This window comes from Fluviibacterium sp. S390 (genome assembly GCF_049800695.1).
Classification (GTDB): Bacteria; Pseudomonadota; Alphaproteobacteria; order Rhodobacterales; family Rhodobacteraceae; genus Meridianimarinicoccus.
The window spans coordinates 168,924-224,968 of the sequence record NZ_JBNAFN010000002.1; the positions used below are offsets into that span (position 1 = coordinate 168,924).

Here is a 56,045-nt window from a genome sequence, read left to right on the forward strand (position 1 = left end):
GAGGGGTCATGCAGCAGGCTCCACCCCGGCGGCTTTCAGCAGGTCAGCGGGCGGGGTCAGGGTCTGGGCCGGATAGGTGCCGAAGACCTGCAGCGTGGTCGTGTCGCGCAGGGCGTGGAACCATTTTCCGCAGCCATAGACATGGCGCCAGCGTTCGGCGTGGACGCCGCGCGGGTTCTGACGCAGGAAAAGATAGGCCTCGAATTCGTCGTCGCTGCTGTCGGGGCCGAAGCGGGTCAGATGTGCCTCGCCGCCGCCGTGAAGTTCGGTTTCATCGGCTTGCAGGCCGCAATAGGGGCAGGTGAGCGTCAGCATGGGAAAGCCTTGGTCTGGCCGGGATCAGTCGGGTGAAAGTAGCGCGTCATGGCGGGGCTATTTGGCGGGCAGGCTGGCGGCATGGGCCAGCGCCATGGTGGTCAAGGCCGCGCGGGTGCTGTCGGGCAGATCGGCGTCGGCCTCGACGATGCCGCCCATGCGCCGGCCGGTGAAGCTGAGCGGGCGGACGCCCGCGTAAACCAGCGCATCGGGTTCAGCGGCCTTGCCCACGCGGTACATCAGCTCGCCCTTGTGGACGCCGCAGACCATGTTGCCGTTGAGCAGGAAGCACAGCCCGCCGAACATCTTCTTTTCGGCCATGCCCGGGCCGATGCCGAGATCATCGCGCATCGCATTTGCGACAGTTTCGTCGAAGGACATCAGTGCGCCACCCCCGCTGCCACGCTTTCATCGATGAAGCGGCCTTCGCGGAAGCGGTCCAGGCCGAAGTCGGCGGCCAGCGATCCCGGTGTGCCCTTGGCCATGAGTTCGGCCATGGCCCAGCCCGAGCCGGGAATGGCCTTGAAGCCGCCGGTGCCCCAGCCGCAATTGACGAAGCAATTTCCCAGCGGCGTGGTGGACAGGATTGGCGAGCGGTCGCCGGTCATGTCCACGATGCCGCCCCATTGGCGCAGCATCTTCAGGCGCGAGATCATCGGGAAAGTCTCGACCAGGGCGCGGACAGTTTCTTCGATGTGGTGAAAGCTGCCGCGCTGGGTGTAGTTGTTGTAGCCGTCGGCGCCGCCGCCGATGACCATCTCGCCCTTGTCGGACTGGCTCATGTAGCCGTGCACGGTGTTGGCCATGACCACCACATCCATGCAGGGTTTGATCGGTTCGGAGACCAGCGCTTGCAGGGCGACGGATTCGATGGGCAGGCGGAAGCCCGCCATCTCGGCCAGATGCCCGGAATGGCCGGCCACCACCAGACCCAGCTTGTCGCAATCGACCGGGCCGCGTGAGGTTTCCAGCCCCGTCACCTTGCCGCCGGCGCTGCGCACCCCGGTGACTTCGCATTTCTGGATGATGTCCATGCCCATGTCGGAACAGGCGCGCGCATAGCCCCAGGCCACCGCATCGTGCCGCGCGGTACCGCCACGCGCCTGCCAGAGCGCCCCCAGCACCGGGTAGCGCGGCCCGTCGATGTTGATGATCGGGCACAGTTCCTTGACGCGGTCGGGGCCGACGAATTCGGTTTCCACCCCTTGCAGGGCATTGGCATGTGCGGTGCGCAGGTAGCCGCGTTTCTCATGCTCTGTCTGGGCCAGCATCATCACGCCGCGCGGGCTGAACATGATGTTGTAGTTCAACTCCTGACTGAGCGTCTCGTACAAGCCGCGCGCCTTTTCATAGATCGCGGCCGAGGGATCCTGAAGGTAGTTCGACCGGATGATCGTGGTGTTGCGCCCGGTGTTGCCGCCGCCCAGCCAGCCCTTTTCCAGGATCGCCACGTTGGTGATGCCGAAGTTCTTCCCAAGGTAATAGGCCGTGGCCAGCCCATGCCCCCCGGCGCCGACGATGATCACATCGTAGCGCGGCTTCATCGGGCGGTCGGCCCAGGCCCGATCCCAGCCCGCGTGCTGGCGCAGAGTTTCGCGGGCGATGGCAAAGGCGGAATAGCGGCGTTTGGGCGGCACGGGCGAACCTCTTGCAGTTTGCTCGCAGCATGGCGCGATCGCCGCGCCAAGCCAAGACTTTAGACGGCAATCGCCTTGTGATGTGCGACCTGCGGCACAAAGCGCAGGGCGTTGCTGAAACGACCGCTTTTGACGCCTTTTTCCCGGACCAAAAAGCGCCTATGTCCCGGTCATGATGTTCTGGATCCTGACTTCGGCCCTGACACTGGCCTCTGCGGTGCTTCTGGCCCTTGCGCTCTTGCGCCGCCCGCAATCCGCCCCTGACCGGGCTGAATACGATATTGCCGTCTACCGCGACCAGCTGAAAGGCGTGGAGCGCGATCTTGCGCGCGGCGTGATCTCGGAGGAAGTGGCCGGGCGCACCCGGACCGAGGTCAAGCGCCGCATCCTGGAAGCGGACAAGGCGCGCTCTGCCCACGTTGCCCCCGGCACTGCACCGCGCGGTGTGACGCTGGCGCTGATCGCCGTCCTGGGCCTTGTGCTGGGGGGCGGCAGCTTTGCGGCCTACCTGAAGCTGGGCGCGCCCGGCTTTGGCGACCTGCCGTTGAAGACCCGGATCGAGAATGCGCAAACGCTGCGTGAAACCCGGCCCAGCCAGTCCGAGGCCGAGGCAAGGGCCGAGCCGCTGCCCGGCTTTCCCGAACGCGATCCGCAATTCGTCAAGCTGGTGGAGCAACTGCGCACGACTGTGGCGGACCGCCCCGATGATCCGCGCGGCTTCGAATTGCTGGCCAACAACGAGGCCGCCCTTGGCAATTTCTCCGCCGCCCACAAGGCACAGGCGCGGCTGATCGAGTTGCGCGGCGCCGACGCCTCGGCGGCCGATTATATCACCTGGGCCGACCTGATGGTGATCGCCACCAACGGCTATGTCTCGCCCGAGGCGGAGGCGGCGCTGAACGAAACGTTGAAGCGCGATCCGCACAATGGGCCGGCGCGCTATTACATCGGGCTGATGCACGCCCAGACCGGGCGCCCCGACATGGCCTTCCGCATCTGGAAGCCCCTGTTGGAAGAGTCCACGCCTGACGCGCCCTGGCTGCCCGCCATTCGCGGCCAGATCGAGGAGCTCGCCTTCCGCGCCGGCATCGACTATCGCCTGCCCGAAGCCGCGCCCCTGGGTGGCCCCTCTGCCGAGGACATGGATGCCGCCGCCGAGATGAGCCCCGAAGAGCGGATGGAGATGATCCGTTCCATGGTCGAGGGCCTGTCGGAACGTCTGGCCAGCGAAGGCGGCGCGCCGTCGGAATGGGCGCGGCTCATCACCGCCCTGGGCGTGCTGGGCGAAACCGGACGGGCCAACGCGATCTACGCGGAAAGCAAACAGGTCTTTGACGGCAATGCCGCGGCTTTGAACGAACTGGCCGAGGCCGCGCGCCGGGCGGAGATCTTGCAATGATCCACGACGGGTTCGAGGCCTTTGCCGCCGCCCTGCCCCCCAATCGCGCCATCATCTGCCTGGACTACGGCACCAAGACCATCGGTCTTGCGATGTCGGATCCGCGCCGCAAGGTGGCGTCTCCGGTCAAGACTATTAAGCGCAAGAAGTTTACCAAGGATGTGCTGGAGATCCTCACCTTCTGCCGCGAGCGCGAGATCTCGGGCGTCCTTCTGGGCCTGCCGCTGAACATGGATGGCAGCGAAGGACCGCGCTGCCAGTCCACCCGCGCCTTCGCGCGCAACCTGTCGGAGATGACCGAAATGGCCATCGGATACTGGGATGAACGTCTGAGCACCGTTGCCGCTGAACGGGCGTTGCTGGAATCCGACCGCTCGCGCGGCAAACGGGCAGCCGTTATCGACAATGTCGCGGCCAGTTTCATCCTTCAGGGCGCGCTGGACCGGCTGTCTTTCATGGAGACTTCCCGATGAACACCCCGGTCTGGAAACGCGACGAAATCGAAAGCCCCTGCGTGCAGATCTGCGTCATCCATCCCGAAACCCGCCTGTGCGCCGGATGCCATCGCAGTATGGACGAGATCACCGAATGGGGCCGGATGAGCGTCGAACAACGCGGGATCGTCATGGCGCAATTGCCGCAACGCGCCGCGGTGAAGCCGCGCCGCAGGGGCGGACGCGCGGCACGTCAGGCCCGCGAAAGCTGAGGTTTCAGGCAAGCAGGTCTTTTTGGCTGGCCGACACCTGAGCAGAGGGGACGGGTGATCTATTCCGCTGCCGCCGAAGACACGTCGTGCAACATTTCCAGCGCGTCCAGGATGATCCGGGCATCGGCCTCCGGACGGCTGGAGGCTTCGGACAGATGCCGCCGCCACGCGCGCGCACCGGGACGGCCCGCAAACAGACCCAGCATGTGCCGGGTCACAGAATGCACCCGCCCGCCTTCCGCCACATGACGCTCGACATAGGGGATCATGGCCCGGGCCACCGCGACCGGGTCTGCATGCCCCTGCCCGCCAAAGATGCGGGCATCGGCCTGCGCCAGGATATCGGCCGGCGCATGGTAGGCCGAGCGCCCGATCATCACCCCGTCCAGCCCATCGGCCAGGAAAGCTTCGGCCTGGTTCAGCGTGGTGATCCCACCGTTGACCGAGATGTGCAGATCCGGAAAGGCGCGTTTCATCTCAAGCACCAGCGGATAGTTCAGCGGCGGAACCTCGCGGTTTTCCTTGGGGCTGAGCCCTTTCAGCCAGGCCATGCGGGCGTGGATCGTCACCCGGCGAATCCCGGCTGCGCGGATGGTCTCAAGAAATGTCGGCAAGACTTCGGCGGGCACCTGATCGTCCACCCCGATCCGGCATTTGACGGTGATCTCGGCCTCACCGGCAGCATCGGCCATGGCCGAAACGCATTCGGCCACCAGCAGGGGATCCTTCATCAATACCGCCCCGAAGGCCCCCGATTGGACCCGGTCCGACGGGCAGCCGACATTGAGGTTGATTTCGCCGTAGCCCTGGGCCGCGCCCAGACGCGCCGCCTCGGCCAGTTCGGATGGCACCGACCCGCCCAGTTGCAGCGCCACCGGCTGCTCCGCCGGATCAAAACGCAACAGATGCAGCGCGCCGCCGTGCACCAGCGCCGGCGCCGTGACCATCTCGGTATACAGCAACGTATCCTTCGACAGCAGACGATGGAAATAGCGGCAATGCCGGTCGGTCCAATCCATCATCGGGGCAACCGATAAACGGGACGCATTAAGAACGTTGGATTTTATATTTTTATCAGCCATTTACCGCTCATCTATCCGCCTCATTACTGTCTCATTTGTTGTAATTCTCGCCCATTTTTGGCATAGTTTACAACAAATGTTGTAACTTGGGCCAAATGTTGTAACCCCATGGGTACCATCATCAAGCGAAAGCGCAAAGACGGCTCTGCCGCTTGGCTTGCCCAGATCGCCGTTCGGCGGGCTGGAAAGACTGTCTGGCGCGAAAACCGGACCTTTGAGCTGCGCTCGACCGCCGCGGCCTGGATCGAGAAGCGCGAGAAGGACCTCGCCAAGCCCGGCGCCCTCGAGAACCTGCCCATCGGAGAGACACGCCGCCGCGAAGTGACCCTCGGCGACGCCATCGACAAATATGTGGAAGACAGCGCGAAGGCAATTGGTCGGACCAAGGCGCAAGTCCTCAAGAGCGTCAAGGAGTTCGACATCGCGGACAAGCTTTGCGCCCAGATCGACAGCGCAGACATTGTGGCCTTCGCTCAGGAGAAGCTGAAGACCGGTGTCTCACCGCAAACCGTGGCCAACTACCTCTCCCATCTCAGCGCGGTCTTCACGGTGGCCCGTCCGGCCTGGAACTATCCGCTGGACGAACGCGCGATGCGCAATGCGATGATCGTCGCGAAGAAGCTAGGGCTGACGCAGAAGAGCCGCCACCGCGACCGACGGGCGACGCTGGACGAGCTCAATAAATTGATGGCGCATTTTCTTGATCGCTCGATCCGACGCCCCTCCTCCGTCCCAATGCATCGCGTCATCGCTTTTGCGATCTTCTCGACGCGGCGTCAGGAGGAGATCACCCGGATCACATGGGCGGACCTCGACAAGGACGGCAAAAGGGTCCTCGTACGCGACATGAAGAACCCCGGAGAGAAGATTGGCAACGACGTCTGGTGCGACCTGCCCGATCCGGCGCTGGCGATTGTCGAGGCGATGCCCAAACACGCGAGCCAGATCTTCCCCTACTCCACCGACGCAATCAGCGCGGCCTTCACACGGGCGACGCAGTTTCTAGGCATCGAGGATTTGCGGTTCCATGACCTGAGGCACGAAGGCGTCTCGCGCCTGTTCGAGATCGGCTACAACGTCCCGCATGCCGCGGCTGTCTCTGGCCATCGGTCCTGGACGTCACTGAAGCGATACACCCATCTGCGCCAGACCGGAGACAAATTCGAGGCTTGGTCATGGCTCGCGGAGGTCACCATACCAGACCCAAGACAACGCAAGAGACGACCGATGCGGCCTCTATCCGCACCCCGGGTTGGAAGCAAACCTTCTCGACGCTCCGGCTGAACCCCGCAATCGCATTGTTCATCTTCTCTGAACCTAACCAGTTTCATACAGAGCTGACGCACTGCCTAGCCCGAAGATGTGTCGCCAGTTGTTACTAAAAAGTTCCCAACTTGCTACGGAAAAACAGAGATTTCGACTGCGCTTGAGCAGTTAGAGGGGGTACAATGTTCGTTGGTGGCAGGGGCTCGAAACTCACGACTCCAGCTGTTGCGCAAGATGGCGGCCCCACGGTTTGCCGCGTTGGACTAATAGTCGCGGCATGAAAAGGTGCGGACAGCAGAACTTCCACTTTAGCGCTGACAGATGAACCGAAATTACATCTTCTGCACATTATCCGCACGCACACAAACGGCACAATCGCCTCCTAAGCCAAGAGTTGCGGCCCGATCCCACACGTATTCTCAAAAAGAAATTGAGCCCGCCAATCGTGGAGGAAACGGGTCTCAGGTCAACCTGATGCGCATCAGAAACGCTGCAAACCTGTCCAAAAAAAGTGGGACCACTTCACTGTATCCGCTCTACATAGGATAACTGTGACTGCGGAAGAAGAAGCGTCGCATATTCAACTTGTGGTCACTTCGATTTAGTCTCAAACCTAGGTCATGTTGACAAAAGGCGAACCCAGAGACGGATGGATGTGATGTCTAGGAAGCCGAGGAAGCTCTCGGCTGTTTTGTCGTAGCGGGTGGCGACACGGCGGGCATTCTTGAGCTTGTTGAAGCAGCGCTCGACCAGGTTGCGCAGGGAATACAAAGAGTGATCCACGCCGACACGCATCTTGCGGGATTTGCGCATTGGGATCTGGGTCAAAACATCCCGCGCCTCCATCTTTTCCCGAATATTGTCAGCATCATAGCCTCGATCTGCCAGCAGGACACTCGGCTCGGGGAGGTTGTCGGCCATGACCAGATCGAACCCCAGATAGTCGGATGTTTGGCCCGGGGTGATCTCCGTTCTCATGGGCAGGCCTGCCGCGTTGACGCGGAGATGGATCTTGGTCGTGAAACCACCGCGAGAGCGCCCGAAACCCTGTCGCGGAGTCCCCCTTTAGGCTCAGGACTCATAGCCAGTAGATGACCGTAGCGGCGAGAGCGATTGCCGAGAGGAAGACCTTCGGGCACCGGTCGTAGCGGGTGGCGACACGCCGCCAGTCCTTGAGCCTGCCGAACATGATCTCGATCCGATTGCGGCGTTTGTAGCGGCGCTTGTCGTATTTGACGGTTGTCTTCCGCTGTTTCCGGCCGGGGATGCAGGCGCGTATCCCCTTGTCTTTCAACGCTTCTCTGAACCAGTCGGCATCATATCCGCGGTCCCCCAGCAGCCAGTCGACGTCCGGCAGACTGTCACAAAGCGCCCGCGCACCGATGTAGTCGCTGACCTGTCCTGCCGTGACGAACAGGTTGAGGGGTCGTCCCAGGCTGTCACAGACGGCGTGCAACTTCGTGTTCATGCCGCCCTTGGTCCGCCCGATCAGGCGACCGCGCCCCCCTTTTTGACGCCCAGACTGGACGCAGTGCGGTGAGCCTTCAGATAGGTGGCATCGATCATCACGGTCTTCTTCTCGCCGTGCCCGGCCGCCAGTCCCGCCATCATCTTCGCGAAGACACCCCTTTCGCTCCAGCGCTTCCAGCGATTGTAGAGCGTCTTGTGGGGACCATACTCCTTCGGCGCGTCACGCCAGCGCAACCCATTGCGGTTTATGAAGATAATCCCGCTCAAAACCCGTCGGTCATCGACCCTTGGCTTGCCATGGGACTTTGGGAAGTAGGGCTCCAGACGCGCCATCTGCGCATCCGTCAGCCAGAAAGGGTCAGACATATCACCGCTCCGTTTTCGTAGCCGCGAACCACGCAAACCGACCAAAATCAATGGGTCCTGAGCCTAGCGCCCGCTGCCTGATGGTGTGCGCGGATCACGGTGCTATCGATCATCTGAAGGGCATCCGGCACGACCCTGCTTTGGTTCAGGGCATCCATGATTTCTTCCCATAGCCCAGTCAGTGTCCAACGTCGGAACTGGCGATATACGCTCGACCATTTACCAAAGTCTTCAGGCAGATCACGCCACGGAGCTCCGGTTCGGGCTATCCAAAAAATGCCATCAAGAACAAGGCGGTGATTGGTCGGTTTGCGCCCATTCGGCGCACGGACTGCCAGGATAAATTGTTCAAAGAACCTCCACTCCTCGTCCGACATCAGGTCTCGTGCCAAGCTGGTCTCCATCGCAGATACCAGTTTGAATCACGATCAGCGGTCGGTAGGAATCCCTTTTGTCAACACGGCCTAGCTTCGAGCGGTTCGAGGTGGTAGCTTAGCTTTCCAGAGGGAAACAAGGGCCGCCAAAGTGTCTTACTATTTGAACGTAGTTTTTGGATTTGCGCTCTCGCTGGGCGGAGTCTCGACTGGAATGCCGGTCCATGCCCAATCAAGTCAAGAAGGGTTCATTGAAACACGCATACTTGATTTCGACCCCCAAGCCGGTGTGAAATCGCAACACTTTTATTATGTCGACTTTGCAAATCAAACAGTCACCGCCTCTTTCGTCACAGGAACAACAAGGATCAGTCTCGGCATCATTGATTTTGAAGTTTCAAGCATTCGAGATAATTTTCGCGTCTCGTCAGTTTCATTCAACAGTGGTATCGCTTCGTTCATTTTAGAAGGCACAACTGCTTCTGGGATCGCAGTAATGCCAGACATAGACTATCGTTTTGAAATTACAGTGAGCAAAAGCAGTACAATATCGGTGCGTGGCTGTCATGATGCCTACCCTGCCTACCTCATTCAACACCAGGGAAGCACTGTGTATAGCTTTCGTCACGAAAGCTTAGATTTAATCAAGTTGTTTGGGACTTGTGATCAAGAAGTAAACGTGAATTGAAATGCCCCTTCTGATGCCTCGTCTTTTAACTCAGCTAACGCTTAATTGTCCTAGGGCTTTCACTTTCTTTGGAACATAATTTCCTATAAACGCAGACGGGGTAAGGGAAAACGATCAGGTAGATCGATTGATCTATAGACCCAAACTGGAGGCCATGGCGTCACCTACGCTGCCTTGATTGCTGCAGAGAATGAAACCCTCGCGGCCCGCAGGAGGCGGAGCGTTTTGAATGCGGGACAAAAGAGAAGTCACGTCTTCGGGGATCTCGCCAGAGAATTGTTCATCTGAAAGCCGGAGGAGCGCGAAATAGAGCTGCTGTGTAGAGGCTGCCGAGCCCGCGCATTCTCCAGGCGAGGCCGCTCCGATTGCGCAAATGGGTGCAAAGTAGGCTGAGACGAAGCCATTGTGGGAGTCGCAAACGGCCTCGCTTGAAAAGCGGACGTGCGGGACCGCCAGCGATACAGCAGAAAGGCCCACAAGTACGATCGCCGGGAGAGCCAATACCAATAGGACCATCATAACCGCCAATATCAGCGTTCGTACCATCGCTTCTCTCCCAGCACCTCTGCTAATCTCTTGACTCGCGTGGTAACGATGTCGGACGTTAACTTAAGCTGCAACCCGCATTCCCCAAGTAACTTGACGATTTCCGCGCTCTGATGCCCACTAACGTGTTATAATTCAGCACGTTAAGGAACGTCTGAACTACGGCTTCGGCTTTGCCGAGAGGCGGTTGCTTGGGCAGTGAAAGCGGCGCGCGCGCGTCAGGAGCGATGGATTTCTCCAGATCTGGCGCCCTGTGGCGGGCCGAAATGGGCGCTTCGGACGGACTCCGCCTCATGCCATCAGCTTCCGTCGCACGAGGAACAGGTTGCCGAGGGCGAACAGCGTGAAGAGTTGTGCGCGGTTCTTGGCCAGCCCTTGGTAGCGGGTCTTCAGATAACCGAACTGGCGCTTGAGCACGCGGAAAGGATGCTCGACTCGGGCACGGACTATGGCGATGATGCGGTTGATGTCCACGTCAATGGGGTCAAGTGCGCCGCCTTTGGGCGCCTTCCGCATGACGCCCCAGAACTTGCCGGGACCGGAGAATGCAGCCTCGCGCGCAACGCTGACATAGCCCTTGTCCGACCACACCGATGTCTCTCGCCCATGCAGTAGGTCGTCCCAGACCTGGCTGTCATGCACCTTCGCTATCGTGGTTTCGAGGCTGTGCACGATGCCGCTGTCGGCATCGACGCCGACATGCGCCTTCATGCCGAAGAACCAGTCATTCCCTTTCTTCGTCGACGACATCTCGGGGTCTCGGGCCCGCGCCTTGTTCTTGGTCGAGGACGGCGCGTCGATGATCGTCGCATCCACCAGCGTGCCCGAGCGCAGGGTGATGCCCTGATCGGCAAGATGGACATTCACCTCGGCGAACAGCTTCTCGGCCAACTGGTGTCTCTCCAGCAGGTGGCGAAAGTTCAGGATCGTCGTTTCGTCCGGGATGCGATCATCACCGAGCTCGATACCAGCGAACCGGCGCATGGCCTCGCTGTCGTAGAGCATTTCCTCGGCCATGGGATCGCTCAGCGCATACCATTGCTGGAGGAAATAAACCCGCAGCATCGTCTCCAGTGGCATCGGCGGACGCCCTCCGCGCGCACCACGTTTCGGGTAATGCGGTTCGATCAGGGCCAGCAACCGCGTCCAAGGCACCACCTCCTCCATCTCGGCCAGGAACTTCTCACGCCGCGTCTGCTTCTTCTTCATCGCGTGGCGGAGACCGGGAAAGGCTGGCTGTTTGGGCATCGGCGGGCATCCTTCTTCGTCCCGCTCAGTCTATCCCAACACGCTCAGGGCGGGAGGTTTTTCAGACTCTCCTTAAAATAGACAGGGGCGAGACTTCATGGATCACCCGAAGGGTGCGTGCAAAACGGATAATGTTCGGTTCGGTTTTGACCGTCGGGTGCGTCTGGAATTTCATGGCTCGAAGATCAGTTCCGATGGCGGATTGCTGCTGTTCCGGGAACTGGATGAGGTGCTGGGCCTGCACGACATTGCTGGCGGATTGCTGAGAGACACGCGAACTGGCCACAACCGGCTGCATTCTCTGGTTGGCCTGTTGCGCCAGTCGGTCTTCGGGCGACTGGCCGGATACGAGGATGTGAATGACGCGGATCGTTTATCGCTCGATCCGGTGATGCGGCAGGTGGTCGGGGGACGGGCCGTCGATGCCAAGGCTGCGTCTGCGAGCCAGATGGGACGGTTCGAGACCGAGGTCTTGGCCAAGGCCGACAATCGCACTGCACTCGCTGATCTGTCAGGGCACTGGATCGACCGGGTTCATGTGTCGGCACCACCCAAGTGGATCACGCTGGACATGGATAGCTCGGCAAGTCCCACCCACGGCGCGCAGGAGGGCACGGCCTGGAATGGGCATTTCGGCTGCATGTGCTATCACCCGCTATTCGTCTTCAACCAGTCCGGTCATCTGGAACGCTGCGCTCTGCGCCCCGGCAATGTACACAGCGCCGACGGATGGGAGGCGGTCCTGAAGCCGGTCATCGCGCGATACGCGGATCGACACCTGATGCGGTTCTTCAGGGCGGATGCCGCCTTCGCTATTCCGCACCTCTAGAGATGCTGGAAGCCGAGGGTTATTTCTATGCCATCCGCCTGCGTGCCAATCGTGTTCTGCAAGGAAGGATCGCGCATCTGCTAAAGCGTCCTGTGGGTCGTCCGCCCAATCATGTCCGCCGCATATACGCCGACTTCGAGTATCAGGCGGCATCCTGGGACAAACCCCGGCGCGTCGTTGCCAAGATCGAGTGGCATCCCGGCGAGTTGTTTCCCCGCGTCGGCTTCGTCGTGACCAACCTGCCGATGGAGCCAAGTTGGGTGGTGCGTTTCTATAACCAGCGCGGCACCGCCGAGCAACACATCAAGGAAGGCAAGCAGGCGATCAACTGGACGCGTCTCTCGTGTAAGGGCATGGAGCAGAACGAGGTGCGGCTTCAGCTTCACGCATTGGCCTACAATCTCGGCGTCTTCCTGCAAGGCACAGACCTTCCCGAGGAGATAGCCGACTGGTCATTGACCAGCCTGCAAACCCGGCTGATCAAGATTGGTGCGCGGGTTGTCCGCCATGCCCGTGCCATCACGTTCCAACTGGCCGAGGTGGCTGTCGGCGGTGATCTGTTCACCCGCATCCTCGCGGCCATCCATCGGCTGCGTGCGCCGCCGGTTCCCGGATGAGGACCTCAGCGGCAGAACCCCGGGGAAAGCGGCTCGACCGGTCTGTCCAAACGGGTATCGATCAGACTAAATTCCGGAGCAACTCCACCGTCGTGACCAGAAATCGCACCCAGTTCACGCGTCAGATGCCCGAACCGCGGGACATCTCGACCCGGAGGCTTGATCGAGGCGCCGAACTGCAACATCATGCAGGACAAGGCATTCTACTTGGGGAATGTCGGTGCAAGTAATTTTGATTGGAGAAGCATATGCCTGCCTTCAAAAACATAATCGTCGTCTCTTTGTCAGCCACAATCGCATTTTCGCCGGCATTGAGGGCACAACAGTTTTCAAACAGTGCAGAATATGAGTCGAGCAGGCAAGCCGAACTTGAGATGCGTGTTGCTTATACGGAATGCAGGCTTGAGGGCAGAAGTGAGGAGCAATGCCGCGCACCAAGTCTTGCTGACGAGGATCAGCAACGAATCAGAGAAATGGCCGACGAGATCGACCGGCGAGCGGCCGTTCTTTATGAACAGTTTCCCGAACTCGAAGAGACAATCAGTGGTGCGACGGAAGGGTTTAGTCGTGTTATCCGGGAGTGCGCAGAGGTCACGGTCAATGAGGACGGAACGACCGGGGAAACATGTCTGGAAGAAACATTCAACGATGCGACCACGGCACTGGGGAATGCGGCACGTACGGCACGACAGGTTTGCGACGCTCTGCCTAACGCTGATTCTGCTACAAAGAATCAGTGTTCAACGGCAGTAGACGAGTTTACCTCGTCCGCCAACCAAGAGATGGAGAAGTTCCTCTCAGCTATGGCTCCGGTTCTAGCGTTCTGCGCGGCTTCCGCAGGGACGGGCTGCGCTCTAATGGCGATCGCAGCAATCATAAGCCTGTTTCTCGATAGCGGCGGCGGCAGCGGTGACAACGGCAGCGATAACGGCGACCGAACTGCAAATTCTGGGAACCAGCAAGACCCGAATCCGGATGACCCAGGTCAAGCTGTAGACCCAGTTCGCGCAAATGATGCGTTCGACGACGGAGGTGAATGGACGGTTCGCGATGCAGGAAGCCAAGTAGTGTTTTCTCGGGGAAACGACAATTTCAGTATTTCTGGGTTTTATCGCGAGGAAAATGGCGAGGCAAAATTCGTCAGTGTAAATCCCAATCCCGCAACGGATGCAATTATCGCGGAAGTGCAACAGGCTGGCTCAATTGCCGACTTTATTGCGCGTAACGCCCTCGACCATGAAGTCCCTCCGCAGAAATTTGTCGTCGTCGAGGTGGATCAGAGTCAAAATGGCGCAGCATATAAGAACTTCGCGATCCAGATATGCGCAGCGCGCGAGCCCGGAGCCGGAACTGGCACGGGGGAACCACATGTCTTTCTGCGCTTCCTCCAACGGCGGAGTGCCGGAGGGGCGTGGGAGTACCCGATCCTGGCCGCAGGGCGCTGCACTCTCGCCCGCCAATAATCCCTCGACACTTTCTGGGGGATTGGGCTTTGTCCGTAACGGAAAACATCAAGGTCGATCTGTCGGCGAGCCTCGTTTTCGCAATGATCTTGATATACAAGCTTTCTATGGATGACGCGCGGCAACCCGCCCAGCCGCAGGCAGACAGCTTCCGCATCTCTGTGGTGTTCCGTGAGGATGCGTTGACTAGGAGCCAAACGGAGCAACTTTGGCCAATCATCCAAAATTGGACAGTCTACAACCCTTGGGTCGAGTGGTCTCAGCAAATAGCAAATGATGTACCGACTGTGTCCGAGGTCACCTATCTTGATGGCACCAACCAGCTTTTTTCCGGGCCATTCCCTCCAAGTGTTGACCTCCGAGGCCTTGCAGAAGTTTTTCGGACTGACTTGCTAGTTCCGATCGCTGCCGCGGCAGGTGAGCCAAATGCTCCATCAACCACGGCAGGCTGGCGCTGTGGGGTAGAGCCAGTAGTCCGTGTGCCTGAAGAGCATATGCGTTATGTTACAGATGATGCCGATCAAGCAGTTCAAGTAGCCATTGTGGGCAGCGAAGACTTCGAGATCCGCCACCGGCTGTCACGCCTCACATCCGGTTCTTTCTTGGTGCCAATGGATGATACCGACCCTGAGGTGGACCTAGCAGCAGCTATTCAGGGAGCCGTCGGTGCAATCCCCCCGCTCTCTCTGCCTCCGACTTTCTACACTCCCGAAATCTCAACCTTGGTCTGCGATAGCGGCCAACAGTTGAGCCCATTTGCTCCAACTTCCGCCAACCAAAGTAATGCGTCCAACCTTTGCTTTAATGCCCCCTTCACTGAATTTGCCGATGCGTTAGCCTATGCAGGCTCCGATCCTCTTCCTCCCCTGACCGACCCTGATGATCCGGCAGGCGACCGGTACCAGTATTTCGCCTCTGCCGTTCTGGAACGCGCACCCTTCGCCACGTTTTCATGCGAAGCGTCCTCGTCAGTCCTCAACCAGACAGACAGCATTTATTTATTCATCGACGGCACTGACTTCCGAGGCATTGACATTCTCGCTATGTCAGTTTTGTCACGCTCCTATCCCGAGCCACGGATATGGACAGCGTGGGGTGCTGACCCGTTTCCCGGTCGTATTGAGCCAGGCGCTTATTCCTTGACCGAAGGCAATGCTCGAAGGTTGACTTCTGGAACCATGATCGAGGTGAGGCTCTGACCATGGGCAAGTTTGCGACTGCTGCCACGGACGTTTTCTTCTGCCTCCTCGGTATTTTTGCCGCCCTATATGCCGTGGTGCCCAAGGAGAGTTTTGGAACATCGTTCCGCCCACTCCTTTCGGTCACATGGCCTGCTACCGAAGTCGCCGAGTGCCTCATACAGATCGAGTTGATGGTCAATTCGGAGAAGAGAGACATTGGCATGCCTGACCCTGACTACGGCGGTTTCAGCAACGATGAATGTCGCTGGCAGGTGATCCTAGATGACGCCGGTACAGGTGGGCAGGACATAGTTTTGGAAGTAATTCTACCCTTTCTCCTTGGTTGCGCAGAGGCGACCTTTGCCGAAGCAGAACCAGCGGAGCTTTGCACCAACGGGACGACGGGAAACACCTCCGCCACGTTAACTTGGGAGGTGGGCGACAATGCTTGAAGCTTTGTGCATGGCGCTCGGAACGCTTTGGAATGACCCGGCTGAGCATGTACATTTGACCACCGCCGACCGTTATCAAATCGGTGCCGGCGCGCCCAGACATTATGGTGAAGTTCGGAACGGTGACCGTTGTTCATGGCTGGCCTGCTATCCAGGGAGCCCTAGTGGACGGCTTCTTTTGGAGGTCGGGGTCGCGGCAGGAGAGAGTTGCCCCTTCGAGCCTGCCGGAGACCCGCTCGTAGCATTGAACACCGGCGTTACTGTTGAGGCAGGACAGTCGGCACTTCCGACACCACCCTATCACCACCCAGTGGTACCGCCTGAATGGGAACCCTATGTCGCTACACCTTCCGGTGAGGTTCTTTGGCTCGCGGTAGCTTCGTCGGGTGGACCTCCAGTAGCCGTGGGCTTGCAATTGGGATCTGTCGATCTTTTGGTCGCTGATGCTCGCGAGCCCAGCGCACTGGCCGCCGATCTCGCCCTTTATCGGGGGATCGGCGCTGCGGGGCCGCAAACTATCCTGCTTGTTGGCGGGGCGGACTTGAGTGACCTAGCGCGTGTTGCTGCCGAATTTAAATCCGGCGGATTCCCCTTGGTCGACATCGGGATGTTAATCGTGTCGCAGGACGGAGCCGCCCTTCGCATGCGCGCAGCACAGCGCGCCGCGTTCCTTGACTATTCAACAGGCGTGCATCCCGTAACTGCGCCCGCGTCAGTACCTGGCGATGAGCGCGCCGCGATAGCAGCGCTTGGTTGTCTCGGTCTTCAGTCTGGACATCGCTTTGCAGGGCGTTTTGTGACTTTCGCGTTTCGCGCCAATCCCAGTGCTCCTCCGCTTTTGTGGGAGACTTGTTCATGAGTAGCTTAAACCGCCAGATCCCACTCCGTCCGCGTTATTCGGTATGGCTTTGGTTGGCCATAATGCTGCCTGTATTCTTTGGTGTTGGGTCGGCGCTCTACTTCAGTGCGTGGACATCTCGAAGCACGGAAATCGCCCACGAGGTCTATTGCGCTATTCATGACGGCGGTTACGAGGTTGCGGAAGACCCCGACATTGGATTTGAGCAAGCTGGTTTGGGCTATGCACTTGTATTCCGGAACGTTTATGCAGTCTCGTCAAGCTTGCGTGAAAAGGTCGATGAAACAACCGCTCCGACCTCAACCCCTAACGCAACCGCTACATTCGCCGAAGTTCCCCCTGCGGACTCTCCAACCTTGACAACTACAACAGAAAGAACGGTACTTCCCTGTCCCGGACCCACTCGTGAAAGCACAACGAGCGAAGCCGAAACCGAAGTAAATGAGACTCAATACCTGCCGGCTTCTTGTAGGCAGCGGGAAATCTCTCGGATAAGCTTTTTTCCACCTAACGTTAGCCAGTCATCTACTTATGAATCGATTGCTCGCGCCATCGAGGGCTGTGCCGGACGTGACGACTTGGGCCAGGCGACAAGGCTATGCACAGGTACTCGCGACGAGGCACAACGCGACCTCTGCGCAGTAAGCAGAAACCTCACTGGTGCGCTTTACGACTACGACCTCACCACGTCGGGAATGGTATCAAAGTGGTTGGGGATTCTCGCGTCTGTTCAGTTTGGTCTCTTTCAGCTTTTCGCCGTAGTTATAGCCGTGGTGGGCATATACCGGGTGCGCCACCTCGTGGCAGATCTCGGAGGAAACGGTGATCGACGAAAAGAGCGCACAATCGCTTCAATCAACGAGACGATAAAGATCGCAATAGAAGGCACAGCCGGCAAACCAGACAAAGCCTCGCGATACCGCGGCCGAATGCGTGACTTCAGAGACGAAGCCGCCAAACTCGTTTCCGAACACAAGGAATGGAGCGGTACAATTGTACAGCTTGGGCTCCTGGGTACGCTGACTGGAATGGTGCTTCTATTTGCGTCACTGGAACGCGGCGAATCTGCTGACGCACTCACCGCTCAATTAGCGCTATCGGAGATGCTGGGATCGCTGGGGCTCGCTTTCGGTACAACGATTTTCGCAATTATCGTAAGCATGGTCTACACTAGGCAAATTGATCAAGACACTATGACTGTGATGACGCGGATCCGACACGAAACCGACCGCGGTGAGTTGGAGCTCCAGGAAGAAGAATTACCGACCCCTGAGACCGAAACTCCCGATTTCAACCTCTTTGATCTTGGAAGCAAATGGGTCGGGTCTCGAGTGCCGTCTACAGAGGCTCAACTACGAGAAACGCAAGACAACACAAGATACCGTCGGTGGTGGCTGCTTGGAGTGGCTGCAATAACTTTAGCAATTTTGCTCTTGACGCTGTCATCCATAGTGCTGGGCGTTGTGACATTTGGAGGAGAGTTAGGTGGCTGAAGACGGCGAGAAGAAAACTCCGGATCTCCAAATAGACAGTGAAAAGGCCACTGGCCGTGCAACCGCGGCAAGCGGGCGAAACGCAGAGGATACTAGTCGTACAGATTATGACGGGGAGATACGACAAAGTCGCCAATCAGGGACCAATCCTACGGAAGGGGAAACAGTATCGAACTCTCAGGAACTTGAGGGAAGTGACGGTGACAACAGAGCGGAGCGCGATGGCCAAGTAGAGCCGAAGGCCGAAGAGACAGTAACAGACGATGGGTTCAGCCGCCAAAACGCCGATACTGAAGAGACAGAGGCCACCGTCAGCACCCCACACCCCAAATACGTCGAACAGAACGATCACGCGAAAAACAACAACGGCTCAAAGCAACACCCATTCAGTCCAAATAGGCTCTTGCTAGCTGCTGCCGGTGCAGATCCAGAATGGTTTTTGAAGAACAAAAATGCCAGCGAAGAAGAACGAAAGCTTCGTAATCAGGGACTTATCATCTGCATTACCGCTTCGTTCGCAGCATTAAGCTCATATTACTTCTTCTCATCCTTCTTTGACGACGGCACGTACGTCGGCGCAATCGCTGGACCTGTTTTTACCGTATTACTTACCATAGTATGGGCCGCAGTAATTTTTGCCGTAGACCGAGCAATGCTCATGACAATGCTTGGTAGTGAGGGAAGGAAATTGGTTCCTGCACTGAGCCGCCTCATTCTCGCAGCTGCAATTGGCATTATTATCGCCCACCCTCTAAAAGTACAAATTTTTGCGCCAGAGATACAGTCCAGCTACGAAACAATGCGAGCCGAATTCTTTTCGGCAAGAGATGAAAGGCTGCGTATAGAGAGATCCTCACAAATGGCTGAAATAGTCAGCCAATTTCCTGACCCAGACCTTGTCGACGGAGCTTTAGAAATTGAGCAAGCAATCTTGCGACGCCGCGGTGAGTTGGAGATATTGGATGCTGCAAGATTATTTGAGTTAAGTGGCGCGAACGAAATATACATAGATGATGAAAATCTTCACAACCAAGCAGGAAGAGTAATCTCATTTACGCTGCCACTTCTCACTAGTCCAATCGAAGTAAGCGTTTCCACCTTCCCGGCCAATGCAGACCCTCGCAACCGATCTGAAGTCGAGAACGAGTGCCGGACAGCCCGTGCCGCCGACGAATCTCAGGCAATTCTTCGAGACGTGCATAGACAATACAATAGCCTCGTGCAGTTGAATAATGGCCAAGATCACAGAGTAATTTCGGCAGTAGCGCTAGGCGCAACACCATCTACTCTCACTGCATTTTTGTTGGAGAATCGTCGTTATGTTCCCGGTGGTGCCAGCGCGGGAAGTGGAGGCTTGTTAAACTGTGACTTGTTCGCCTGGGCACGGACTGCACTCATTTCTGTAATCAATGACTACGAGTCTGAACTTCGGTCTCTGGGAATTCCGGATAGAAACCTAGCCGAATTCAGAACCGGACTTCAATCAATACAGAGGCTGAATGAGATAGCGCTTACTTCGCAAAGGTGCATTGTCCCGATGCGCAACTACTCTGTAGCAGATCAAGAGCGCGATGATGCGGATGCCAGAAACCTCAATGATGGTGATTTGGCATCAATTCGGAGCAGAATATTTGATCCGTTTCGGGATCCAAACACTCCCTTATCCTCTCAAGAGTTCAGATGGGTCTCGTATATATGCGCACAAGATTATCCAGACCTTTCCTTTATGTGGCGGACGGCCATCTTGTTTGATCTCGCTTCCAACAAACAAGAGGGTTCGTTTCTTGGAACTGAAATCTATAATTGGGTTGATGAAGATGCTGCGCCGGAACCACCAAGAGCGCCGCACGGTGCGGTCAATTCGAAGGAACTTCTTTCGCTTGGCATTTTTCCGCCGTCAACCGCTGCAATTGCATCAATAGCGATCACGTTACTGTTTGTTCTTGTCGAGATTTTGCCATTATTGTCAAAGCTTTACAGTCGCCCCGGCCCCTACGAGTTGAGCGTTGCTCACAAAAACAGACAAGCAGCAATTGATTTTGCAGAACACAAAGAGTCTCCTCAGGAAGCGGCGGAAAGGCGCAGTCGCGAGGCTGACACGAATTATGATGAAAAGTACGTCCTGCAAACCCGAGAAGCGACCATGGCTTTCCGCGGACTTATTCTTCAAAAAAAAGCAGAGCTTGCAGTATCTGACTTGCCAGAGGATGTCATTCGAGAAAGGCTTCGCGGACTCGACAAAAGCCTAGAGGACTTCATACTTGATAATAACGCCAGTGATAGGACGTAAGCAAATTTCTTGAGAGAGGAAGTTGGCTGCTTCTTGCGACTACCGTGAGTTTATTCATACAGATATTTTGGTCGCCGCCGTGTTATGGTGTTGTTTTATACTAGTTCAAACTTGGCCTTGGCGTAGAGGTAGGAGGCGTCTCGGAAGTTACCTCTAATTCTCGGATGAAAGAACTCGACGAAGCGAACAAACGCCTCAATAAGTTGTCCGCTTCGCTGACTCATGAGTTAGAGACAATCGGCGCGCCTTCGCAAAGCCGCGATCCGTCGCGATGAACCGCTCGAGCATGGGAACAATCAGCTTCTTCGGTTCGATTGGTCCCTGCCCTGCTTCCTGGCCGAGGATCTCGCCATAGGCGGTCAGATCGCGATGCAGCTCTGCGGGCACCTCTACGGTCAACTTCACCGTATGCGCCGTCCCCGCCCCATTGGGATTTTGCTTGCGGGCGGAGTTCTCGGTGCGTTCGGCTGAGGTTTTCGCCGTCGTGAGCGCTCAGAATGTGCTCACTGGGGACTCCCGGATGAGCTCATTGTGAGGGCTGGGACGCCGCGGCGTAGGCCCATGGCATCAACGCATCGATGTCCTTGTCGAGATGCCCGTTGGCGAGCCTGGTGAAGAGATCACGCAGGTAAGCATAGGGTTCGACGCCGTTCATCTTGCAGGATCCGATCAGGCTGGCGAAGCGCGCCCAGGAACGGCCCCCCTCATCGTGACCGGCAAAAAGCGCGTTGCGGCGGTTCATGGCCGGGCTGCGGATCGCATTTTCGACCAGGTTGGAATCCATGTCGACACGGCCATCGTCGAGGAAGAGCCGGAAGCCGTCCTGGCGCCGGAGCATGTAGGCAAGTGCGGCGCCGAGGTCGGACTTGCGTGACACGCGCGCGGCTTGGGCGGCCAGCCAGGAGAAGAACGCATCCACCAGCGGGTGGGAGAGATCCTGGCGGACGGCACGGCGATGATCGGGGGATGACCCGCGGATCGCGTCTTCGATCTTGTAGAGCGCGGCGATGCGCACCAGCGCCTCGTCGACGATGGGCGAACCCTTCTTCGGCTTGGCCTTGATCAGTTTTCTCCGACGGTGCGCCCAGCAGAAGGCCAGCTGCAACGGCTTGCCGCCCTTGCGGTCCGGCTTGGCCAGGTGGGTATAGCCGCCGTAGGCATCGACCTGGATCGTGCCGTCGAAGCCGGCCAGGATGTCGTCGGCATATTCGCCCTTCCGGCCGGGCCGATAGTGGAACACCACGCTCGGCGGCGCGGGGCCGTTCCAGCCGCGATCATCGCGCAGCACCGCCCAGAGATAGCCGGTCTTCGTCTTGCCCCGTCCGGGATCCAGCACCGGCGCGGTGGTTTCGTCGACATAGAGCCGCGTGCTTTCCGCCATCAGGCACTTGGTCATGTGATCGACCACTGGCGCGATCAGAGCGCCCGTCCGGCCCATCCAGTCGGCGAGGACCGAGCGGTCGATCGGCACGCCGTGCCGCGCCATGACCACGGCCTGCCGGTTCAGCGGCATGTGTTCGGAATGCTTGGATACGGCAATCTGCGCCAGCAGCGCCTCGGTGGGCCAGCTGCCCTCCAGCAGATGCGCCGGAGCTTTCGCCTGGACCACGCCCGCGCGCCCCTTGGGGCAGGCGTATTTCGGGCGGATCGTGACGATCACCTGATAGCGCGCCGGGATGTAATCCAGCCGATCGACCCGATCCTCGCCGATCCGGACCATGTCACCGCAGCCGCAGGGGCAGGTAATGCTCTCCGGCTCGATCACACGCTCGACGCGTGGCAGGCTTTCCGGCAAGGCGCGCGCCTTGCGTTTCTTGCGCGGCGTCTTCTTCTCTGGCTCGGTCTCGCTGGCCGCGATCTTCTCCTCGACCGCGGCGATCTGTTCCCGGGTCTCGGCAATCGCCGTCTCCAGGTCCTCCAGCGCCAGCTCCAGCTGCGCGGGGTCCAGCTTTTCCGATTTCGGCCCGAACTTCGTGCGCCGGTAATCCTGAACCTGACCTTCCAGCTTCGCGATCAGGTCCTTCAGTTCGGCGATAAAGGCGTCCTTCTCGGCCACCACCGCCTGTTCATGCTGGCGCGCCGCACGTTCCACCGACAGCTCGAACTGCGCGGCCTCGAACGCCTTCACCACCTCGGGCGGAAGGTCCGGAAACTGGCTGAGATCGAAGGGCTGCGACATGCGCATTCCTACCCAGTCGCAGCTGGGAAGCCCAATAAAACAACGCCAGAACAACCCTACTGAGTCATCCTGCCGCAGCCGGCGGCAAGACCCGTCGCGCAACCACCCGCCGCCAGTCCAGCCCCTCGAACAAGGCTTCGTGCTGCGCCCGCGACAGCCGCATCACCCCGTCCTGCACCTTGGGCCAGACGAAGCTGCCCTGTTCCAGGATCTTGTAGATCATCACGAGACCTGTTCCGTCCCAAACCAGAATCTTCAGCCTGTCGCCGCGTTTCGAACGGAACACGATCGTCACCCCGGAATGCGGATCCAGCTTCAGCTCGGTCTGCACGATCAGCGCCAGCGCCCGATGGCCGCAGCGGAAGTCCACAGGCCGCGTCGCGATCAGGATCGGCAGGCGCTGGCCCGCGACGATCATGCCGACCCTCGAAGGGCGCGCGCCACCGCCGCAGCCCGCTCTGCCGGAACATTGCCCGGCACCCGCAGCACGAGATCGTTGCCGATCTCGATCGTGATGACACCGCCGTGCCGGTCAGCATCCGCTGGTGGACCGACGTCCTCGGGCTCCACCGAAACCGGAACGAAGGCCGGCAGAGCGTCAGACGCCACCCCGGCCATGGCCTCCGCAGGCAAGACCAGGTCCCCCTGGCGCGCCTGACGCCGCCAATCCGAAAGCTGATGCGCGGCCAGACCATGCCGCCGCGCGACATCCACCACCCGAACGCCGGGCTGAAAACTCTCGGCCACGATCCGGGCTTTCACTTCGTCCGGCCAGCGCCGATATCCACGCGTCTGCTGCACAACCTCGATGCAGCCGTCAAACCCGTCCCCGCCATCCGCCATCGCCATCTCCTTCCGAATGCTCAGAAAGAAACTCGCCGCTGGATCAGCGCCCCAGAACCGCAGAAATCAATGGGACGGGGACGGCGCATACACTTCACCGGCTTGTCGTCCGGGATGGGTCCGAGTTTCAGCCTGGTCATGTCAGCCTCCGGGTGGCGCGAAGACAAGATCGCGCGTCACGATCACCCGGACGGGGAAGCCCGGGCGGATGGTCAGTGTTGGCGGCACCTCCAGTTGGCGCTGGACGATACGCTGCCCGGCCTCGTTGATCGTGTCGAGGGCCCCGTCGCGGAGGGCACGGGCGAGGCGGTCTTCCTCGTCGAGGGAGAGTTCCGCGCCGACGGCGAGCAGCGTCGAAAGCCCTGCGGCGCGCAGAATGCTGCCCCAGTGATTATCGACGCCGTCCTCGAGACCGGCAAAGCCCGTGGCATCGGCGCCGGGCTGGCGTTCGAGCACGAGAGATCGTCCATCGGGGAAGATCAGCCGGGTCCAGACCAGGAGCACGCGCCGCTGGCCGACGGTGACGCTGTTGTCGTAGGCCCCGATCAACCGGGTGCCTTGCGGGATCAGGAGCAGGCTTCCCGTGGGGCTGTCATAGACGTTCTGGGTGACCTGCGCGGTGATCTGGCCCGGCAGGTCGGAGCGGATACCGGTGATCAGCGCGGCCGGGATGACGGATCCGGCCTGCAGCAGCCAGGGCGAGGCTGGCGGCTGCACGCGGTCGGGCGCGACGGTCCGGCGGTCGGTCGGCCCGGTCAGGAAGGCTTGGCGCGGATCGGTTTCCGGGGTGGCCGCCATTCCACCTCCAGGTGGCGCAGGCGGCACTTGGAACCCGTTGGATGCCGGTGTCCCGGGGCGCGCCTGGAAGAACAGGTCGCTGACACGGGCGGCCTCCAGTTCCGCAAGTCGTTGCTGCTCCGCCGGGTCCATGGTCGGGGGCGCGAGGCTTGGAGCCGCGATGGGCTGGCCGCGTTGCTGCGCGTCGAGAATGCCGCCACCCAGATCGCCCGGCAGGGGCGGTCCCAACCTCGGGATCGCATCATAGCTGCCCGGCAGGTCGCGGAGACCATCGGCGGGCTGGCGGCGATCGGTGGTGATCAGCTCTTCCGGTGCGGCGGTCCGGTCCGGACGTTGCAGGCCGTAGATCAGCGCGGCGCCGATGCCGAGGCCCGCGACGACGCCGAGCCCGACAATCACCTTGCGAGAAATCCGCGTTACGCGCGGCGGATCGGCACGCAGGCGCATGGCGGCAGCGGTGTCGGTCGGTGCCCCGCTCATGTGCCTTGCCCCGCGTCCTGCCGCACCACCGTCGCCTCGGTCTGGGGTTCGATCCGCAGAATGCGCACAACCTCTTGCCGGGGACCGCGTCCGAGGCGCAGTTCGGCCGCACCGAAGAGGCGGTCGACGATGAGCACATTGCCGTGGATGCGGGAGTTGACGATCTCCAACTCGCCATCTGAGCCCAGCACGAAAAGCGGCGGCATTTCGCCCTGGGCGATGCCGCGCGGAAAGACGACATAAACCCGGCGCCCGTCATCGAAGACCGAGACCGGCCGCCAGGGCGGGCTGTCACCTTGCAGTCCGTAGCGGTGATTGCGGGCATGCGCGGGCGGGATGCGCGGCGTGGTCGGCGCGACACGCAGGGTTTCGGGCGCGCGCGGATAGGCCCAGGAGATGGCGGGCATCCAGGTCTCTTCGCTGGCGTTGAGCTCGATCAGGTAGGTCCGCCGGTCGGTCGAGATCACGAGGTTCGTGCTGATGTCGGGCCGGGTCGGTTTCACAAGGACGAGGACGCGGGTGTCGCGGCCTACGCCGCTTTCGGTGTCACCGATGATCCAGCGCGCCGTGTCGCCCGCCGCGATCGGGCCGGTTCCGGCCAGGCGTTCGCCGGGTTCGAGCGCGATGGTCGTGATCTGGCCCGGAGCGGCGTAGACTTGGTAGAGCGCACCCTCGGACCAGGGATAGATCTGGATCGCGTTGAAATACCCGGCCTGGCGCGGTTCGACACGCGCGGCCGCATTGGCATTACCGACCTGGGCGACGGGTGTGGCGGCCGCCTCGCCGCCCCGGCTCGGAGTCCAGGCGGGCGGAACATGGAGCGGGCGCGGCCGGTCATCGGGTGCCGTGGCAGGCGGTGATGGCAAGGGCGGCAGCGCGTCGTCATAGGCGAATGCGGGCGGGCGGTCGCTGGCACAGCCTGCCAGAAGCGTGGTGGCCAGGAGAATGGTGGGCAGGATCGGTCGGGTCATTGGCTCATCTCCCGCGACCAGTTGATCGCGTTGACATAGATTCCCAGGGGATTGGCGCGCAGGCGGTCCGCCGTGCGCGGCGGGTCGATCACGATGGTCAGGATCGCGGTCCAGCGTTCTGTGCGCGCGAGCTGGCCGTTCTCGTAGTGCCGCTCGGACCAGGCCACCCGGAAACTGTCGGGCGAGGCGCGGATGACGCTCGAGACCTCGACCGAGACCTGGTCCTCGCCCACTCGCGTGAAGGGATTGTTGGCCCGGGCGTGATCGTTCAGCGCCAGCGCGCCGCGGTCGGTGGTGAACTCATAGGCGCGGAGCCAGTTCTGGCGGACGACGATCGGATCGGCGGGCAGCCCCCGGACCTCCTCGATGAAGCGGGCGAGATGCCAGGCGATCTGCGGATCGCTCGGGCGATAGCCCGCGCTGGCCGCCTCGACGGCGCTGGCCTCGCCATGCCGGTCGATCTCGACAACATAGGGCACGACGGTGCCGCGCGCCGATTGCCAGACCAGCGCCGTCGCGAAGCCGCCCGCGAGGATCAGGCAGCCGAAAGCCATGAGGCGCCAGTTCTTCGCCTGCACCCGGGCGGAGCCGATACGCTCGTCCCAGACCTGGGCGGCCTTCTGGTACGGGGTCTCGGGGTCCGGGGTCTTGCCGTAATGCGCGGCGGCGCGTTTGAAGAGGCTCATGATCGGTCGCTTTCGGAGAGGGAAACGGAGGCGCCGGAGCCGGGGCTGTCCCCGGCGCGCAGCGCGTGGGTGGCGGCGGAGACGCCGTGGCTCATCGCCTGGCTGCGGCGCATGGAACGCGCCCAGGCCGGTGCACTGCCTGCGGGGGCGGACATGGCGGTCGACGCGCCTGTCCCGCTGCCGAGCGAGGAGGCGCCGCCGGTGGCGGCGAAGCCCGCGCGGGCACCTTCGGCGTGGCTTGCCTTGACGGCGTCACTGGCCGAGGCGGCGGCCCGGCGCAGAGGTGATGCTGCCGCGGATCCCGCCGCTTTTGCTACGCCGCCGAGACCAGAGGCCACACCGGCGGCCCCGGTCTGGCCCATCGATCCGAGGCTGTAGGCGGTGGAGGCGGCCCCGGTGGCCGCCGCAGCGCCGCGCGTGACGGCGGCCCCACCCGAGGCGAGTGCGCCTGTACCTCGGGCCGCGAGCATGGCCCCGCCACCCGCCGCGACGGCAGCCCCACCGACCGCCAACCCGGTGCCAACGGCGGCGCCTGCGCCCAGTTGCGGCCCGCCGGAGACAAGGCCGGTGGCGATGCCGGGGCCGAAGATGCCGAGACCGAGGAGCGAGAGTGCCGCCAGAACGATCGCCATGGCCTCGTCGATGGTGGGTGTCACGCCCCCGAAGCCGGCGGTGAACTGGCCGAAGAGGGTCGAGCCGATCCCGATGATCACCGCCAGCACCAGCACCTTGATACCGGAGGAGACGACATTGCCCAGCACCCGCTCGGCCATGAAGGCGGTCTTGCCGAAAAGGCCGAAGGGGATCAGCACGAAGCCCGCGAGCGTCGTCAACTTGAACTCGATCAGCGTCACGAAGAGCTGCACGGCGAGCAAGAAGAAGGCGAGAAGCACCAGCGCCCAGGCGAAGAGCAGGCAGGCGATCTGGATGAAGTTCTCGAAGAAGGCGACGAATCCCATGAGATCGGCCGTCGATTCCAGGAGCGGTCGGCCGGCATCGAGGCCGGTCTGCGCCACGCGTCCGGGGCGCAGGAGATCGGCAGGAGAGAAGCCGGTGCCGGAAGCCAGCAGTCCCAGCCCCGCGAAACTGTCGAAGACGATGGCGGCGAGGCTGTTCCAGTTGGAGATGAGCCAGGCGAAGACACCGACGAAGAGGGTCTTTTTCACGAGGCGGGCGATGATGTCATCATCGGCGCCCCAGGCCCAGAAGAGTGCCGCCAGGGTCACGTCGATCACGATTAGCGTGCTGGCGATGAAGGCGACTTCGCCGCCCAGCAGCCCGAAGCCGCTGTCGATATAGGAGGTGAAAACCCCGAGGAAGGTGTCGATGACGCCGGTGCCGCCCATGGCTCACTCGCCCCCGGTCCGGTCGCGCCCGAGGAAGCGGTCGCGGGTTTCGGCCCAGACGGCGAGGCAGCCGGGATCGGAGGCCGCGGCCTCGCCCAGTTCCTGGCAACGCCGCTGTTCGGCGCGCAAGGGATCAGTCTCCGGCATGAGGGGCGCCGCCGGACGCACCGCCTGCCCCGCCTCGTCCCGGCCCATCTCCACCACCGCCGCGGTGATCGCGATGGCGACGAAGACGATTGCCGCGATGCGGGCGAGGACCGCTCCCTCCATGGCCGGTCTCCCTTCAGTTGTTGAACATCCGGGCACTGCCGGGCTGGTAGCCCGCGCCCGGGGTGAGGAACCGCTCGCGCTGGACCCGGCCCTGTTCGGCGGCCGCGGACCGCTCGGCCTCGACCAGCGCCGTCGCGCGGCCATTAGCGGCGACGACCGCGATCAGGTCGGCGATCTGCTGGGACTGCAGCGCGAGGAGCTGGTTGCCGGCCTGGGTCGCCTGCAGGGCGCCGACTGCGGATTGGCTTTCCCCGATAAGGGCGGAGAGCTCGGCGCGCTGACCGTCAAGATTGTCGACGACGCCCGCCTGCACGCGCAGCGCGTCCTGCAGCCCGCCGACGGTGTTTTCCCAGCGGGAGCGCGCGTCGGCCAGAAGCTGCGCCTCGGGCGCGGCCATGGGGATGTTGGCGTAGTCCTGCTGGAAGACCTGGTCGATCTGCGCGACATCGAAGGCGATGTTCTGCGCCTGGGACAGGAGCTGCCGGGTCCGGTCGACGTTCTGCTGCAGCGCCTGCAGCGAGGAATAAGGCAGGCTCGCGAGGTTGCGGGCCTGGTTGATCAGCATCTGCGCCTCGTTCTGCAGCTGGGTGATCTGGTTGTTGATCTGCTCGAGCGCCCGGGCCGCGGAGAGGATGTTCTCGGCGTGATTGCGCGGGTCGTAGACGATGCGCCCGCCCCCGCCGAACAGGAAGGCCTGGGCGGGCGTGGCGAAGATCGGCGAAAGTCCGATCGGTGCTGCGAGCACCAGGGCGAGCGCGGAGGCGCTGGCGAATCGGGACAGGCGATGGACGGCATGGGTCATGGGGTGGTCTCCTCTGCGGGTTCGCGGGCTTGGGGGATCGGTGCATCGTGAGCTTCAGGCTCAGCTACGAGATTGGTCAGCTCCAGGATCAGCTCGGCGGCCCAGCCGACCCCGCGGGCTTCGAGCCAGGCGGCGAGGAAGCCGTCGCGGCCGTGCTCCGCGAGGATCTCCGAGATCAGCGCTTGGTCGGACTTGGCCGAGGCGGCGCAGAGCGCGAGGCCCACCTCGGAGAGGCCCAACTCGAAGAGCCGGTTGCCGCGCCGCGACTGGCAGTAGTAGTCGCGCTTGGGCGTGGCGCGGGCGAGGATCTCGATCTGTCGGTCATTGAGGCCGAAGCGCCGGTAGATCGCGGTGATCTGGGGCTCGATGGCGCGCTCGTTGGGAAGAAGCAGCCGCGTCGGACAGCTTTCGATGATGGCGGGCGCGATGGTGGAGGTGTCGATATCCGAGAGCGACTGGGTCGCGAAGATCACCGAGGCGTTCTTCTTGCGCAGCGTCTTCAGCCATTCGCGGAGTTGGCCCGCGAAGCCCTCGTCATCGAGCGCGAGCCAGCCCTCGTCGATGATCAGGAGCGTCGGCCGCCCGTCGAGCCGGTCGCCGATGCGGTGGAAGAGATAGGAGAGGACGGCGGGCGCCGCGGCGGTGCCGACCAGCCCCTCGATCTCGAAGGCCTGGACCGAGGCCGCGCCGAGCTCTTCCATCTCGGCATCGAGCAGCCGACCATGGGCGCCGCCCAGGCAATAGGGGCGCAGGGCCTGTTTGAGGTCGGAGGATTGCAGCAGGACCGCGAGACCGGTGATCGTGCGTTCGTCCACTGGGGCCGAGGCCAGCGAGGTCAGCGCGGACCAGAGATGCTCCTTCACCTCCGGCGTGATCGCGATGCCCTCGCGGGCGAGGATCGCGCCGATCCAGCCCGCGGCCCAGCTGCGTTCGGCGGGATCATCGGTCCGGGCGAGCGGCTGGAGGGAGACCGTGGCTTCCGCCGCCTCGGTCAACTCACCGCCGAGATCATGCCAGTCGCCGCCCATGGCGAGCGTGGCGGCGCGGATCGAACCCCCGAAATCGAAGGCGAAGACCTGTGCGCCCGGATAGCGGCGGAACTGCAGCGCCATGAGGGCGAGCAGCACGGATTTGCCCGCCCCGGTCGGACCGACGACCAACGTGTGGCCGACATCGCCGACGTGGAGCGAAAGCCGGAACGGCGTCGCGCCCTCGGTCTTGCCGTAAAGGAGCGGCGGTTCGTCGAAATGCGCATCCCGCTCCTCCCCCGCCCAGACGGCGGAGAGCGGGATCATATGGGCGAGGTTCAGGGTGGAGATCGGCGGCTGGCGGACATTGGCGTAAGCCTGCCCGGGCAGCGAGCCGAGCCAGGCATCGACGGCGTTGACCGTCTCGACCATGGCGGTGAAGTCCCGGCCCTGCACGACCTTCTCGACGAGGCGCAGTTTCTCGTCGGCGCGGCGCGGATCTTCGTCCCAGACGATCAGTGTCGCCGTGAAATAGGCCTCGCCCGCGATATCGGCGCCGAGCTCCTGCAGGGCCATGTCGGCATCTGCGGCCTTGTTGGCGGCATCGGTATCGACCAGCGCCGATTGCTCGTTGGTCATCACCTCCTTCAGGATCGCGGCGATAGATTTGCGCTTGGCGAACCATTGGCGGCGGATGCGCGCGACCATCCGAGCGGCCTCCATCTTGTCCATCAGGATCGCGCGGGTCGCCCAGCGATAGGGAAAGGCCAGCCGGTTGAGATCGTTGAGGATCCCGGGCGTGGTGGCAGTCGGGAAGCCCGAGAGCGTCAGGACACGCAGATGGGCGTTCCCCAGCCGGGGCTCGAGCCCGCCGGTCAGCGGCTGGTCGGCGAGGAGCGCATCGAGATAGGCCGGGGTTTCCGGCACGCGGACCCGGTGGGCCTGCGTCGAGATCGTGGAATGCAGGTAGGTCAGCGTCTCGCTGTCATCCATCCAGCGGCATTCGGGCATGATGCCGTCGAAGAGCGCCAGCACCCGGTCGGTGCGGTCGATGAAGCCGCGCAGCACCTCGCCCGCATCGATACCGGTCTTGTCGCGGCCTTCGTAGAGCCAGGTCTCGGCCCGGGCGGCCTCTTCGGCGGGCGGCAGGTAGAGGAAGGTCAGGAGATAGTCCGACTGGAAATGCGCCCCCTGCTCGGCAAACCCCGCGCGGCGCTCGGCATCGAGCAGCGCCGAGGCCGGATCGGGAAAGCGGTTGTCGGGATAATCGGCGGCCGCGACCCGCTGCGCCTCGACGAAGATCGCCCAGCCGGAGCCAAGGCGGCGAAAGGCATTGTTGATGCGGCCCGCCACGGCGACGAGTTCCGCCGCGACCGCGCTGTCGAGATCGGGGCCCCGGAACCGGGCCGAGCGCTGCAGGCTGCCATCCTTGTTCAGCACCACGCCGGGCGCCACCAGCGCCGCCCAGGGGAGGTAATCCGCCAGCCGCGTCCCTTTCCGGCGATACTCCGCGAGGTTCATCATGTGCGCGCCCTCAGACCTCGAGATGACCGGGAAGCCGCAGATGCCGGCGTCCGACCTCGACGAAGAGCGGATCGCGTCGCGCGGCCCAGATTGCGACCAGGTGGCCCAGAAGGCCGATGACGATTCCCGCGACCCAGAGCTGCAGCCCGAGCCCGATGGCCCCGGCCAGCGTTCCGTTCAGGATCGCGAAGGCCCGCGGCGCACCGGCCAGCAGGATCGGCTCGGTCAACGCGCGATGCACCGGGGCGGTGAAGCCCGGCACGTCCGCCAGCTGCTCGAACGTGCTGTCCATCAGATCAACGCTCCACCGCCGAAGCTGAAGAAGCTCAGGAAGAAGGAACTCGCCGCGAAGGCGATGGAGATGCCGAAGACGATCTGGATCAGGCGGCGAAAGCCCCCGGAGGTGTCGCCGAAGGCAAGCGTAAGGCCGGTGACGATGATGATGATCACCGCGATGATCTTGGCGACCGGCCCCTCGATCGACTCGAGGATCGATTGCAGCGGCGCTTCCCAGGGCATGGAGGACCCCGCCGCCCGGGCGGGTCCGGCCAGCATCAGGGTGACGGTGGCGTAGATGAAGGCATGGGCGGCCTGCGCGCGCAGCTGGTGAAGGTTTCGGGTCATGAAGGGTCTCCTGTGTTGGTTTCCATCCCGGTCGGCCGCGCCGCCGGGGAGATGCGGTAGTCGCCGTCCGGTCCCAGCCCGTCGACGCGGGCAAGCTCGGCGAGGTGGCGATTGGCCCCGCGCCCGGAGAGGACGGCGATGAGATCGATGGTCTCGGCGATGAGGGCGCGCGGCACGGTGACCACCGCCTCCTGGATGAGCTGCTCCATCCGGCGCAGCGCTCCCAGGGCGGAACCCGCATGAATGGTCCCGATCCCGCCCGGATGGCCGGTGCCCCAGGCCTTCAAAAGGTCCAGCGCCTCGGCCCCACGCACCTCGCCGATGGGAATGCGGTCCGGGCGCAGGCGGAGCGAGGAGCGGACGAGATCGGAGAGCGAGGCGACCCCGTCCTTGGTGCGCAGGGCGACGAGGTTGGGTGCTGTGCATTGCAGCTCGCGCGTGTCCTCGATGATCACGACGCGGTCGGACGATCCGGCAATTTCCGCCAGGAGCGCATTGGTCAGCGTCGTCTTGCCGGTGGAGGTGCCGCCTGCCACGAGGATATTGGCCCGCGCGGCAACGCCCTCGCGCAACAGGGCCGCCTGGGTCTCGGTCATGATCCCGGAGGCGACGTAATCGGCGAGCGTGAAGACCGCGACGGCGGGCTTGCGGATCGCGAAACAGGGCGCGATGACCACGGGCGGCAGAAGCCCTTCGAAGCGTTCCCCGGTCTCGGGCAGTTCGGCCGAGACGCGCGGCCGCGCGGCGTGCACCTCGGCCCCGACATGATGGGCGACGAGGCGCACGATCCGCTCGCCATCGGCGGGCGACAGCGTGGCGCCAGTGTCAGAGAGCCCCTCGGACAGCCGGTCGATCCAGAGCCGCCCGTCGGGATTGAGCATGACCTCGACGGTCATCGGGTCTTCCAGAAACCCGGCGATGGCGGGCCCGAGCGCCGTGCGCAGCATCCGCGCGCCGCGGGCCATCGCTTCCGGTTTCCGAGCTGCCTCTGCCATGCTGTCCCCGTTCCGTGAGTGGCCACCGACGGGCGGCCCTGGATCGGGTCCATCAAGAAAACCGGAAACCGGCTGCGCTCAACAGGTCTTCAAGGGGCGTAGCGCCATAGCGTGCAAAGACAGGGAATAGAGTTAGAGACGATCAAGGCGGCACAGCACGGCCCATCTTGCCTTCTGGCACATATTCTCTATATTAATGCCAAAGGAGAGAGCCATGCAGTTCGCCACGGTCCAGCCCGTCACCGCCCGCACCGATCTCCCCGCCATCACCGACGAGGAAGCGGCGGCGCTGGCGCGCACAACGGTCAACCTGTTCCGCGCCTGGGAGCTGACGGACGCCGAAGCCCGCACCCTGCTCGGCGACATGGCGCAGCGCACCTGGGCGCGGTGGAAGACCGGCGATATCGGCCGGATCGACCGCGACCTACGCGCGCGGATGGCGATCCTGATGGGGATCCACAAGGCGCTGCGCTATGTGTTCACCGACCCTGCCCGGGGCTATGCCTGGATCCGCAAGCCGAACGCCGCCTTCGCGGGCCGAAGTGCGCTGGACGTCATGCTCCGGGGCGAGATCACCGACCTGATCGACCTGCGGGCCTATCTCGATGCCGAACGGGGTGCCTGGTGAATGTCCCTGTCCGGCGCGTGACCTGGCCGCGCACGGTCCGCATCATCCGCTCGATCCACCCGCCGATCGACCTTTTCGAGGACATCGCCGATCCGGCCGACTGGGAGGCGCTGGCCTCGGCCGAGGCCAAGTTCAACCCGCGCATCCGCGAGAGCATCGGCGATCTGTCCAAGGTGCCCGTCGCCCGCCGCGTGACCGGGCCCGGTGCGAGCTGGGTCATGGCACCTTTCGTGCATTGCTCGCCGCGCCGTCCGGGGCGGTTTTCGGATGGCAGCTTCGGCCTCTACTACGCCGGCGACCGCACCGAGGTGGCGATCGCCGAGACCATCCATCACCACGCCCGCTTCATGCGCGCCACCGACGAGGCGCCGGGCTGGACCTCGCAGTTCCGCGAGCTGATCGGGTCGATCGACGCGGATCTCGACGAGGCAGCGGGCCGCGCCGATCTGCTGGATCCGGACGACTACCGTGCCTCGCAACTCTTCGGAGCGGAGCGCCGCGCAGCCGGCTCGAACGGCATCACATGGCCCAGTGTGCGATTTCCCGAGGGTCAGTGCATCGCCGTCTTCTGGCCCGACGTGATCCCGATCCCGACCCAAGGGGCGCATTTCGCGTATCACTGGGATGGGGAACGGGTGGACTACGTGAAGCGGATGGACGATGGGGAGGTGTGGCAGGTTAAGTAGGCGGCTTGCGCCTTCCTGCCACAGGTCTCCAGAGGAATGATTCAGTCACCCCCTGGTAGCAAGGACAGTCCAAGTTCCTTGAGAAAGCCGTTGTGCCTCGAGGTTGCCTCGCGCACCTGCTTCTCGATATCGACAAGTTGCACTTGGGTGTCGTCCAGAGCGATCTCTTCTTCCTCAACGGCGGTGCTAATGTATCGCGAGATGTTGAGGTTGTAGCCTTCTTCCGCGATGCGCTCCATGCTCACGCGCTTTGAGTAGCGGTCCTCTTCCTTGCGGAACTGGTACGTTTCAATGATCTTGCCGATGTGCTCATCCGTCAGCTGGTTCTGACGCTTGCCCTTCGCAAAGTGCTCCGCCGCGTTGATGAACAGGACGTCATCCGGTTTTTTGCACTTCTTTAGGACGAGAATGCAGACCGGGATGCCGGTCGAGTAGAATAGGTTCGCTGGCAGGCCGATTACCGTGTCGATGTGACCGTCCTTCAGCAGCTTCGTACGGATACGCTCCTCTGCCCCACCCCGGAAAAGCACGCCGTGAGGGAGGATGATGGCCATAACGCCCTCATCCTTCAGAAAGTGAAACCCGTGCAGCAGGAAGGCGAAGTCGGCGGCAGACTTTGGCGCTAGACCGTAGTTCTTGAACCGCACATCATCGCCCATCGCTTCGGTCGGCTCCCAGCGGAAACTGAAAGGCGGGTTTGCCACGACGGCATCGAAGGAGGGCTTCTTGGCGGGGTTCAGTTCGCGCAGGATATCCCAATCATTGGCCAGAGTATCGCCGTGGTAGATTTCAAATTCGGTGTCCTTCACCCCGTGCAACAGCATGTTCATGCGGGCGAGGTTGTAGGTCGTGATGTTGCTTTCTTGGCCGAAAATCTTGCCAATGCCGTGTGTACCCATCCGCTTGCGAACGTTCAGCAAGAGCGAGCCCGATCCGCAGGCAAAGTCCAACACGCTTGCCAAACGATCTTTCTGACCCGTCGCGGGTTCCTGGCTGTCTAGGGTCACGATCGCCGACAGAATGTCGGAAATCTGCTGCGGGGTGTAGAACTCGCCGGCCTTCTTGCCCGAACCGGCGGCGAACTGTCCGAGCAGGTACTCATAAGCATCGCCAAGATGATCCACCTCGGACGAGAACTCGGCCAACCCGCGGGCGATCTCGGCGATGATTGAGCACAGTTTCTTGTTCTTGTCCGCCTGCGTCTTGCCCAGCTTTTCCGAGTAAAGGTTGATCTCGGAGAACAGGCCACCGAAGGTGCTCTGGAAGGACTCGGTTTCAATATACTTGAAACCTCTATCTAGCGTCAGCAGTAGCTCATCGCTTTGCCTACGGGCTAGGTCAGCAATATTGTTCCACAGATAGGGTGGCTGAATTACATAGTGCACCTTGCGACGCATCTGCTTTTCGAATTCAGCGACATCGTCGGGGTTACGCCGATACCAGAGCTGCAACGGAGTTGCGATGTCCGACTGCTTCGGATCTGCAATATCCAGTGGTATCTCTTCGATGTTCCGTGCGCTCTGCCGAGCTTTTGCAGCCTTCTCAGCTGCTTCGGCCCTCAGGGCCGAAACCCGTTCCCGTTCCGCCGCGACGTCCGAGTCACTCGGATAGTCCTCCCCCAGTTCTCGCTTCGCTGCCGCCTCGTAGTTGCCCGAGAGGTAGCGCAGGAACAGGAAGGACAGCATGTAATCCCGGAAATCGTCGGCATTCATCGCACCGCGCAGCGTGTCGGCGACTTTCCAGAGCGTCTTGCCTAGTTCTTGTTGAGTTTCATCGTTCATTGTGCGGGTACTTCCTCGGGAACGGGCGCGGGCGCCGGGGCTGCGGGCTTGGCAGGAGCGGCACCCGGTAGGGCGAACTCGAACCGCGTGACGAAATCGCGGAGGATGCGGCGGAAGAGTTCCCTGTTGTCCTCGCCCATCTCGGTCGGTTCATGGATGGCATAGGCGCCGTGGCTCAGGAGGTTCAGAGCTCGGTTGAACAGCGCTCTGTCCTCATCGTTGTCGAGCGACTTCAGACAAAAGGCAATGCTCGGGTGCCCGAAGAAAGACGCTGTCTTCTCCATAACACTGCGCAAAGCGTTGAAGTGGAAGGTATATAGCTTCCCTTTCTTCGGATCAGCAGCGCGCTGCAACTCGGCGAGCGTCGCCACGTGGTGAAAGAAGGGCGTGTCTTCCGTCGCTTGAAGCAAATAGGTGCCATCACCGTTTGGCCGGTGCAGGAAATACCGCCGATGAGCAACAGAAGGCGCCTCATCAATCTTCCGGCCCACTTCGTTGCACATCACGTTGAAGAACAGCGCGTGATGGGACGAGAAGATCACCTTGATCGGGGCTAGATTCCCGTCTGCATCCTTTCGCGTGGCCGCCCGACGCAGGAGCTTGGCCAGATCACAGGCGACGGAAATTGCGTTGTTGTCGTCCAGCGACGAGATCGGGTCATCGATGTAGAGATATTTCTTCCCCTGATAGGATTCATGCCCATCCAGCATCCGTTCGCAGATGGCCATAAAGACGCACCAGATGAAGATGTTCTGTTCGCCGCGCGATACCTTGATGTTGGTCTCGCCGCCTTTGCTGAAGCTCACATAGTCCGGTTTGAACAGCTTCTCGCCACCCTGCTCGACCTCCTTGTAGGTGAAATCGAACTCGAAGTCGGCGTAACGGGATAGGTAACGGGCGATGGTTTCGTCCAGTGCAAGTTCGGTCATCGCGTTGAAGAAAGACGACTGCTCGTTCAGTTGCAGGCGGCGCAGGCTGTCGCCGTCCAGGTCGTTTTCCCAGACGAACAGATCCTCGGTAAAGGCGTTGAAATAGAGCGTGTCGGGGGTTCCGGTCGGGTTCTTCGTCTTGTGCTTGCGCTTGCCAGCGTCCTTGAACTCCATCGACAGGCGTGTCTTGCCAGTCCGGTTGTAGGCGTAAATCAGAACGAGCGCAGTCGGCTTTGTGGGGTTGTTCAAATCGTCGCGCAGCCGGGCCACCAGCGTTCTCAGGCTCTTGTAGGTGCTCATGCGTTAAGCTCCCTGAGCCGGGGGAAGAGCTGCTGCATCAGCCCTTTCTTGTGGGTCTTGAGCGTGTCGAGCTTTTGAACCTCGGCGGAGATTAGTTCGTCGAGGGAGGCGAGGCACTCTGCGATGCGCTGTTGTTCGCAGGGCGATGGAAGTAGCATCTCGATTTTGACAAGGTCCGACTTCTTTACATGGACAAACGAAGCTTTGAACCCATGCGTCCTTCTTGCAATTTCTTCTTCAACCCTCGTAAGGACCAGTAACGCGAACTGTAATTTGACCTTCTGCTCATCCATCAGCACCTTGAAAATATGCTGATTCAAGACGCCAGACGGGCCATTCCAAATACGAGCACCAAAAGACGAACCCAGTGTTCCAGACCAAGCAAATAGTAAATCACCTGGTTCGACGCGGTTTCGTTCTGGCACTGGCTTTTGGGAATAATTGAACTCTGCGGATGGGTCATTCAGGTTCTGGATGCGGATGATTGGAGTCCCGCTCGGTTGCCAATCCTCAGGCTTGAAGGCGCATCCGTTAATGAGGCTAAACATCTCTCCAATCGTCCGAACCTCCCATTGCCCCGCTCCTTCGAACTCGGCGAAGCGGAGGCGGGGTTGGGTTTCACCTTCCTGGGGGAAAAGCTGTTGCATCAGGCCTTTCTTGTGGGTCCTCAGCGCCTCCAACTTCCGCCCCTGCGCGGCAATTAACGCGTCCACCGAGTCCAAGCATTCGGCGATCTTTTGTTGTTCAGGCAGGCTGGGAGTCGGAATTTCGACGTTGAAGAAAGTCTCTTTGCTGATGTTCAGCAAGCCATTGCTGCGCGCACCGCTAGTAATGTGCCTTTGAAGCTGCTTCCCATGCTGGTTCAGCTCGAAGCAATTCTGAAAGAACCCGTTCGCGTAGCCATCCTTGAGGCGGAAGGCGATGAACACGTTAGGTGCAGCCGCCTCACCCCAGTATTGCAAGAGATAGACACACCCCTGCGGAAACTTCAGAGAGTTGCCTTTGTTGAAAACAAAGTCGCCATCGCGAACCAGTGTGTAACGCTGATACTGGCCGCCCGAGATATCCCGCCCGAATTTCTCGGCTTGGGGCACAAATCCGATTCCGGCGGAAATGCTGACTGGGGTAAGCTTCCTTTCGCCTACAGGTTTATCTACCGGAACCGAAGCCTTCCGCAGGCTTACCGGTTTCCATGCCGGGGCATTCTGGAATTCGGGAAAGCGCAAGGTGGGCACCAATGCGGTCCCGCTACTCTCTCCGGCTGACGATCTTGCTTTACTGCTCATAAGCGCTCAGCCCCGAAATCTCGCGCCCACTGGCCCGCTTCAGCAGCAGCGGCATCAGGTCGGCCATCAGGTCCAGTTCCTTGACCCGCCGCGTCTTCCAATTCAGGCCAAGGGGTTCCATCAGATCGGTGAGCTGTTCGCCGTCAAAGATCATGCGTTGCAGGATGGTGTCGACAAAGTCTTGCAGCGCCTCGGTCGTCAGGCCGTGCCTGTCCGCTATGTCCGCCAGTTCCGCCGCGTTCTTCTCCGCCTTGAAGCGGCTGTAGCCGTCGCGGATGGCCCTTTCGCTGAGCCCCTCGCCCGCCTTGAGGGTCTTGATATAGGCCGCGATATCCTCGCGCTCGTCCATGAACTTGGCGTCGGACTGGATCAGGCCGATCAGCTCCTCGCGGCTCATCTTCTGCTTGCCGGGCGTCGCCTCGGAATAGCGGGCGATCAGGCCCATGATGTAGTCATAGTCGATCACGGCCGAGGCGAAGAGGACGAACTCGAAGTCCAGTTGGTCGGCGTCCTGGCTCGGCTTGCCATCGGCGGGATCGATGCCCTTGCCTTGCTGGGCCCTCAAGCGTTGGGCCGTTTCGAGATAGGCACCGCGGAAGCCCAAGAGGTTGTCGCGCGGCAGGACCTGTTCGATGTCACTGCGGTTTTCGTCAGTGAGGTCAGTGTACTGATCAAGCTGGGTCTTGAGCCGTTGAACCTCTTTGAAATGCTCGATAAACGACGCACGCGCCGCGTCGCCCTTGAGGTTGGGAACGGCTTCGGGGGCACAATCCAGGCCTTGGGACTTCATGAAGGCGTCGAGCTTCTGCACCGCGCTTTCCAGTTTCTGGATAACCACGGGGGCCTTGTCTACCAACCAGATTTCGCGGGCCTTTTCGGCAGCGGCTTCACCTGAGAACAGCGCGATGGCGGCATCGACCGCGCCCTGTTGCTGGCGGAAGTCGAGGATGTTGCCATAGGGTTTGGTGGCGTTCAGCACCCGGTTCGTGCGCGAGAAGGCCTGGATCAGGCCATGATGCTTCAGGTTCTTGTCGACGTAGAGGGTGTTCAGGAACTTGGAGTCAAAACCGGTCAGCAACATGTCGACGACAATCGCGATGTCGATCTTGTGCTGTGGCTGATTGGGATAAGCCGTTTTCAGGTCGGTATCCGGCCATTGCTGGTCTTTGATGCGCTTCTGCACATCCTGATAGTACAGGTCGAATTCGCCGATCTTGTGGTTGGTGCCGTAGTGGGCGTTGTAGTCGGCGAGGATGGCCTTAAGCGCCTCCTTCTTCTTATCGGGTTCGACCGCGTTGTCTTCCTTCTCCTGCGGCAGGTCCTCCTGGATCTGCCTTACGTCCGGATTGCCCTCGGCGGGCGGGGAGAAAACGCAGGCGATGTTCAGTGGTTGGAAGCTGGGATCGGCAGCCAACTTCTCAGCCTGCATGGTCTTGAAGAGTGCGTGATATTCGATGGCGTCATTGATCGACGATGTGGCAAGCAGGGCGTTGAAACGACGCTGACCGGTGGCTTGGTCATGCTTGGCGAGGATCGCCTCGATCACGGCCCGTTTCGCCAGAGGTTCGCCCGGCTTGGGCAGGGTTTTGCCCTGTGGCTTGAAGTAATCGACATGGAACCGCAGGACGTTGCCGTCCTCGATGGCGTGGGTGATCGTGTAGGTGTGAAGGCGCTGCTGGAAGAGGTCTTCCGTCGTCTTCATGCTGGCTTGGGTGTCTTCGATCTTCTGCTGGGCGGCATTTTGGTCGAAGATGGGCGTTCCCGTAAAGCCGAAGAGTTGGGCACGCGGGAAGAACTCCTTGATGGCCCTATGGTTCTCGCCGAACTGGGAACGGTGGCATTCGTCAAAGATGAAGGCGATACGCTTGTCGCGCAGGGGCTCCAACTGTTCCTTGAAGCTCTTCTTGCCGTCCTTCTTCTGCTGCTTGTTGCGCTTGCTGTTTTCGTCCAGTGCGAGCCCAAGCTTCTGGATCGTACAGACGATAACCTTGTCGGCGTAATCATCCGAAACAAGACGGCGAACAAGGGAAGCGGTGTTGGTGTTTTCCTCGACGCATCCTTCCTGAAACTTGTTGAACTCCTCGCGCGTCTGTCGATCGAGGTCCTTGCGGTCCACAACAAAGAGGCACTTCTCAATGTCGGGATTGTCCTTCAAAAGCGTTGACGCTTTGAAGGACGTAAGCGTCTTGCCGCTGCCAGTCGTGTGCCAGATGTAGCCATTGCCGCAGTCTTGGGCGATGGAGTCGACAATCGCTTTCACCGCATAGACTTGATACGGCCGCATCATCAGGAGCTTTTGCTCGCTTGCCACAAGAACCATGTAGCGGCTGATCGTCTGGCCGAGGGTGCATTTTGCGAGAAACGTTTCGGCGAAGCTGTCGAGATGCACAATCTTCTTGTTTTCGACATCCGCAAATTCATAGACCGGCAGAAAGCGCTCGTCGGCATTGAAGGAAAAATGGCGGGTGTTATTGTTCGCGAAATAGAAAGTCCGATCGCGATTACTCACGATAAAGAGCTGCAGAAAGCACAGAATGGTCCTAGTGTAGCCGTTGCCGGGGTCGTTCTTGTAATCGACGATCTGCTCCATGGCACGACGCGGGCTTATGCCGAGTGTCTTAAGCTCTATCTGAACGACCGGCACGCCGTTGATCAAAAGTATGACATCATAGCGATGGTGGCTATTGTCTGTGTTGATTCGGAGCTGGTTGACTACCTCAAAGGAATTCTTGCACCAGTCCTTGATGTTAACGAGCGTGTAGTTCAGCGGCGTGCCGTCATCGCGCGTGAAGTTGTTCCGCTCGCGAAGGATACGAGCTGATGTGAAAACGTCTGCGGTAACGACTTCATCGAGCAACCGCTGAAATTCGCCGTCAGTGAGCGTGACACGATTTAGCTGTTCGAACTTCTGCCTGAAGTTCTCTTCCAGCTTTGCTCGATCACGAATATCGGGTCGATACTCATATTTGAGATCGCGGAGCTTTGCGACCAGATCCTCTTCAAGATCGCGCTCTGCTTTGCTCATGGTCGTTTCAGCAGTCATCGTATGATCATGCCCATCGACCGCATCACGTTTCTCGTTCTGATGTGGAAAGCTTCGTTACGCCCGAAATCTTGACGTAAGGGACCTTCAATCACTTCTTTACAACTTAACAGCTTAATCACTCATCCGCCCCATTGGTCTTATTGTTGGGGCTGCTTTTTTGGCCCACTTCAATACCCTTCAAACGATCGTACTCTTCGATTGCCATGACCACAACGACGGGTCTGCCGTGCTTTGCAACCGCGACCGGTTCAGTCCGAGCCAGATCGATCAGGCGGCCGAAGCCGTACTTGGCGTCTTTCGCGCTTAGAGTATGCATGCTGCTCCCCGCCTAAGCTCTTGGATACTTTTGGCCATTTTGGCCGATCTTTGCAACATGTGCTATTCGGAAAGGAGCCTGAGCCCCTGGCTCGAGTAGTGGACATAGAACAGCCATGAAAAAGGTTCTTTAGGTCAATAGATTGGTCGGTCTTGTTCACGCTACACGGCCGGTGGCTCGAGCCCGCTGAAAGTATCGAAGCGTGTGTATGGTCAACGCATGATCTCAAGTTGAACATATTGCGATGACATGCTGGCCTGCAATCGTCTTCGGGATCACTGATCCCCCACCACCTCATCAGCGAACCATCGCCCCTTCTGCACCCGCTTGCCCAAGGTCTCGACAAATCCGTCGAACCGTTCCCGCCCTTTGGCCTGCGCCGCGGCCTGCTGCTCAGGCGCAATCGGCGGGGTGATGGTGAGCCAGAAGCGGACGAAGAGCGCGAGGGTCTCGGTCGTGATCCGCTGGTCTCGTTCGAGGCGGGCGACTTGGCGGGAGAGGCGATCGAGGCGGCGCGTTAGGGCGGCCTCCTGCATGTCGGCGTGATCGGGTGAGAGGAAGGATTCGACCGCCGCCTCGACGAATGCCGAGCGGGTCACGCGTTTCCGGTCGGCGATGTCATTGATCCGCCCGATGAGTTCGGCTGGCAGGGACAGATTGAGACGGTCGCGCATGGATGTGCCCTCAGAGATCGATGCCGTCATTGCGGTCGAGGGAAGCCTGCCGGGCCACCTGCCCCATTTGCTTGCGTAGGGCCTGCCGTTGTCGTGCAGCTTCCTCCGTTTCGTCGTCGAGCATCATCTCGAATTCACGTGCCGATTCGGCGGTCTTTTCAGGGGCTACGGCCACATGCTCAGCCAACTCCGGTTCCCGACGCAGGCCTGCGTTCGCCTCATCAGCTTCACCCGACGGCACCGATGCGCACGAGGGTGTATCGGTTTTGATGGTCGGGAAAGATGACCATGGATCATCCTGCATCATCGGCATGCCTTGCTGCGGTTCTGGCGGCGGCACCATGCGATCGACGAACCGCCTGTCCTCGAAATACCGCGCCTTCTTCGCCCGGATCGGCGGGGAACCTGCAACCATGACGATTTCATCGTCGGGCGGGAGCTGCATGATCTCGCCCGGCGTCAGCAGCTGGCGCGCCGTCTCGGAGCGCGAGACCATGAGGTGACCCAGCCAGGGCGCCAGCCGGTGGCCGGCGTAGTTCCTCATCGCCTTCATCTCGGTTGCCGTTCCAAGCGCATCCGAGACACGCTTGGCGGTCCTTTCGTCATTGGTCGCGAAACTCACGCGGACATGGCAGTTGTCGAGGATGGCGTTGTTCTGGCCATAGGCCTTCTCGATTTGGTTGAGCGACTGGGCGATCAGGAAGCTCTTGATCCCGTAGCCCGCCATGAAGGCCAGCGCGCTTTCGAAGAAATCGAGCCGCCCGAGTGCGGGGAATTCGTCGAGCATCATGAGCACGCGATGACGGCGGCGCGTGTCCTTCAGATCCTCGGTCAGACGGCGACCGATCTGGTTCAGCACGAGCCGGATCAGCGGCTTGGTGCGCGAGATGTCCGAGGGCGGCACGACGAGGTAGAGGGTCGTCGGGTGTTCTGCCCCGATCAGATCGTCGATCCGCCAGTCGCAGCGCCTGGTCACATGGGCGACAACCGGGTCGCGGTAGAGGCCGAGGAAAGACATGGCCGTCGAGAGAACCCCTGAGCGTTCGTTGTCGGACTTGTTCAGAAGCTCCCGCGCGGTCGAGGCAATGACCGGATGCGGGCCGGCCTCTCCCAGATGACGCGCCGCCATCATGGCTTCGAGCGTTTTCTCGATCGGACGGCGCGGGTCGGACAGGAAACCGGCAACGCCGGCCAGGGTCTTGTCCGGTTCGGCATAAAGCACATGCAGGATCGCGCCGACCAACAACGAGTGCGAGGTTTTTTCCCAATGGTTGCGCTTCTCCAGAGAGCCTTCGGGATCGACAAGCACATCGGCCACGTTCTGGACATCGCGAACCTCCCACTCACCTCGACGCACTTCGAGCAACGGATTATAGGCGGCAGAGGTCATGCTGGTCGGATCGAAACGCAGCACCCGGCCATGGCGCGCGCGGAACCCGGCCGTCAGGTCCCAGTTCTCGCCCTTGATGTCGTGCACGATGGCGGAGCCCGGCCAGGTCAGGAGCGACGGGACAACAAGGCCCACGCCCTTTCCTGACCGGGTCGGCGCGAAGCAGAGTACATGCTCCGGCCCGTCATGGCGCAGGTAGTGCTGATCCAGCTTGCCCAGCACGACACCATCGGAACCCAGCAGCCCGGCGGCCTCGACTTCGGCCCTGTTCGCCCAACGGGCAGTACCATAGGTATCGACGTCGGCGGCCTCGCGCGCCCGGATCACGGACATGGTTATGGCGACAGCGATGGAAATGAACCCGCCCGAGGCCGCGATCGCGCCGCCCTCCCAGAACACCGTGCGCGCATAGGCATCGTAGAAGTACCACCACCAGAAGAAGGCGGGCGGCGGGTAGATCGGCATGCCGAAGGCCTCGAACCACGGGCTGCCCAGCTGCGCCTGAAACCCCAAGCGCCAGGCCACCCATTGCGTCGCGCCCCAAGTCGTCGTGAGCACGATCAGGAAGACGGCGAGGATCTGGCCCCAGAGGATTTTCGTAGCGGTCATGGTCAGGGTCCTTTCGTCAGATTCCGAGCCCGCGCTTGCGCCCGAGGCTCCAGTCGATCCCACCGCCGCCGCGCGCGATCCCGGTGATGTGCTGGCCAAGACGGGGCTCGATCTCTCGGGACCAGGGGACGAGTTGGAAACTGCGACCGCCGTCAGGGCAGATACCCTCGATCATCGCGTAGCGGCCGGAGGACAGACGGAGTTGTCGGGTGTAGATGCCGGACACATGCTCACCGGACTTTGCCGGACGATGTGGCAAGCCTGTCTCGGCCTCGAGCGTGCGGCCCGTGGCGTCGAGCTCGCGCTGCCGCAGGGTCGCGAGGAGGTTGCGCTGGAAGATGATCCGCTGTCCCTGCCTGTGGGCCAGCCCTTCATCCATCAGATGCTCGGCGCGGGCATCGAGCGCCTCCCGGACCTCCGCCCCGAACCCACCCATCGCAAGCGGCATGCGGGAACGTTCGACCAGACGGTGATCGAGCCAGGTCGCGCCGAGCGCGGTGATCTGGCCTTGCAGGTCAAGATCGGACCGGTTAGCCAGGACAAGCGTCGGGCGCGGATCGTCCGGACTTCCGAAGCGGCGGACCTCGACGATGCCGCCAGACGCGGGCGTGTGCTCGAAGGCGTCCAGACCGCGAAACCGGACATGATGCGCGCGTCCGTCCGTGCCGTCGATCACGGCATAGGCGGCGCCTGTTTGTTCATCATGCAAGCCGGTCTCGACTAGCCGCCCGATGATCGGGTCCCCAGCCCCGCCGCCGTCGATAGCGAAGTCGGAGAAGCCGCGGTCCTGCCCGCGCTCGGCGAAGGCGCGGTGCATGGTTTTGATGATGTCGCCACGCTCGCCCAGATCGCGGAGCGTGCGTTCGGCCTCGAGTCCCAGCATCCATTCGCCGGGGCGGCCGTCGGAGGCGAGACCGAGTTTGCGAAGATGCTGAAGGCGGCCGATCATCAACCGGCGGATTTGCGGATCCTCAGGTCCGGGTGCTGAGGGCCGCAAATCAATGAAGCCGAGATCGTCGGCATGCTGGCGCAGCTCCCGGTCGAGGCGCGTCCAGCGTTCAGCCGTGACCTCCCGTTCGAGGGCATGCCGGATTTCGTGCTCCGGCTTGGGCCCGAGTTCCAGCGCGACCAGATCCTCAGCACGGGACCGCAGCCCGCTGCTGATGTGGTCGCGCGCGATGACGAGATCGCCGCCACGATCATCCACGCCGCGAACGATCAGATGCACATGCGGATTGTCGGTGTTCCAGTGGTCGACAGCGACCCAGTCGAGCCGCGTTCCGAGATCGGCCTCCATGCGGCGCGCGAGATCACGGGTGAAGCCGCGCAGGTCCTCCATCTCTGCGGCATCCTCGGGCGAGATGATGAAGCGGAAATGATGCCGGTCATCCTCGCATCGTGCTGCGAAGTCCGATCCATCCAGACCATCGGTCTCGGCATCGAAGAGCAGCCCCCTCGCCCCGTCCTGGCTGACGCCTTCGCGGCGCAGATAGGCGAGATGGGTCGAGAGCGGAGCCGCGCGATAGGCCCGGCCCTTGTGGCGGGCGATGCGGGCAGCGATCATGACCCGGCGCGATGACGAGAAAAGCCGCGATCTGCCAAATCGGTTTTGCCCGCGCCCAAAGCTAGAATGGCTTCGCTGTTTGCCGCCTGGCCGCGTCGAAACGTGACCTGCCTTGTGAGCAGCCCGCAGCACCTGGTCCACGAAGCCTTTCGGACGCGGGGAACGCGTGCTGCGGGGCTTTCCGGGCCTGATGCGGAAGTCTTGCTCGGGTTCGGTCATGCACAGCCCCATCCGAGGGCGGAAGTACCCCTGTGCATGCCGGAGCATTGAAATCGCAGGAAAAATCCTCGAAACCTGCACACGACCGACCGGCATGCACGCGAAAACGCCAGTCCTGTCAGGGACTTGCGGCATTCGTGGCATGCCCTTTTATCTTGCCCTTTTCTCTTCCCGCCCGTTGTCCGAGCGCGCCCTTCCGCCACGGTTGCGACATGGCCCTCCAGAGCCCGAGAAACCGCGATCGCGGTCATGGCCGTGTCTCCGCGCCGGGCCGGGCAACGAATAAGCCGGGATCTGGGGCGGCTGAACCCGTTTCAAGCGGCGGTCGCCCTGCATCCGGATTGCCGGCATTTCGCTGCGGACGCTCCGTCGATCTGTCGGTGAAGAGGGCCGCATCGCGCCAATCGGCGACGGTTTCGCGGCTCGGGAGCGGCGCAGTGCCGTCCAAGCGCGGAGCCAGCATCGCGACATAAGCGCGGGTCTCGGCGGGCAGCGGACGACCCTCCGAGAGGTATGCGTCATACCGGCCCGGCCCCGCATTGTAGGCGGCAAGCATTCCACCGACGGTGCCATAGCGATCGAGCATGGCGCGCAGATAGGCCGTGCCTGCAAGGATGTTGTCGCGCGAATCGAAAGGATCAGCGCCGAGACCGTGCTCCTGCCGCAAGACGGTCCATGTTCCGGGCATGACCTGCATAAGCCCCATGGCCCCGGCATGGCTGACCGCATGCGGATCGCCCGCGCTTTCGGCCTGCATCACGGCGCGAATCCAATGTTCCGGGATCGCAAAGCGCGCGGAGGCTTCGGCGATGGCGGCAGCATAAGGATCGCGGGCCGGATCACGGATGACGGCCGGAGTTTCGGCGAGAGCCGGACCACTGGTCGGTGTTGTCACGGCAAGGCCGGAAAGAAGGAAGGCAGCCCAGATTTGCGCGATGCAGGGTCGCTCGACCGTGATCCGGTTGCTGCGTTTCAAGCTGATCAGCGCCATCGCTCACGCCGCCCCGTTGCGCTTCGGCGGACGGGTCCACTGCAGCGACCAGACCGAACTTTCACCGTTGCGGAAGAGGTTGGCGCGGATGGGCTGCGCCAGCATCGGGTCATCGATGAGCACGGAGAAATACTCGCCGGCCTTCTCCCCGGTGCGCGCCCAGGCCGCGCCGATTTCACGGGCGAGGTCACCGTCTCCGTGCAAGAGGCGGTAGTCCGGGCCGTTCTCGGCCTCGGTCGCCTCGACCTTGTCGAGGGAGACCTCAAGTTCCAGTGTCAGCGTTCGGACATACCCCGCAAAGCCGGATTTCGTACGGGTGAATTCACCGATCTGGGGCATGGCGTGCCTCCTTTCTGTTGCGGTGTAGTGTGGGTTCTGGATGCGCCGGCTCTGCGGTGATGACGTCGTCGACGATCCAAAGTGGTGTCAGCCGGGCGGTGATCGTGGTAAGCGGCAACGGCCCGAAGTACCGCCCGTCCAGGCTGTCCGGCGCATCCGGGTTCACGAGGAAGACTTCGTCAGCTCCAAGTCGATGACAGCCCTGCCAGATGGGCAAAGCGCGGCCTACTCGGTCCTGCCCATGGGCCTCGCCGAGAAGACGATGATCGACGGTGACCCTGTCACCCGAGCGGCAGACCAAAGCGCCTTCGAGCGCCATGACATGCTTGAGCAGCGGCACGCCGCGCGGTAGGTACCCACGCGCATCGAGGTAGTCCGAAAGCGCTGGTGGCGGCCGAACCGCAACCAGATCTCCGACGGTCACTTGTTCAACCAGGTGCAACCGATAGAGACCTACTGGAACGCTCGCGCTGGCATTCCACAGTAAACGCGGCGACCATTGAACGATGACGGGAATGACGATCAGGGTGATCGACAGGACCGTCGTCCAGGCGATGGTGCGCCGCGCCTTCATAGCCCGAGACTCCGCCGCTTGAGCCAAGCCCGGTGCTGGAGACGGGTGTAGGGATGGGCCGCTTGCGCGGTGGTCAGGCGATTGTGGAGGTGTCGCCAGTAGTCCGGCGAGGCATCCGCCGGGTCGATACCGAGCACCTCCATCGCGTCGATGGCCTGCAAGACGCGTTCGACCTTGGGCCAGCCGTGGGTGGATAGCAGTAACGTGCCCCCCGGGCGCAGATAGGGCAGCGTCTGGATGGCGGTTCCGACTCTTGCCGCCTGCAGGACGTCGAAGAGCGAGAGGACCGTGCCATAGGCGTTGGCCGCCCAACGATTGACACCAAAGATGGCGCCCGGCGTGAAGCCGAAGCGGCGGCGGTGAGGACCAAGACGTTCTTCGCAGACCGGATCACCGAACCGGATCCACTGCTCGACCCGGCCTTCCTTCCACGTCAGTTCGACAAAGGTTAGGTCAGGATCGCGTCCATCTGTCTGCGCATCAAACTGGCGCGGTTGGGAGCGGACCGGGCTCATGTCTTCGCCCCCCTCGGCACGCCGATAGCCAGCTCAGGCACGTCCTCGCCAGGGCCGGATTTGAGGGGCTGAAAGCGTGCGCCCCCCGACTTGTCCCCAGCGAGCCGCGCGCAAGAAGAGTTAGATTCTATGTTAGACTCAAAGTTACGGGCACGAATTCTGCCGCCATTTGAAGAGGATGCGCCCGGTTCAGGTTCCCGATAGCACGAGGGTTCGGTTCCTGATGGCACGATACCGGGGGTTCCCGATGGCACGAGCCAATCCACAGCTTGTCCACAGGGCTCGAAGGCGAGCAATCGACGCCCCCGCGCCTCGATTTCGAGCGCCAGGCGATAGCCCGGCAAGGGCTGCCGGCGGATGATGTCCCGCAGCTCGAAGGCGAAGCGTTTGAAGGGAGAAAGGCTGCCGGATTTGACGTGGAGGTGCCGAAACTCGAACCGCCATCCTGCCCGTTGACGGCCACCATGCTTGCGCACCAGCCGATAGAGCCAGCGATCGAGGCCACTCGTCAGGTCGAAATACGCGCGGTCGATGGTGAGGATCAGCGCATCATCGAGCACCGCCCGGTAGAACCAGTCCGGCACGATCAGCTCGATCCCGTCCGGGCGGCTGCTCGCATCGGTCCGCTCCGTCCACTCGTTGATCCAGGAGAACCGGTGTCGACGCCCTTCGACGGGCTGGCGGATCGAGGTGCAGACCGTCGTCGACTGCAACCTGTCCAGCGCGGCCTTCAACCGATGATAATCCCGGGCCGACGTGCCGCGACCGATGAAGGTTAGGATCTGGTACGGCGTCGCCGCCATGAGCCGCGACGTACGCAACCCGGAATCGCGTGCCTCGACGATCTGGCTGGCGGCCCAGGTCAGAATATCCGCATCCCAGATCGTGGCCATCCCGTGGTCCGCCACGGCCTCGACACGGATTTCGACACCGCCCGCTGCGAACTCGATGGGTCGGGTGCGATGGCTCTTGGACAAGGAAAAGAAGGGATAGGACATGAGGTCCTGCGCGTCCCGCACCGCGAACTCGCCGGGGAGAGCGTGGAACAGATCGAGCTGGCCGCGTTCTGACGCATTGCGGGACATCTTGGACGCCTCGACCGGATCAGCGGAAGGCCCGGCCCGCGGGCGGGGTCGCGGTCAGCACATGGCGCTTCGCGGGTAGTACCCGGCCACCGCGCGGATCAGACGTCGAGGTCACAGCACCGCGCTGGACCCAGGCTTCGAGATCCTCGATCGAATAGACGACGCGTCCACCCAGCTTGTGATAGGCTGGACCCGTGCCATAGGTGCGGTGCTTCTCGAGGGTGCGCGCGGATAGGCTGAGGAACTGCGCGGCCTCCTTGGTCCGCAGATAGCGTGGCGGCAGGGGAGCGTGATCGGGTCGCATGGAAAGCCTCCGTGGGGTCCGTGAGGCCGCCGGACAAAGGCGGCTGGTTGCGGCCACGATGGCGAAGTGCGACAGGCTGGATGGAGTGCGAAGATGGGGGTGCGGTAATCGCACACTTGAAGAAGAGGTCGATTCGTCGACCATCTCTCGTGACTGTGAAACAGGAGAAAAGCGCTACAAGGCTTCGAACCCGCGGAATTGTTCCGTGAATATTTTGCGGTTGATTTTGTAAATCCGCGCGACTACAGTCTTCCAAAACAAGCGAGGCCCGAGCATGCCGATTCCAAGCGAAGCCAACGTGCGTCCCGTTCTGGACGAAATCCGCGAGCAGGTCGTTTCCGCGATCCGAGAGGCGTGGGAAGACTGGCTGGTCAGCGATCGCAACGGCGTCTGGCGATACAAACGTAGCCGCGCGAACTTTGTGTGGGAGCAGATCATCGAACGCGCGAACAATGCCCTCCTTGACCATGATGCTGTCCATGTGATCGACGGCCACGAGACAATGAAGTTCCTAGTGCGGGACACTGTTCTGTTTCGGTTCAAGAAAGCAGATGAGACGGGCCGCTCGTCGAATGTCGCTACGCAACTGGCGCTCGCTTTTCACGATCATGACGAGGACCTGTTCGGCTTGCCGGAGGTCCAACGCGTCGAGGTCGTGTACAAACTGAATCGTCTTGAAACGCAGATCGCCGACATCTGCGTCGTTGCCCGCAACGGCGATCAGATCGCTTGGGAATACAGCTTTCTGGATGCGGACGAGGCCACGGTTTCGTTGCCGATGCCCGAGCCGAAGCCCGAACGTCCCGCAGCGTCCATCGTCAAGCTCAAAGGCACCGCGGACGACCGCAAGAAGCGTCAAGACTGATGCCGGCCGATTTCAATCAGGACCTGCTGCGGATCGCGCGGCAGGCGCGGGGATGGAGTCAGACAGAGCTTTCCGCGCGCTCAGGAGTGTCACAGGCAAATCTTTCGAAACTTGAAAACGGGCTGATCGGCCCGACCGATGAAGTGTTGACGAGCGTCAGCGAAGCTTTGGGTTTTCCGGTCGATTTCTTCTTCCAGAACGACCGAGTCATCGGCCTGCCGATGAGCGTGCAATACCGGAAGCGGGCGAGTGTTGGGCAGAAGGCGATCGAGCGCCTGGAAGCTGAACTCAACATCAGGATTCTTCATATCCGAAGACTGCTCGATGCAGCGGAGCTGGAGCCGGAGTTGTCCCTTCCACGTCTGGATGTCGACGAATACGGTGGCGACCCCGAACGTATCGCGGATCTCATCAGGCGCACCTGGCTCGCACCTTCGGGACCGATCCGGGAACTTGTCGCATGGATAGAACGAGCAGGCTGCATCGTCGTCCATTGCGACTTCGCCGCGCTCAAGGTGGATGGCTTCACAGTTCAGATACCGGACATGCCACCGTGCATCTTCCTCAACCGCAACATGCCGGCTGATCGGCAGCGATTCAGCCTCGCGCACGAGCTTGGGCATGTTGTCATGCATCAGGTGCCGTCGCCGGACATGGAAGACGAGGCGAACGCGTTCGCGTCGGCGCTGCTTATGCCGGCGCGCGATATTCGCCCCCACCTTTCCAGCCGGCGCCTTACGATCCAGCACCTGGCCGCATTGAAACCTGTTTGGCGCGTGTCGATGGCGGCGCTTCTTTACCGAGCGAAAGAGATTGGGACGATTACCGGAAACCAAAGTCAGTATCTCTGGCGGCAAATGAGCTCGATGGGCTACCGCAAGACGGAGCCTCCCGAACTCGATCTCAAGGTCGAAATGCCAACAGTTCTCCCCGAGATTGTGAGGCTTCATCTCGAAGAGCTTGGCTACGGGGTGTCGGATCTCGCCCAAGCGCTACGCTCGAGTGAAGACGACTTGCGCGCGCTCCACCCGCTTCCAGGAACCACAACCCGCCTGCGAGTTGTGAAATAGACAAGGAAACGCGGACAAAAGTGGACTGTAAACGAGCGACTGAGCAGATTTGAACCGATCAGTACTTTGGCGCACCCGCGCCGTGGCAAATGACAGGCTTGATCCTGGATCATTTCAGGACCCGACGGCCAAGCAGCCCCAGGTAACCACCTTCAACCATCTTTCGGGCATCGCGCAGCAAGGCCATAACCGTGAAGCGCTCCGGCGCGCTTTGCCACTCGTCCCGGCTCACCCTAGACAGCCGAAAGACCACTTCAGCTATCTCGCGCTGCGACGCGCCGACCGCGCGCCCGTCAAACGCCTGCAACATACGCTTGGCGCGCAGTCGTTTCTGGCGGGTGAGGCGCTTGTCTGCAGGTACCTTTCGGCCATGCAGCCGCGCGAGCAAGCTGTAGACAGCCTCTAGACGGGCAAAGCCATCCTGATCGAGTGGGACGATCGCCACAAGCGCATCATCGTCGGGATCCGATTGCAGAACCTGCAGGCGACATTGCCCGCCAACGCCAAGAAGATGGTGGAGACCGTCATGGGCGTAACGGATGGTTCCTTCAGGCAGGATCGTCGGTTCCGCCGCGCCGCTCAGGACCTCCGGAACCCTCTGCAGCACGACCACCGAGGAATCGATCCGGGGGTCCCAGAGTGCGCAGGCCTTTGGAGCCGGGAGGCTGGGATCGGCCGCGAAATCGCAACCCCCATTTGTCGAGGAGCGCATCTTTCAGAGACGCGTCGTCCGGTGCGGCCTTGGAGAAGGTCGCATAGTCTTTCGCGTAGTGCTTGTTACGGCGCAGCCATTCCCATGCCAGATCAGATGCGCCAAGGCGCTCGACGTAGTCGTAATCGGCCGTGGAACGCCAGCCGGACCGATCCGACGGCATGACAAATCCCGTTCGCCAACATCTCTGAAATGCCGAAAACTATACACGTACTGATTGATTTTCAGGAGTCCGGCCCAGCGGCCATCGGCGGGTTTCGGCGTGACTCAGCCGTTCGGGCCGTCGCCCCCCTGCCGAAGCAATTCCCGATAGCCGTGCTCCGTCATCCAGCGGGCTCGCGCAAAGTGACTATCATAGACGCCCCTGCAGCGCTGGGGTTCCGCTTTCGGATCAAGGCCAAAGAGGATTTCCACCACCTCCCTCCAGTCGGCGCCTTCCTCGGCAGCATCGAACAGGCGGAGGTATAGGACCATGTGTAAACGATCGTACTCGGTCAGCGTGTCGCTGTCCGGCGGCGCATCCAGAAATGTCGTCTCGCTCTGTGCCATGTCCCTACAGGATCGCAGAAACGACCCCCCTTCCGAAGTTGCCTTTTCGTACAGGCGAGCGACCGAAACCCACGCCAACTGGTTACGATCACTTGGCCTTCTCCGCCTTGTTCAAGTCAATCAAGACGCCTTCACCCTTGTCCGAACGCAGAAGGGTGATGCCTGCATCCTCGAACACCCGGCGCACCTGATCCTCTGTCGACTCGTAGACGCGAAGATCCTTCTCGGACTCGAGCCTCTTCAGTGCGGTCAGTGATACCAGGGCCTTATCGGCTAGCTCCTGCTGCGTCCATCCCAGCAATGCGCGCGCGGCCCGTGATTGTCGGGCGGTGATCATGATGATCACCTCCCACCCAGCCATTCACACATGCCAGAACTACGACTTTTTTAGTCGCATTTCCGGTGGCTTGCCAGTGATCATCACGGTCAGCGGGCGTAACGGGCGCGGGATCCCGTGGGGGCTGACCGAAGCGCGACTCACTGCCTATCCGGTCGCTGCGCGCGGCGGGATGTCGCCGAATGATACGAATTGTGATCGGGGGCGGACAGGGCCATCGGAGAAACCCGGCGGCTCGCGCCGCCGGGTTTCGTTGCGGGGTCAGGACTGGTCGTCCTCATCGTCGATGAAGGAGGGCTCCTCGTCCTCGGTCTGCTTGGCCTTGGTCAGGAAGTCGACCGTCTCGGCGATGATCTCGCAGCCGTAGCGATCGACACCCGCGGCGTCGGTCCACTTGGTGTAGTGGATGCGGCCGCGGACCAGGAGCTTCATCCCCTTCTCGCAGTACTGCTGGACCGTCTTGCCGAGGCCGTTGAAGCAGGTGATGCGGTGCCATTCGGTGTCCTGGACGCGGTAGCCGTTCTCGTCGCGGACGAGCCGGCCTTCGGAATAGCGCGGGCGGGATGTGGCAAGGGTGAGGGTGGTGATCGAGGTGCCGCCCTGGGTGGTGCGGGTCTCGGGGGTCTGGCCGATGTTGCCAGCGAGGATGACGATGTTCTGCATGGTATGTCTCCGTTGCTTCATCCGGAGGGACCGTCCCTCCGATGAGGCCCGTCAAAGACCGCTGGACGTGGCCTGCACGGACGCCCCCGGTGTCCGCTCGACCCCCAAGGCGGGACGTGGCGCGGGCAGGCGTGGAACACGCCAACACGGGTCCCGCAGCGCGGGGTTGCTGGCCTCGGACGGACGGGCTTAGGGGATCAATCAGGAGGAGGGACAGGTCTTCTCGGGGGAGCGCCAACGGGGACGCAGTGCCGAACAATCTTCCTCGCGAATGGCTCCTTGGCCCCCAGATCAGGCACCCATCGACAATCGGCCTCGCGCGCCCACCATCGCTTGCCGCCGCTGCGCCGTGTTCGATGGCCAGAATCCGCAGCTTGAACCGAGCACGTCAGGCGCCGTTCGCCGCGCTCACTGGCAAAGGCCCGGCTGGTCCATAGTCATGCGAGAAGAGAGGGATGGTCCGGGTTTTGACCTGCGATCACGCAAGGACCGTCACAGCGCAGATTTCCACCGCGCCTGCGATCAACTGACGAGGGACGACCGCAACCAAGGGCTAAGGGTCGAGAAGCCCCTCGCCCAAGGTATTGAGGTTGATCATCGCCGCAACGGCGACGACCGCGCCGCAGCCGGCACAGAGAAGAGTCAGCAGGACACTTGGATCGAGCGCATGTTTCGCGACGCCATGGGCCAACGCGTAACCCGCCACGGCGGCGGGCACCGCAAAGAGGCCGAGCGCCCCGAGGCGCAAGAAGGGATTTCGAGCGAAACCGAGAATGGCGATTACGAGCGCGACGGACACCGCAGCCCCCGCTAGCCCGGCGAGGAAGGACAGGCCGAAACCGGCACCGCCCTCATGAACCTGCAGGAACGCGGCGATCCCGGCCATGACCGGCAGTGCGAAGACCGCAAAGCGGAAGGCAAGCACGCCAAGAGCGATGGACAGTGAGATGGCAAGAAGAACAAGCGACATGGACGCCTCCATTAGTCGGTGATTGAGGGGATCACGACAGGCTGCCCGAATGTGCGCACCGCCTGCGACTATGCTGCTTCGCCGGTTCTGCTCGTAAGATTATACCCCAAGGTTGTGTATTTCCCAAGCCTAAAAGAAATGGCCATCTATAATCCGAGCTGCGTCGGCACTCAGAGTGGGCCCCTCAAAAGTCTCAAGAAGCTTTCCATTGAAATGCTTTGCATACCAAGTCTTTTTCTCGTCCCTGTGCTTTGCGTATTTCTCCGATGACATCATCCCCCAGTGTTCCCAATACCACTTCTCACCGTTCCAAGTGACCGAGAAGTCGGGAAGGTACATCGTCCCGTCGGGCGCGATCAATGGCGTTTCATATTCAAAAGCGACACCACGCTCGTGAAGCAAGTTCGCAATGATCAGTTCAGACTTCGAACGGACCATGTCCCCACTTAGCGCTTCATGTATTTTTCCTTCTTCATACCAGTCCTTGCGGTGGACGAGTTCGTCTGGGACAGCGTGGAAGTATCCCTCGTAGAGTGAGGAGTTGATCAAAGCAGTCTGAGTGTTTTCAGGCCGCCTGGCCGATAACAGAGTCGAGATATCTCCCTGAACGAGAAGGGTACAGTGTCTAGTAGCGCGGGTCAGCGCCGTATAAATCAATTCAGATGATAGCGAGCGCGTTTTCGATTTTGGTACCAAAACATAGGTATGCTGAAATTCGCTGCCCTGCGCTTTGTGGACTGATATCGCATAGGCAAGCTCAAGGTTGCTTTCCACGCTTTCCGATCCGCCATTGGGGAGATCGCGCCCATAGGCAACTCCAAGGTGATCCTTTCTTGCAAACTTGACCTGAAACCGCTTCATTCGGAATCGGTTCTT

At 61.4% G+C, this 56,045-nt stretch carries 54 protein-coding genes and 4 pseudogenes (1 of these 58 only partly in view); 15 read left to right on the top strand and 43 right to left on the bottom strand.

The window, feature by feature from the left end:
* Nucleotides 1–6: 6 nt before the first annotated feature.
* From ACP15K_RS02835 to ACP15K_RS02845, 3 genes are read right to left on the bottom strand one after another with little or no spacing between them, the layout of a single operon-like run.
* Nucleotides 7–315, bottom strand: a complete 309-nt coding sequence (locus tag ACP15K_RS02835) for a sarcosine oxidase subunit delta (protein WP_193142232.1) — start codon at nt 313–315, stop codon at nt 7–9.
* Between the two features lie 57 nt (nt 316–372).
* A complete protein-coding gene (locus ACP15K_RS02840; protein WP_424989742.1) occupies nt 373–666 on the bottom strand; it encodes a TfoX/Sxy family protein in 294 nt (97 codons plus the stop codon).
* A 29-nt stretch (nt 667–695) separates the two neighbouring features.
* Nucleotides 696–1,952, bottom strand: a complete 1,257-nt coding sequence (locus tag ACP15K_RS02845) for a sarcosine oxidase subunit beta family protein (RefSeq protein ID WP_424989743.1) — start codon at nt 1,950–1,952, stop codon at nt 696–698.
* Between the two features lie 172 nt (nt 1,953–2,124).
* Between ACP15K_RS02845 and ccmI the strand changes: the two genes are divergently transcribed.
* The 3 genes from ccmI to ACP15K_RS02860 are packed head-to-tail and all read left to right on the top strand — an operon-like array spanning nt 2,125 to nt 4,057.
* Entirely contained in the window at nt 2,125–3,351 is a 1,227-nt protein-coding gene (gene ccmI / locus ACP15K_RS02850) for a c-type cytochrome biogenesis protein CcmI (RefSeq protein WP_424989744.1), read from the top strand.
* The gene (gene ruvX / locus ACP15K_RS02855) at nt 3,348–3,824 is read left to right on the top strand and encodes a Holliday junction resolvase RuvX (RefSeq protein ID WP_424989745.1); all 477 of its coding nucleotides are present in this window, start codon (nt 3,348–3,350) and stop codon (nt 3,822–3,824) included. The genes ccmI and ruvX overlap by 4 nt, the downstream gene beginning before the upstream one ends.
* Nucleotides 3,821–4,057, top strand: a complete 237-nt coding sequence (locus ACP15K_RS02860; RefSeq protein ID WP_424989746.1) for a DUF1289 domain-containing protein — start codon at nt 3,821–3,823, stop codon at nt 4,055–4,057. The genes ruvX and ACP15K_RS02860 overlap by 4 nt, the downstream gene beginning before the upstream one ends.
* A 59-nt stretch (nt 4,058–4,116) precedes the next feature.
* Here the strand turns inward: ACP15K_RS02860 and dusA are convergent, their stop codons facing one another.
* Complete coding sequence (dusA, locus tag ACP15K_RS02865) at nt 4,117–5,139, bottom strand: tRNA dihydrouridine(20/20a) synthase DusA (protein WP_424989747.1); 1,023 nt, start codon at nt 5,137–5,139, stop codon at nt 4,117–4,119.
* Between the two features lie 108 nt (nt 5,140–5,247).
* Here dusA and ACP15K_RS02870 point away from each other — a divergent pair, with 108 nt between their 5' ends.
* Nucleotides 5,248–6,423 carry a tyrosine-type recombinase/integrase gene (locus tag ACP15K_RS02870; RefSeq protein ID WP_424989748.1) on the top strand — a complete coding sequence of 392 codons (1,176 nt, stop codon included), beginning with the start codon at nt 5,248–5,250 and terminating at the stop codon, nt 6,421–6,423.
* Nucleotides 6,424–7,023: 600 nt separating this feature from the next.
* Here the strand turns inward: ACP15K_RS02870 and ACP15K_RS02875 are convergent.
* The 3 genes and pseudogenes from ACP15K_RS02875 to ACP15K_RS02885 form a co-directional block, all read right to left on the bottom strand.
* Nucleotides 7,024–7,470 (bottom strand): annotated as a pseudogene (locus ACP15K_RS02875) (IS5 family transposase); the annotation flags it as partial.
* A gap of 13 nt (nt 7,471–7,483) precedes the next feature.
* Nucleotides 7,484–8,241, bottom strand: a protein-coding gene (locus ACP15K_RS02880; RefSeq protein ID WP_227364513.1) for an IS5 family transposase whose coding sequence is annotated in 2 segments (ribosomal slippage) — nt 7,484–7,920 and nt 7,920–8,241 — 759 coding nt in all. Because the reading frame shifts where the segments join, the coding sequence is not laid out codon by codon here.
* Nucleotides 8,242–8,294: 53 nt separating this feature from the next.
* A pseudogene (locus ACP15K_RS02885) lies at nt 8,295–8,645 on the bottom strand (IS5 family transposase); the annotation flags it as partial.
* A 133-nt stretch (nt 8,646–8,778) separates the two neighbouring features.
* Between ACP15K_RS02885 and ACP15K_RS02890 the strand changes: the two are divergent.
* Nucleotides 8,779–9,303 carry a DUF3238 domain-containing protein gene (locus ACP15K_RS02890; protein WP_424989749.1) on the top strand — a complete coding sequence of 175 codons (525 nt, stop codon included), beginning with the start codon at nt 8,779–8,781 and terminating at the stop codon, nt 9,301–9,303.
* Nucleotides 9,304–10,140: 837 nt separating this feature from the next.
* On the opposite strand, the gene ACP15K_RS02895 is transcribed toward ACP15K_RS02890, so the two are convergent.
* Entirely contained in the window at nt 10,141–11,097 is a 957-nt protein-coding gene (locus tag ACP15K_RS02895; RefSeq protein WP_424989750.1) for an IS5 family transposase, read from the bottom strand.
* 97 nt (nt 11,098–11,194) lie between these two features.
* Here ACP15K_RS02895 and ACP15K_RS02900 point away from each other — a divergent pair.
* From ACP15K_RS02900 to ACP15K_RS02925, 6 genes and pseudogenes are all read left to right on the top strand, one after another.
* Nucleotides 11,195–12,543 (top strand): annotated as a pseudogene (locus ACP15K_RS02900) (IS1380 family transposase).
* A 248-nt stretch (nt 12,544–12,791) separates the two neighbouring features.
* A complete protein-coding gene (locus tag ACP15K_RS02905; protein ID WP_424989751.1) occupies nt 12,792–14,006 on the top strand; it encodes a hypothetical protein in 1,215 nt (404 codons plus the stop codon).
* A gap of 29 nt (nt 14,007–14,035) precedes the next feature.
* Nucleotides 14,036–15,205 (top strand): hypothetical protein, encoded by a 1,170-nt coding sequence (locus ACP15K_RS02910; protein ID WP_424989752.1) that lies wholly within the window; start codon nt 14,036–14,038, stop codon nt 15,203–15,205.
* 2 nt (nt 15,206–15,207) lie between these two features.
* Nucleotides 15,208–15,639: a hypothetical protein gene (locus ACP15K_RS02915; protein WP_424989753.1), complete on the top strand. Its 432-nt coding sequence runs from the start codon at nt 15,208–15,210 to the stop codon at nt 15,637–15,639.
* A gap of 855 nt (nt 15,640–16,494) precedes the next feature.
* Nucleotides 16,495–17,991 carry a MotA/TolQ/ExbB proton channel family protein gene (locus tag ACP15K_RS02920; RefSeq protein WP_424989754.1) on the top strand — a complete coding sequence of 499 codons (1,497 nt, stop codon included), beginning with the start codon at nt 16,495–16,497 and terminating at the stop codon, nt 17,989–17,991.
* Nucleotides 17,984–20,281: a DUF4407 domain-containing protein gene (locus ACP15K_RS02925; RefSeq protein ID WP_424989755.1), complete on the top strand. Its 2,298-nt coding sequence runs from the start codon at nt 17,984–17,986 to the stop codon at nt 20,279–20,281. The genes ACP15K_RS02920 and ACP15K_RS02925 overlap by 8 nt, the downstream gene beginning before the upstream one ends.
* 195 nt (nt 20,282–20,476) lie before the next feature.
* Here the strand turns inward: ACP15K_RS02925 and ACP15K_RS02930 are convergent, their stop codons facing one another.
* The 14 genes from ACP15K_RS02930 to trbB form a co-directional block, all read right to left on the bottom strand.
* Complete coding sequence (locus tag ACP15K_RS02930; protein ID WP_424989756.1) at nt 20,477–20,686, bottom strand: DUF2274 domain-containing protein; 210 nt, start codon at nt 20,684–20,686, stop codon at nt 20,477–20,479.
* Between the two features lie 121 nt (nt 20,687–20,807).
* Complete coding sequence (gene tnpC / locus ACP15K_RS02935) at nt 20,808–22,460, bottom strand: IS66 family transposase (protein WP_424989757.1); 1,653 nt, start codon at nt 22,458–22,460, stop codon at nt 20,808–20,810.
* A gap of 64 nt (nt 22,461–22,524) precedes the next feature.
* Entirely contained in the window at nt 22,525–22,878 is a 354-nt protein-coding gene (tnpB, locus tag ACP15K_RS02940) for an IS66 family insertion sequence element accessory protein TnpB (protein WP_424989758.1), read from the bottom strand.
* Nucleotides 22,875–23,303: an IS66-like element accessory protein TnpA gene (gene tnpA / locus ACP15K_RS02945; protein ID WP_424989759.1), complete on the bottom strand. Its 429-nt coding sequence runs from the start codon at nt 23,301–23,303 to the stop codon at nt 22,875–22,877. Before tnpA ends, tnpB begins: the two co-directional genes overlap by 4 nt.
* A 141-nt stretch (nt 23,304–23,444) precedes the next feature.
* Entirely contained in the window at nt 23,445–24,581 is a 1,137-nt protein-coding gene (locus ACP15K_RS02950) for a TrbI/VirB10 family protein (RefSeq protein WP_424989760.1), read from the bottom strand.
* On the bottom strand, nt 24,578–25,552 hold the full coding sequence (gene trbG, locus ACP15K_RS02955) for a P-type conjugative transfer protein TrbG (protein ID WP_424989761.1): 975 nt from the start codon (nt 25,550–25,552) through the stop codon (nt 24,578–24,580). The genes ACP15K_RS02950 and trbG overlap by 4 nt, the downstream gene beginning before the upstream one ends.
* Entirely contained in the window at nt 25,549–26,238 is a 690-nt protein-coding gene (gene trbF / locus ACP15K_RS02960; RefSeq protein ID WP_424989762.1) for a conjugal transfer protein TrbF, read from the bottom strand. The genes trbG and trbF overlap by 4 nt, the downstream gene beginning before the upstream one ends.
* Nucleotides 26,235–27,584, bottom strand: a complete 1,350-nt coding sequence (gene trbL, locus ACP15K_RS02965) for a P-type conjugative transfer protein TrbL (protein WP_424989763.1) — start codon at nt 27,582–27,584, stop codon at nt 26,235–26,237. Before trbL ends, trbF begins: the two co-directional genes overlap by 4 nt.
* Before the next feature lie 3 nt (nt 27,585–27,587).
* A complete protein-coding gene (gene trbK-alt, locus ACP15K_RS02970) occupies nt 27,588–27,854 on the bottom strand; it encodes a putative entry exclusion protein TrbK-alt (protein WP_424989764.1) in 267 nt (88 codons plus the stop codon).
* Nucleotides 27,855–27,867: 13 nt separating this feature from the next.
* Entirely contained in the window at nt 27,868–28,656 is a 789-nt protein-coding gene (gene trbJ / locus ACP15K_RS02975) for a P-type conjugative transfer protein TrbJ (RefSeq protein WP_424989765.1), read from the bottom strand.
* Nucleotides 28,653–31,148, bottom strand: a complete 2,496-nt coding sequence (trbE, locus tag ACP15K_RS02980; RefSeq protein WP_424989766.1) for a conjugal transfer protein TrbE — start codon at nt 31,146–31,148, stop codon at nt 28,653–28,655. The genes trbJ and trbE overlap by 4 nt, the downstream gene beginning before the upstream one ends.
* Before the next feature lie 10 nt (nt 31,149–31,158).
* A complete protein-coding gene (locus ACP15K_RS02985; protein ID WP_424989767.1) occupies nt 31,159–31,440 on the bottom strand; it encodes a VirB3 family type IV secretion system protein in 282 nt (93 codons plus the stop codon).
* Nucleotides 31,440–31,772, bottom strand: coding sequence for a TrbC/VirB2 family protein (locus ACP15K_RS02990; protein WP_424989768.1), 333 nt, complete (start codon nt 31,770–31,772; stop codon nt 31,440–31,442). The genes ACP15K_RS02985 and ACP15K_RS02990 overlap by 1 nt, the downstream gene beginning before the upstream one ends.
* Complete coding sequence (gene trbB, locus ACP15K_RS02995; protein WP_424989769.1) at nt 31,769–32,767, bottom strand: P-type conjugative transfer ATPase TrbB; 999 nt, start codon at nt 32,765–32,767, stop codon at nt 31,769–31,771. The genes ACP15K_RS02990 and trbB overlap by 4 nt, the downstream gene beginning before the upstream one ends.
* A gap of 214 nt (nt 32,768–32,981) precedes the next feature.
* Between trbB and ACP15K_RS03000 the strand changes: the two genes are divergently transcribed.
* Nucleotides 32,982–33,395, top strand: a complete 414-nt coding sequence (locus tag ACP15K_RS03000) for an MbcA/ParS/Xre antitoxin family protein (protein WP_424989770.1) — start codon at nt 32,982–32,984, stop codon at nt 33,393–33,395.
* Entirely contained in the window at nt 33,392–34,081 is a 690-nt protein-coding gene (locus ACP15K_RS03005) for an RES family NAD+ phosphorylase (protein ID WP_424989771.1), read from the top strand. Before ACP15K_RS03000 ends, ACP15K_RS03005 begins: the two co-directional genes overlap by 4 nt.
* 41 nt (nt 34,082–34,122) lie before the next feature.
* Here ACP15K_RS03005 and ACP15K_RS03010 read toward each other — a convergent pair whose 3' ends face one another.
* The 14 genes from ACP15K_RS03010 to ACP15K_RS03075 form a co-directional block, all read right to left on the bottom strand.
* Entirely contained in the window at nt 34,123–35,862 is a 1,740-nt protein-coding gene (locus tag ACP15K_RS03010) for a type I restriction-modification system subunit M (protein WP_424989772.1), read from the bottom strand.
* A complete protein-coding gene (locus tag ACP15K_RS03015; protein ID WP_424989773.1) occupies nt 35,859–37,091 on the bottom strand; it encodes an AAA family ATPase in 1,233 nt (410 codons plus the stop codon). Before ACP15K_RS03015 ends, ACP15K_RS03010 begins: the two co-directional genes overlap by 4 nt.
* Nucleotides 37,088–38,317 carry a restriction endonuclease subunit S gene (locus tag ACP15K_RS03020; protein WP_424989774.1) on the bottom strand — a complete coding sequence of 410 codons (1,230 nt, stop codon included), beginning with the start codon at nt 38,315–38,317 and terminating at the stop codon, nt 37,088–37,090. The genes ACP15K_RS03015 and ACP15K_RS03020 overlap by 4 nt, the downstream gene beginning before the upstream one ends.
* Before the next feature lie 49 nt (nt 38,318–38,366).
* Nucleotides 38,367–41,402, bottom strand: a complete 3,036-nt coding sequence (locus tag ACP15K_RS03025; RefSeq protein ID WP_424989775.1) for a type I restriction endonuclease subunit R — start codon at nt 41,400–41,402, stop codon at nt 38,367–38,369.
* Nucleotides 41,403–41,538: 136 nt separating this feature from the next.
* A complete protein-coding gene (locus tag ACP15K_RS03030) occupies nt 41,539–41,739 on the bottom strand; it encodes a type II toxin-antitoxin system Phd/YefM family antitoxin (RefSeq protein ID WP_424989776.1) in 201 nt (66 codons plus the stop codon).
* A gap of 275 nt (nt 41,740–42,014) precedes the next feature.
* Entirely contained in the window at nt 42,015–42,413 is a 399-nt protein-coding gene (locus tag ACP15K_RS03035) for a ribbon-helix-helix protein, CopG family (RefSeq protein ID WP_424989777.1), read from the bottom strand.
* A 10-nt stretch (nt 42,414–42,423) separates the two neighbouring features.
* Nucleotides 42,424–44,412 (bottom strand): conjugal transfer protein TraG, encoded by a 1,989-nt coding sequence (locus ACP15K_RS03040; protein WP_424989778.1) that lies wholly within the window; start codon nt 44,410–44,412, stop codon nt 42,424–42,426.
* A gap of 16 nt (nt 44,413–44,428) precedes the next feature.
* Entirely contained in the window at nt 44,429–46,195 is a 1,767-nt protein-coding gene (locus ACP15K_RS03045) for a relaxase/mobilization nuclease domain-containing protein (protein ID WP_424989779.1), read from the bottom strand.
* Between the two features lie 247 nt (nt 46,196–46,442).
* Nucleotides 46,443–47,186 carry a lytic transglycosylase domain-containing protein gene (locus ACP15K_RS03050; protein ID WP_424989780.1) on the bottom strand — a complete coding sequence of 248 codons (744 nt, stop codon included), beginning with the start codon at nt 47,184–47,186 and terminating at the stop codon, nt 46,443–46,445.
* Nucleotides 47,187–47,189: 3 nt separating this feature from the next.
* Nucleotides 47,190–47,525: a DUF736 domain-containing protein gene (locus ACP15K_RS03055; protein WP_424989781.1), complete on the bottom strand. Its 336-nt coding sequence runs from the start codon at nt 47,523–47,525 to the stop codon at nt 47,190–47,192.
* Nucleotides 47,509–48,099 carry a S26 family signal peptidase gene (locus ACP15K_RS03060; RefSeq protein WP_424989782.1) on the bottom strand — a complete coding sequence of 197 codons (591 nt, stop codon included), beginning with the start codon at nt 48,097–48,099 and terminating at the stop codon, nt 47,509–47,511. The genes ACP15K_RS03055 and ACP15K_RS03060 overlap by 17 nt, the downstream gene beginning before the upstream one ends.
* Entirely contained in the window at nt 48,096–48,614 is a 519-nt protein-coding gene (locus ACP15K_RS03065) for a DUF2840 domain-containing protein (RefSeq protein ID WP_424989783.1), read from the bottom strand. The genes ACP15K_RS03060 and ACP15K_RS03065 overlap by 4 nt, the downstream gene beginning before the upstream one ends.
* Nucleotides 48,611–49,699 (bottom strand): replication initiator protein A, encoded by a 1,089-nt coding sequence (locus ACP15K_RS03070; protein WP_424989784.1) that lies wholly within the window; start codon nt 49,697–49,699, stop codon nt 48,611–48,613. Before ACP15K_RS03070 ends, ACP15K_RS03065 begins: the two co-directional genes overlap by 4 nt.
* A 19-nt stretch (nt 49,700–49,718) precedes the next feature.
* Nucleotides 49,719–50,003: a helix-turn-helix transcriptional regulator gene (locus tag ACP15K_RS03075; RefSeq protein ID WP_038076323.1), complete on the bottom strand. Its 285-nt coding sequence runs from the start codon at nt 50,001–50,003 to the stop codon at nt 49,719–49,721.
* A 274-nt stretch (nt 50,004–50,277) separates the two neighbouring features.
* Between ACP15K_RS03075 and ACP15K_RS03080 the strand changes: the two genes are divergently transcribed.
* Together ACP15K_RS03080 and ACP15K_RS03085 are read left to right on the top strand one after the other, a co-directional pair.
* Entirely contained in the window at nt 50,278–50,868 is a 591-nt protein-coding gene (locus ACP15K_RS03080) for a hypothetical protein (protein ID WP_424989785.1), read from the top strand.
* A complete protein-coding gene (locus ACP15K_RS03085) occupies nt 50,868–51,938 on the top strand; it encodes a helix-turn-helix domain-containing protein (protein WP_424989786.1) in 1,071 nt (356 codons plus the stop codon). The genes ACP15K_RS03080 and ACP15K_RS03085 overlap by 1 nt, the downstream gene beginning before the upstream one ends.
* Before the next feature lie 109 nt (nt 51,939–52,047).
* Here ACP15K_RS03085 and ACP15K_RS03090 read toward each other — a convergent pair whose 3' ends face one another.
* The 7 genes and pseudogenes from ACP15K_RS03090 to ACP15K_RS03120 all read right to left on the bottom strand — a co-directional run.
* Nucleotides 52,048–52,650: a DUF2285 domain-containing protein gene (locus tag ACP15K_RS03090; protein ID WP_424989787.1), complete on the bottom strand. Its 603-nt coding sequence runs from the start codon at nt 52,648–52,650 to the stop codon at nt 52,048–52,050.
* 25 nt (nt 52,651–52,675) lie between these two features.
* Nucleotides 52,676–52,813, bottom strand: a pseudogene (locus tag ACP15K_RS03095) (transcriptional regulator domain-containing protein); the annotation flags it as partial.
* A gap of 104 nt (nt 52,814–52,917) precedes the next feature.
* Nucleotides 52,918–53,199 (bottom strand): DNA -binding domain-containing protein, encoded by a 282-nt coding sequence (locus ACP15K_RS03100; protein WP_424989788.1) that lies wholly within the window; start codon nt 53,197–53,199, stop codon nt 52,918–52,920.
* Between the two features lie 88 nt (nt 53,200–53,287).
* Nucleotides 53,288–53,536: a helix-turn-helix domain-containing protein gene (locus ACP15K_RS03105; protein ID WP_424989789.1), complete on the bottom strand. Its 249-nt coding sequence runs from the start codon at nt 53,534–53,536 to the stop codon at nt 53,288–53,290.
* 261 nt (nt 53,537–53,797) lie between these two features.
* Entirely contained in the window at nt 53,798–54,199 is a 402-nt protein-coding gene (locus ACP15K_RS03110; RefSeq protein WP_424989790.1) for a single-stranded DNA-binding protein, read from the bottom strand.
* A gap of 553 nt (nt 54,200–54,752) precedes the next feature.
* A complete protein-coding gene (locus ACP15K_RS03115; RefSeq protein ID WP_424989791.1) occupies nt 54,753–55,169 on the bottom strand; it encodes a hypothetical protein in 417 nt (138 codons plus the stop codon).
* A 129-nt stretch (nt 55,170–55,298) separates the two neighbouring features.
* A protein-coding gene (locus ACP15K_RS03120) for an AAA family ATPase (protein ID WP_424989792.1) crosses the window boundary here: on the bottom strand, nt 55,299–56,045 show its end. 2,856 nt of this gene lie beyond the right edge of the window; the window shows 747 of its 3,603 coding nt (coding positions 2,857–3,603); its start codon lies beyond the right edge, outside the window; the stop codon is at nt 55,299–55,301.

Bases quoted from the DNA above. Each gene is read 5' to 3' on its own strand.
- ACP15K_RS02835 (WP_193142232.1), bottom strand. From the start codon at position 315: ATGCTGACGCTCACCTGCCCCTATTGCGGCCTGCAAGCCGATGAAACC.
- ACP15K_RS02840 (WP_424989742.1), bottom strand. From the start codon at position 666: ATGCGCGATGATCTCGGCATCGGCCCGGGCATGGCCGAAAAGAAGATG.
- ccmI (WP_424989744.1), top strand. From the start codon at position 2,125: ATGATGTTCTGGATCCTGACTTCGGCCCTGACACTGGCCTCTGCGGTG.
- ruvX (WP_424989745.1), top strand. From the start codon at position 3,348: ATGATCCACGACGGGTTCGAGGCCTTTGCCGCCGCCCTGCCCCCCAAT.
- ACP15K_RS02860 (WP_424989746.1), top strand. From the start codon at position 3,821: ATGAACACCCCGGTCTGGAAACGCGACGAAATCGAAAGCCCCTGCGTG.
- dusA (WP_424989747.1), bottom strand. From the start codon at position 5,139: ATGGCTGATAAAAATATAAAATCCAACGTTCTTAATGCGTCCCGTTTA.
- ACP15K_RS02870 (WP_424989748.1), top strand. From the start codon at position 5,248: ATGGGTACCATCATCAAGCGAAAGCGCAAAGACGGCTCTGCCGCTTGG.
- ACP15K_RS02895 (WP_424989750.1), bottom strand. From the start codon at position 11,097: ATGCCCAAACAGCCAGCCTTTCCCGGTCTCCGCCACGCGATGAAGAAG.
- ACP15K_RS02905 (WP_424989751.1), top strand. From the start codon at position 12,792: ATGCCTGCCTTCAAAAACATAATCGTCGTCTCTTTGTCAGCCACAATC.
- ACP15K_RS02915 (WP_424989753.1), top strand. From the start codon at position 15,208: ATGGGCAAGTTTGCGACTGCTGCCACGGACGTTTTCTTCTGCCTCCTC.
- ACP15K_RS02920 (WP_424989754.1), top strand. From the start codon at position 16,495: ATGAGTAGCTTAAACCGCCAGATCCCACTCCGTCCGCGTTATTCGGTA.
- tnpC (WP_424989757.1), bottom strand. From the start codon at position 22,460: ATGTCGCAGCCCTTCGATCTCAGCCAGTTTCCGGACCTTCCGCCCGAG.
- tnpB (WP_424989758.1), bottom strand. From the start codon at position 22,878: ATGATCGTCGCGGGCCAGCGCCTGCCGATCCTGATCGCGACGCGGCCT.
- tnpA (WP_424989759.1), bottom strand. From the start codon at position 23,303: ATGGCGGATGGCGGGGACGGGTTTGACGGCTGCATCGAGGTTGTGCAG.
- ACP15K_RS02950 (WP_424989760.1), bottom strand. From the start codon at position 24,581: ATGAGCGGGGCACCGACCGACACCGCTGCCGCCATGCGCCTGCGTGCC.
- trbG (WP_424989761.1), bottom strand. From the start codon at position 25,552: ATGACCCGACCGATCCTGCCCACCATTCTCCTGGCCACCACGCTTCTG.
- trbF (WP_424989762.1), bottom strand. From the start codon at position 26,238: ATGAGCCTCTTCAAACGCGCCGCCGCGCATTACGGCAAGACCCCGGAC.
- trbL (WP_424989763.1), bottom strand. From the start codon at position 27,584: ATGGGCGGCACCGGCGTCATCGACACCTTCCTCGGGGTTTTCACCTCC.
- trbK-alt (WP_424989764.1), bottom strand. From the start codon at position 27,854: ATGGAGGGAGCGGTCCTCGCCCGCATCGCGGCAATCGTCTTCGTCGCC.
- trbJ (WP_424989765.1), bottom strand. From the start codon at position 28,656: ATGACCCATGCCGTCCATCGCCTGTCCCGATTCGCCAGCGCCTCCGCG.
- trbE (WP_424989766.1), bottom strand. From the start codon at position 31,148: ATGATGAACCTCGCGGAGTATCGCCGGAAAGGGACGCGGCTGGCGGAT.
- ACP15K_RS02985 (WP_424989767.1), bottom strand. From the start codon at position 31,440: ATGGACAGCACGTTCGAGCAGCTGGCGGACGTGCCGGGCTTCACCGCC.
- ACP15K_RS02990 (WP_424989768.1), bottom strand. From the start codon at position 31,772: ATGACCCGAAACCTTCACCAGCTGCGCGCGCAGGCCGCCCATGCCTTC.
- trbB (WP_424989769.1), bottom strand. From the start codon at position 32,767: ATGGCAGAGGCAGCTCGGAAACCGGAAGCGATGGCCCGCGGCGCGCGG.
- ACP15K_RS03000 (WP_424989770.1), top strand. From the start codon at position 32,982: ATGCAGTTCGCCACGGTCCAGCCCGTCACCGCCCGCACCGATCTCCCC.
- ACP15K_RS03010 (WP_424989772.1), bottom strand. From the start codon at position 35,862: ATGAACGATGAAACTCAACAAGAACTAGGCAAGACGCTCTGGAAAGTC.
- ACP15K_RS03015 (WP_424989773.1), bottom strand. From the start codon at position 37,091: ATGAGCACCTACAAGAGCCTGAGAACGCTGGTGGCCCGGCTGCGCGAC.
- ACP15K_RS03025 (WP_424989775.1), bottom strand. From the start codon at position 41,402: ATGAGCAAAGCAGAGCGCGATCTTGAAGAGGATCTGGTCGCAAAGCTC.
- ACP15K_RS03030 (WP_424989776.1), bottom strand. From the start codon at position 41,739: ATGCATACTCTAAGCGCGAAAGACGCCAAGTACGGCTTCGGCCGCCTG.
- ACP15K_RS03035 (WP_424989777.1), bottom strand. From the start codon at position 42,413: ATGCGCGACCGTCTCAATCTGTCCCTGCCAGCCGAACTCATCGGGCGG.
- ACP15K_RS03040 (WP_424989778.1), bottom strand. From the start codon at position 44,412: ATGACCGCTACGAAAATCCTCTGGGGCCAGATCCTCGCCGTCTTCCTG.
- ACP15K_RS03045 (WP_424989779.1), bottom strand. From the start codon at position 46,195: ATGACCGAACCCGAGCAAGACTTCCGCATCAGGCCCGGAAAGCCCCGC.
- ACP15K_RS03050 (WP_424989780.1), bottom strand. From the start codon at position 47,186: ATGGCGCTGATCAGCTTGAAACGCAGCAACCGGATCACGGTCGAGCGA.
- ACP15K_RS03055 (WP_424989781.1), bottom strand. From the start codon at position 47,525: ATGCCCCAGATCGGTGAATTCACCCGTACGAAATCCGGCTTTGCGGGG.
- ACP15K_RS03060 (WP_424989782.1), bottom strand. From the start codon at position 48,099: ATGAAGGCGCGGCGCACCATCGCCTGGACGACGGTCCTGTCGATCACC.
- ACP15K_RS03065 (WP_424989783.1), bottom strand. From the start codon at position 48,614: ATGAGCCCGGTCCGCTCCCAACCGCGCCAGTTTGATGCGCAGACAGAT.
- ACP15K_RS03070 (WP_424989784.1), bottom strand. From the start codon at position 49,699: ATGTCCCGCAATGCGTCAGAACGCGGCCAGCTCGATCTGTTCCACGCT.
- ACP15K_RS03075 (WP_038076323.1), bottom strand. From the start codon at position 50,003: ATGCGACCCGATCACGCTCCCCTGCCGCCACGCTATCTGCGGACCAAG.
- ACP15K_RS03080 (WP_424989785.1), top strand. From the start codon at position 50,278: ATGCCGATTCCAAGCGAAGCCAACGTGCGTCCCGTTCTGGACGAAATC.
- ACP15K_RS03085 (WP_424989786.1), top strand. From the start codon at position 50,868: ATGCCGGCCGATTTCAATCAGGACCTGCTGCGGATCGCGCGGCAGGCG.
- ACP15K_RS03090 (WP_424989787.1), bottom strand. From the start codon at position 52,650: ATGCGCTCCTCGACAAATGGGGGTTGCGATTTCGCGGCCGATCCCAGC.
- ACP15K_RS03100 (WP_424989788.1), bottom strand. From the start codon at position 53,199: ATGGCACAGAGCGAGACGACATTTCTGGATGCGCCGCCGGACAGCGAC.
- ACP15K_RS03105 (WP_424989789.1), bottom strand. From the start codon at position 53,536: ATGATCACCGCCCGACAATCACGGGCCGCGCGCGCATTGCTGGGATGG.
- ACP15K_RS03110 (WP_424989790.1), bottom strand. From the start codon at position 54,199: ATGCAGAACATCGTCATCCTCGCTGGCAACATCGGCCAGACCCCCGAG.
- ACP15K_RS03115 (WP_424989791.1), bottom strand. From the start codon at position 55,169: ATGTCGCTTGTTCTTCTTGCCATCTCACTGTCCATCGCTCTTGGCGTG.